The organism is Novosphingobium rosa NBRC 15208 (assembly GCF_001598555.1).
GTDB lineage: Bacteria > Pseudomonadota > Alphaproteobacteria > Sphingomonadales > Sphingomonadaceae > Novosphingobium > Novosphingobium rosa.
The window spans coordinates 1-56121 of record NZ_BCZE01000025.1 but is presented as its reverse complement, the minus strand read 5'-3'; the positions used below and the strand labels follow the sequence as shown (position 1 = coordinate 56121).

Here is a 56121-nt window from a genome sequence, read left to right as displayed (position 1 = left end):
ATGGGGCAGGGCCAGAAAGGTCTCCAGCGTCAGCGGGCCCTCGACTATCTGCCGATCGTAGAGGCAGGCATAGGCCGAGCGCCCCAGATCCTGCGCGGCCAGCCATGAACGCGCCGGGGGATCGGCCACCACCGCCAGATCGATTTCTCCGGCGGTGAAGGCCTGCTCGACAAGGGCGCGGTTGGTCTGGCGGAAGGCGATGGTGACGCCGGGGGCTTCGGCCATCACGCGGCGCATGATGGCCGGGCCCATCGCCAGCTCGAAATCGTCGGACATGCCGATGGTGAAGCGGGCGCGGCTGGTGGCGGGGTCGAAGGCGGGTTGCGGGCGCAGGGCCTGCGCGATCAGGCCGACGCCTTGCTCCAGATCGCTGGCCATGGCGATGGCGCGGGGGGTGGGCTCCATGCCGCCGCCCCTTCGGACAAACAGCGGGTCCTGCGTGATCGCGCGCAGGCGGCCCAGCGATCCGCTCAGCGCCGATTGGCTGAGCGACAGCCGCCGCGCCGCGCGTGAGACGCTGCCCTCCTGAAAGATGGCGAGGAACACCACCGCCAGCGATAAATCCAGTCGGGTAATATCGTTCAGAGCAATAGTGGGCATCGTGAAATGCGGTTTGCCCGATGATGATCTGGCGATCAAGCTGCCACCTTATCCCTTGCAGGAGAGACCCATGCCCCAGTTCCATATCGCCGCCATTCAGGCTGGATCGATCCTTTTCGACACGCCCGCCACGCTGGATCGCATGGAGTCGCTTTGCCAGCGCGCCGCGGGGCAGGGGCTGGATCTGGTGGTGTTTCCGGAAGCCTTTGTCGGCGGCTATCCCAAGGGGCTGGATTTCGGGGCGCGGCTGGGCTCGCGCACGGCGGAGGGGCGTGAGGATTATCTGCGCTACTGGCGTTCGGCCATCGCGGTGCCGGGCGCCGAGACCGCGCGCATCGGCGCTATGGCTGCGGCGCTGGGCGCATGCCTGGTGACCGGGGTGATCGAGCGGGTTGGCGCGACGCTGTACTGCGCCTCGCTCACCTTCGATCCCGCCGGGCAGCTTGTGAACCATCACCGCAAGCTGATGCCCACCGCCACCGAAAGGCTGGTCTGGGCGCAGGGCGACGGCTCGGGTCTGGGCGTGGTGCAGACGCCGATGGGCGTGCTGGGTGGCGCGATCTGCTGGGAGAATTACATGCCCGCGCTGCGTCAGGCGATGTATGCCAAGGGCGTGGAGATCTGGTGCGCCCCCACCGTGGATGAGCGCGAGATCTGGCAATCCTCGCTGCGCCATATCGCCTATGAGGGGCGGATGTTCGTGGTGGGCGCCTGCCAGTATCTGACGCCCGCGGATCTGCCCGAAAGCTATGCCGCCGCCGTGTCCGATCAGCCGTTGATCCGGGGCGGCAGCGTGATCATCGGCCCGATGGGCGATGTGCTGGCCGGGCCGGTCTATGGCGAGGAGGCGATCGTCTCGGCGGTGATCGACACCGACGATATCGTGCGGGCGCGCTACGATCTGGACGTTTCAGGCCATTATGCGCGGCCCGATCTGTTCACATTGATGGTGGATGAAAGTCCGCGCCAGACAGTACGTTGCCAGAACACGACAGAAAGTGTCGAGCCCGCTTGAGGGGCGCGCGGGGCACGGGCATGGTGCGCCGCATCATCTGGGGCATGGTGATGTGGTCCAAATGTAACAGTTATGTTACATTTTCGTTGTGATGCCAGAGGCGCTGTTGCGTGGTGAGGGGCGTCTGCCTAACCGGCGCCTCCCCCCTTTCTGGAGATTTACCTATGCGTCATTCCCTGATCCCCGCCGCGCTGGCTGGCGCTGTGCTGGGCGCCTCGCTGCTGGCTGCCGCGCCCGCGCAGGCTGAAACCGGCCCCCGCGCCGAAGCGCTGGTCGGCTGGGACCGCGTCTCGCTCGACGAGGGTGACAATGGCCTGGGCACCTACCACAAGAGCGGCCTCTCCTATGGCGGCGCCATCGGTTACGACTATCAGATCGCTCCGCTGGTGAGCATCGGCGCCGACGCCGAGCTGACCGGTTCGACCGCCCGCTATCGCGGCGGCAACTCGAGCCTGACCGCCGGCCGTGACTTCTACTTCGGTGGCCGCGCCACTGTCTCGGTGTCGCCGCTGACGCATGTTTACGCCAAGGTGGGCTATGCCAATGGCCGCATCAACTACAACGTGCCGGGTTACAGCGTGAGCACCAACGGCGACGGCGTGCGCTTCGGCGTGGGCGTGCAGCAGACCATTGCGCCGCGCATCTATGTTCTGGCTGAGTATCGCTACACCAGCTATCAGGACAACTTCTCGCGCAATCAGCTGATGACGGGCGTGGGCGTCCACTTCTGATGTGTTTCCGTGTGGAGGGTGGGCTTGCCTGCCCTCCGCCGGTTCTGGATGGCGACAGGGCCGCTGGAGCCGGGCGCGATCCATATGATGGGCAAGCGTGCCGCGCTGGAATGGCTTGACCCCATCAGCGTCCATGTCCACCACGCAGCCCCGGGGCCAGGGCAGCAGGTGGCGCTTCACCAGAATACAGACCGGCGCCAGCGCCTGCTCTTGGCTGCGAATGCCCATGGCAGGCTACGTCATTGCCTATTTTTCATAGTCGAATTTCTCTGCGGCTTTCTTTTTCGCGCCTGCCAATGACCATGACAGCCCGATGGATGCCACCAGTCCGCTCTGCCGGCGCAAGGTGACCTCCTGAAGGGTTGGCGTATCGACGATCAGGCCATCATGCCGGCTGGAGAACACGTCAGACAGCGTTGCGGTGAGCGACAGATTCTTGCGCAACTGGTGGCGATATCCCAGATCCATGGTGACATAGCCTCTGCGATAGCCTTGCGGGGTCAGCCGCTTGCCCATGGTCGCCAGATTGACCTGCAGCGTGTCGCCGGGGGTCAGGTGCCAGTTGAGCGCTCCCTTCGCCTCATAGCCCACCGTTGAGCGCGTGCCGGAAAAGCCCAGATTGGCCGCATCGATCCGGTTGTAGAAGATGTTGCCGCTCAGCGTATAGTCCAGCCCCTTGAGCAGCTTGCCCGCGCTCGTCAATTCCAGCCCGCCCGACAGGCTCTTGCCCAGATTTTGCTCGGTGATCAGCACCACCGTCGGGCTGACCGGCGTGCTGGTGATGGTGAAGGCATTGCGCGCACTGCGCAGATACAGCGTGGCGCTGCGCGAGGTGGCGCCCTTGTCATAGCTCCACCCCGCCTCGAAGGACCGGATTTCCTGAGGGCGCAGGTTGGGATTGCCCTGGCGCAGCGTGTAGGGATCCTGCTGCACCAGATAGGGGTTGAGATCCTCCGGATCGGGGCGGATGACACGCTGGCCGTAACTCAGGCTCAGGCTCTGATGCGGTGACAGTTTGTCGGTCACATGCAGGTTGGGATAGGCGCGGAAAAAGTCGTAGCCGCCATTCTGCCCGCTGGTGATCTGATGGGTTTCGATGATGCTCTGTTCCAGGCGCAGGCCCGCCAGCACCGTCCATGCGCCGATGGGGCGTTCATAGGAACCGTAGAAGGCATGGATCGTCTGGCCATAGCGGAAGATGTTGGTGAAATTGGTGTCGGGCAGCAGGGCCGCGCCCGCGCTGGCGGGCAGGGTCTGGCCGTTGTCGAACAGCGTGTCGTCCCGCTGCAGATTGTAGCCCGCGATCAGCTTGGCCTTGCCCGGCAGGCTGCCCACATAGTCCGCGCTGATCTCGCGCGTGACCTGATTGCGATAGAGGTTCTGGTTCTGGAAGCTGGGGTCGGCGGCTGGCTGAAGCGTGCTGTTGGTGATCGCGAAGCGCTGGCGCTCCCATGTCTGCGCGCGCTGGGCGATCAGCGTGATGCCATTGCCGTTCGCCTCGGTGTCATGGTGATAGCGCAGCATCGCCGAATTGGAGATTTCCTGCTCGCGCCCGGGCCGATCCCGCCCGGTTCGGGTCGTCGTGCCATTCTGGCTGGCCAGCGCGGTTTCGGCAAAGGTCGAATGATCGGATCTGGCGTTGTACGTCCCCTCCGCACTGACCCGGTCGGCGGGGCCAAGATCGAGATCGGCGCCCAGCGTGGCGATCTTGGCAAGCCGGCTGTCGCTGGAGGCGCCCGCGATGTGGCTGGTGGATGCGATGGCGCCACTGGCGGCATCGGTCACCGTGCGGTCGTCGCTGAAGCGGCGCACGCGTAGATCGCGGCGCAGGGTCAATCCGCCATGCAGGCCCAGCTTGCCGAGCTGCACGCTGCCATTGCCGCTGATGTTGAAGCGGCCGCTGCTGCCCACGCTCGACTGCAGGCTGGCGCTGTGGCTGCCGCTGCGGCGCTTGGTGATGATGTTGATGACGCCTGCCGATCCGTCGGGCTTGAAGTTGGCCGGCGGGTTGGTCAGCACCTCGACCCGGGCGATGCCGTTCGCGCCCAGCGCCTCGAGCGCCGCAGCCCGGTTGCCGTTGTTGAACTGCGGCGAGGGGCGGCCATCGACGAGGATCTGCACATTGCTGTCGCCGCGCAGGCTCAGATTGCCATCGACATCGACCGAGACCGACGGAATGTTGCGCAGCACATCGGCGGCCGAGCCGGTCGTCGCCTGAAGATCGCGGGCGAGGGAATAGGATTTGCGATCGATTCTGGTTTCGACAGTCGGCTGCTGCGCGCTCACCACGATGTCGTGCGCCGCGCTGCCGGTTGGCGCGGCGGCCATGGTCTGCGCCATCGCCGGGGCGCAAAGCGTGAAGCTGCCTGTGCCGATCAGCAGGCCCAGCGTGGTCGGGAAAAGGCGTGAAGAGCGGGGGAAAAGCGTTGTCATGCCGGGCTGCTAGCGCAGGATGAGGCTGAAAGCGTTGTCGCAACATGTCGGGCGGGAGGAACCTTGTGTCCTAATGTGTCGAGCTGTCGGCTGACACATTGGGACATCAAAAACTCTTCCGGAGGCCCGCGCAAACGGGCACAGGAGGCGCGTGGATACCCAGGCACATCTCCTTGTCGTCGATGACGATCCCGAACTGCGCACGCTGCTGGCCGCTGAATTGCGCAAGGCCGGTTTCACCGTGTCTGCGGCGGCGGATGGACCGGCGATGCGCCGCGAACTCGAGCGCGCCAGCTTCGATCTCATCATTCTCGACCTCAACCTGCCGGGGGAAAGCGGGCTGACGCTGTGCCGCGACCTGCGCGCGACCAGCCAGCTGCCGATCGTCATGCTGACCGCGCGGGGCGAGCCGATCGACCGGGTGCTGGGGCTGGAAATGGGCGCCGACGACTATCTGGCCAAACCCTTCGAGCCGCGCGAACTGCTGGCCCGCATCCGCAATGTGCTGCGGCGTTCGCGCGCCATGCCGGTCAATCTGGAGCCGCTGGCGGCAAGCCGCGCCACCTTCGCCGGATGGACGCTGGATTTCGAGCATCGCCAGCTGAGCGACACCGCCGGGCGCGTGACGATGCTGTCAGGCATGGAGTTCCGCCTGCTGCGCCTGCTGATCGATTATGCCAACCGCGTGCTTTCGCGTGAGCAATTGCTCAACCTCGGCGCGGTGCCGCAGGGGGACGCCAATGACCGGGCGATCGATTTGCAGATCAGCCGCCTGCGCGCGCGTTTCGGTGCGCAGGGTTCCGAACTCATCCGCACCGTGCGCTATGAAGGCTATGTGCTGGCCGCTGCTGTCACCCTGTCATGAAGCGGCCCGCCCTGTTTGACAGCATGACCAGCCGGATCTTCCTGATCCTGCTGGTCGGCATTGCGGTGGCGGGCACGATGGGAGCGGCGCTTTCGGACACCAGGCGGATGGCCGAGGTGCGCCATCTTCAGGCGATCCGGGCCATCGAGCGCACCGGTCGGCTGCTGACCGAGCTGGACAATACCGCCGTCGCGCGGCGGGCCCATGAAATGCGCGAGGCCCGCAAGTTCGCGCGGCTTGCCGGAGCGCAGGACGGCCCCGCGCAGGCGGATGACGAGTTGACCGCCTTGCTGGCGGGGCAGCTTCCTCCCGGCGTTCAGGCCACGGTGGGCAGCATCCCGCTGGCCCGCTGCGACATCGCTCAGGACGGCGATCAGGATGAGGAGCATCACAAGAAAAGCCGCCCTGTCGATCCGGTCGTGGCGCGGCAATGGAAGGAGGCGGTCACGGCCACCGATTGCTGGCGGATCGAGACGCGCTTTTCGGACGGCAGCCGCTGGAGCGTGGTGACCGGGCCGCCATCGCTGCTGCGCGCCTCCTATGGACCCGACCCGGCCTTTCTCGCGGTGATCGCGGTGGCCGCGGCGCTGCTGGCCTTTGTGGTGGCGCGCACCGCCGGGGCGCCGATCCGCCGCCTGACCCGCGCGGCCACCGATGTGCGGCCGGGGCTGGGCGTGCCGGTGCTGGTCGAGAGCGGGCCAGGCGATGTGCGTGGCGCGATCCGCGCCTTCAACGACATGCAGCAGCGCCTTTCCCGTCATGCCGTCGAACAGACCTATATGATCGCGGCGATCACCCATGATCTGCAAACGCCGATGACCCGCCTGCGCCTCAAGCTGGAGCAGATGGAGGATGCGGCTTTGCAGAAGCGCCTGCTCAGCGATTGGACGGCGATGCGCGCGGTGGTCGAGGAAGGGCTGGAGCTGGCGCGCAGCACCGGGCGCGATGAGAATGCGGTGCTGCTCGACATCGATTCCCTGATCCACAGCATTGTCGAGGATGAGCAGGAGGCCGGGCATGTCGCCAGCTTCGCGGTGGCTGCGGGATGCGACTGGCGCTGCCAACCGCAGATGCTGCGGCGCTGCATCCAGAATCTGGTCGATAATGCGGTGCTTTACGGCGGGGGCGCCCATCTTTCGACATATCGCGATGCTGGCGGATTGGAGATCCTGGTGCGCGATTTCGGTCCGGGCATTCCCGAGGGTCAGCTGGAGGCCGTGTTCGAGCCGATGGTCCGTCTCGAGGAATCCCGGTCGCGCAGCACCGGGGGGACCGGGCTGGGGCTGACCATCGCGCGCAATCTGGCGCAGAGGATCGGTGCGGATCTGACACTGGCCAATGCTGCGGACGGCGGCCTGGTGTGCAAGGTGCGTTTCAAGGCCTGATGCGGGCCTGATTGGGGAAAAGAAGCCCGGAACGCCAGGCGTTCCGGGCCATATCGCTTTACTTCCTGGCGACAGTGAAGATGTCGAGCGCGGCATTGGCTTCGCTCGACTTGGTGTGCGCCACATAGAACCGGGCCAGAGCCGGAACGAAGGTCGAGGTCTTGCCGCCCTTGGTGTCGAGGCGCTGGATTTCCTTCAGCCCGTCGCTGCCATCCCGGTCATAGATGCTCAGGCCACCGGCGCCTGTGACATAGATGCGGTTGCTCTGCGGATCGAAGGTCATGTCGTCGGCGGTGTCGACGCAGGGCTGGCTGGACAGCACCGCGCCCGTGTCGGCGTTGAGCACCATGATCAGCCCCGGCTTGCGGCCGACCACGAAGAGGCGGCGCGTTTTGGGATCATAGGTCATGGGCGTGTTCTGCTGCAGGCCCGGCAGATCCCAATGGGCGATCAGCTGGCGCGTCTTCAGGTCGAGCACGCCGATCTGCTTCTTGTCGCGCAGGTTGATGAACATGCGGTTCGTCTTGCGGTCGATCGCCATGGATTCGATGTTGTTGGCATCCACCGGGATCTGCGCCACGCTGTTGCGCCCATCGACCGAAATGACGCTGAGCGTGGAATCCGCCGCCTTTTCCGCGCGGCCGCCATTGCCGACATAGAGCAGCCGGGCAGCGGCATCGTAATAGGCCGCGTCGGGGCCGGGGCGCGTCGGGATATGGCCCACGATCCTGAAGCTGGCGACGTCCAGGATCTTCACCTCCGCCGCGCCGCCATCGGCGATGAACAGCACGCCCTTGTCGGGCACGAGATAGATCGAATGCGGGTTTTCGAACCCGCCGACCGAGGCGAGATGTTCACCCGTGCGCAGATTGAAAACCTCGACGCTTTTGTGGCCCTCGGCGGTGACATAGAGGCGGTTGGTCTTGAGGTCCGTGGCGAAGTGGTCGAAATCGCCGCCGGTGATGTCGGGCAGGGGAATGCTGCGGTAGAACGTCATCACTGCGGTTTGCGCGGCGGCAGGGGCGGCGGCCATGGCGGCCAAAGGAAGAGCCAGCGCGAGCATCAGGGTTTTCTTCATCATCATATCCATTTTCGAGCGTTCAGCGGGCCTGTGCGGGATCGTAGATCATCATCCGCAAGGTGTTGGGGTGGAAGGCATAGTCGGGCGATTTGGGGTTGGCCGGATTGGCGCTGGCCTCGGTCACATCGCCGGTCGGCAGGAACAGGCGGCCGCTGCGGGGCGAGAAGGTCATCGTGCGCGCGCCGATGGCTGTGGGCATTTCAGTGACGGTGAAGCGATCGGCGCTCTCGACATGAACGACCGACAGGCTGCCCGTGCCATTGGGGCTGAACACCAGATTGCGCGCCGCATCGATCTGCACCGTGTCGGTGCCCGGCGCGATGGGCAGTTGCGCCACCGTATGCAGGTCCGCCGGGTCCAGCACCAGCATCTGCCCGCCGCCGCAGCTCAGGAACAGGCGCTTGACGCCGGGGTGATAGGCCACGCCATGGGGGCGCTCGCAGGCCGGGATCGCGGTGCGCTGCGTGATGCGGTTGGTGGCGGTGTCGATCTTCACGATCTCGCCGGTGCTCTTGAGGTTGACGAAGAGATGGCCGCTGTCGTCGGTGCCGCCCATTTCCGGCTGGCCGCCCAGCCTGATCGTGGCGATGTTGTCCTTGCCGGCAAGGTCGAGCACCGAAACATCGTGCGATCCCCCGTTCATGCTGAACAGATGGCCGCTGACGGCATCGAAGGCGAGCGTGTCCGTGCCGCCGTCGGCGGGGATTTCGCGCAGAACCTTGAGCGTGGCCAGATCGAATTCGCTGACCGTGCCGCGCGCGCCATTGGACACGTAACCGCGACCGGTCGCGGTTCGGATCACCAGCCCATGCGCGTCGCCGATGCCCGCGATGCGCCCGACCAGCTTGCCGCTGGTGGCATTCATGACATCGACATGGTCGCCATAGGCGAAGAAGAGGCGATCGGAGGCCGGTTCGAAGGCCAGCCCCTGCCACAGGGCGCCGCCCGGGATCGGGGTGGTCTGCGCCAGCCTGTAGGGCCAGTGGCCGGCGTCATCGGCGCGGACGGCGGTGGAGGCAAGCCCGCAGGCAAGCGCCATGCCCGCCAGCAACATGCTGCGAGAGAAGATCGTCATGGGTCAGGCGTATCCGTGATGAAAAGGGGGAGGACCGGGCAGACGCAGGGGGCTGGGCATCTGCCCGGTCGGAACAGCGCGATCACATTTTGAAATCGACGCCGAACAGATAGGAGGAACCGAAATACTGCAGCTCGGTAAAGCGCGCCGAACTCTTGCCCTCGGTCGCCACCTGATTTTCCCTGGTGATGTTGCGGCCCTGGAAAAACACCGTGACATGCTTGTTGATGGCGTAGCGCGCGTCGAGGTCGAAGTTCAGATAGGGCTGGACGTAATTGTCCAGAACCGGCGTGGCGCCCAGCGAGGTCATCGTCAGCCCCTGATAATTGCCGAAAAGCTGCAATGACAGGGGGCCATGCTTGTAGAAGGCTTCCACGTTGAAGGTGCGCGGCGTGGTGTAGGCCAGCGTCTCGCGATAGCCATTGCGCGTGGCGCCATGCGAATTGACGAAGGTGAAGTTGCCGCCGATCCCGAAGCCCGAGAGCAGGCCGGGCAGGAAGGTGAACTGCTGGTGGTAGTTCAGCTCGAAGCCGCGCGCGGAGGCATGGGGGATGTTGCCATAGGTGGAGAAGGTGGCATTGCCCGCGATGCCGGCAAAACTGCCGTTGGTGGTGGTGGCGACGACGTAATTGCTGAATTCTTTGTCGAACACGCCGGCTGAAACGATGCCGCCCAAAGGCAGGTAATATTCGATGCTGGCATCGTAATTGTTGCCGGTGGTGGCCCTGAGGTCGGGGTTGCCCTGGGTGATCGCGCCGGTGCCGTAATTGACGGTCTGGGTGGCGGTCAGCTGGCTGAAGCCGGGGCGGCCGATGGCCGTGGACCAGTTGGCGCGGGCGATCAGATCGTCGGTGATGCTGTAGCGCAGCTGGATGGTGGGGAACAGATTGCTGTAACTGCGCGACACGGTGCGCGGCGCCAGTGTGGTCACGCCCGAGGCGACGCTGGTTGCGGTGCCGCGATAGACGCCATCGGTCTTTTCATAGCGCAGCCCGGCCAGCACGCCCAGCCGGTTCCAGCTGGCGGCATACTGGATGTAGCCATTGTAGACATTTTCATTGTCGTTGAGCAGCGCCTGCCGGTTGGTGATCGCATCGGCTGCGGCATTCTCGGTCACCGAGCCACCCGTAATCAGCTGGCGAATGGCTGCGCCCGACAGCGCCGTGCCCAGATTGTAGGCGCCGTCGAAGATCGTGTAGCTGTTGGTTCCGGCCAGCTGCGCGCCGGTCAGCGAGGGCACGCCGGAATAGGTGTAGGTCCGGTCGTCATGCGTGACCTTTTCGAGGCGCAGGCCGCCGCCCATGCTCAGCGTGCCCTTGATGGCGCCAAGATCGAGCGGCGCAGACAGGCCGACATGCCCCGACCACTGGCCGTCGCGATCATCCTGATAGGCGTTGCTGAGCGAGGTGAGATTGTAGGCGGCGTAATTGGTGACCAGAGCGCCATTGGCCGCCGTCATGGTGGGCAGCTGGGGCGCGGTGACATTGTCGACATAGACCGATGCCGCCGTGGGGTTGGTCAGCGTGGCGCTGTAGGAATAGGGCGAATAGAGCCGGTTGCTGGCATAGGCGCCATAGTAGTCGAGGGTGATCTTGCCCGCATGGCTCACGCCGCCGAACTTGTAGAGCCGCTCGTCATCGTGGATGAGATTGTCGTTGAAGCCCTGAGACAGCGTGGTGGTGGCGTTGTAGGTGCCGGGCGTGGGGGTGGTGAAGCTCTGGTTCGAGAAGGTGTAGAGCAGCTGGTTCTTGATCGGGTGAAAATCGATGCCCGAGGCAAAGCCCTTGAAATAGAGCGTGGTGTTCTTGTCCACATCCCAAGAAAAGGTGCCGCCATAGCCGCGCCGGTTCTTGGTCTGGGTGTATTCCAGCTGCTGGGCCTTGCTCAGCGTGTTGCCGGGCAGGGTGCTCTTGTCGGCGAAGGTCTGCTGCAGATCGTCGAGATCCAGCGAATCGCGCATGTCGGTGACGAAGAAGGTCAGCGCGAAGGGCTTGTCGGCGGAGTTGTTGCGATCGAAGGGATTGCTGTCCAGCCCGAAGCGGATGCCTGCGTTGAGCGTGCCCTGAAAGATCCCGGTCGGGTGCGGCTGATGGATGCCGCCGGCCACGGTGACGTTGAGATACGGCGCTTCGCCCGGCGCGATGTCGTGGGACAGCAGGTTGATCTGGCCGCCCAGCGCCACGGCTTCCTGCGCGGGGGTGTTGGTCTTGATCAGCTCCAGCCCGCCGACCAGCGGGGCGGGGATCGCATCGAAGGGCACGGCGCGGCCTGTCGAGTTGATCGAACCGGCGGGCAGCAGCACGCCTTCATAGGTCACGCCGTTCAGATTGGGGTCGATGCCGCGGATCTGGATCGAGCGTGATTCACCGCTCTTGTTGATCACCGAGGCGCCCGGCAGGCGGCGCACCGCATCGCCCAACACGAAGTTGGGCATCTGCTTGATCTCCTCCTGCGAGGCGACATTGACCAGATTGGGGGCCTCCTTCTGGATCTTGCGGGCTTCCTCGGCGGTCTGGGCCTGGTGGTGAAGCGCCGCGCCAGTGACCAGAATGGCCGAGGAGGTGTCGCTGTCGGTATCTGCGGCGACGGGGGCGGCGGCAGGCGCCATCGGGGCTTCAGCCGCCATGGCGGGAAGGGCATAGCCGGAGAGCAGCGCGGTCGAGAGCAGCAGCACGGGTTTGCGCGGCAAGGCGAAGGGCATGGGCAAAGGCATGGGGTGTCTCGCTGATGTCGGTGGGTTCAGGGCGTCACGCGGAACCGGCATCCCGCCGGTTCCGACATGGGCTGATGAAGAGGGGCTGACGAAGAGTGTGCGATCAGCGCTGGTTCTTGCTGGCCGGGGCCATGGCATAGATGTCGAGCGCTGCCGGTCCGGTCGGGGTCCTTGCATGGGCGACATAGAGCTGGCGCAGGCTGGGCTCATAGATCGAGACCTTGCCCGTATGCGTGTCCATGCGCTGGATTTCCTCGAAATGGTCGGCATCGACCCGCTTGAGGACGCTCAGCCCTTCGGCGCCGCTGATGTAGAGGCGCTTGTTGGCTTCATCATAGGTGGCGCCATCGGCGGTTTCGACCACGCCGGTGGTCGAGAGGAGGTGGCCGTTGGCCGCATCCACCACGAAGAGCATGCCCGGTTTGCGCCCGGCGATGAACAGGCGGCGCGTTTTGGTGTCCAGCAGCAGCGGCGTGTTCATGTTGAGGCCGGGGATGTCCCACAAGGCCTTCACGCTGCGCGTCTTGAGATCGATGACCGCGATCTGCTTCTTGTCGCGCAGATTGACGTAGAGCAGGCCGCGCTCATGATCGACGGCCATGGATTCGATGTTGGTGGAAGCCACGGGGATGCGGCCGACTTCCTTGTGCAGCGCGGTGTCGATGATGGCGATCGCGCTGTTGTCCGAGGAATCCTTGGCGCCGCCGCAGCCGACATAGAACAGGCCCGACAGGGAATCGAACACCGCCTCATCCGCGCCAAGGCGCAGCGGGATGGTCTGGACGATCTTGAGCGAAGGCACGTCGATGACGAAAACCGCGCCCTTGTCACCATCGGCGACAAAGAGCTGATGCTGTCTGGGGGCATAGGCGGGCGTATGGGGGAAGCCGTAGCCGGTGCCGGTGCCGAGATGCGCGCCATCGCTCAGGCGGAACATTTCCACGGTCTTGTGCACCTCGGCGGTGATGAAGAGCAGATTGTCTTTCAGATCGACCGCGAAATGATCGAAGCCGCCCTGCTCGATCTCGGGCAGGAGGGTGGTCTTGAGCGGCGTCGCGACGGGCGTGTCGGCCATGGCGGGCGCGGCGCCGAGCATCAGGGCGAGCGTGCAGGCGTGAAGAACTGTCCGGCAGGTGGTCACGAGAAGATCTCCAGAAAATCAACGGCGATTGGCTGTCCCCGACCTGCCCCGAACCTGTGGGGCATGGATCGCATCGGCCATGGATAGGGATGATGCGCCGGGCCGCATGTGGCCTCTTGCACAGCTGTGCAAATAGGGGTGAGTCGTGACGGTGTTGTTACAAGCTGAACGGGGTCTGTCATTTTATGGCTCTAACCAGCGCCGGTGCCCGCCATCGCTCGCCCTGCCCTGTTCTCCACCCTTCGGGGGCCTTCGCGAGTCCACCAGATCAATCTGGCGACGGCCCTGCTGCGCAGCGGCTTCATGCCCTTTCTGTCGCTGTTCCTCCACGAACGCGGGCTTGATCCTGCCTCGATCGGCATGGTGATGGGTTTTGGCAGCATGGTGCATCTCGTGGCCACGGTCCCGGGCGGGCTGCTGATCGACCATACGCGTGGCAAGCCTGTGTGGCTGCTGATCGTCGGGGCGCTGATCCTGGCGGCATCGGTCTGCCTTATCCAAGCGCATGGTGTGATGGCGCTGTTGTGCGCGGTGGCGATGATGTCGCTGGCCGAGGCGGTGGTTGTGCCCGCCATACTGGTGCTCAACCTTGAGGGCATGGCGCCCCACGGGCTGACCGATCGGGTCGCGCAATCACAGGCTCTCGGCCATACAGGGCGGGCGGCTGGCCTGATGCTGTCGGGCGTGATCGGCAGCCGCTTCGGCTTTTCCGCGCTGATCGGCTTCGAGGCGATCTACCTCATCATGCTCCTGGGACTGGTATGGCGCGCCCCGTTGGCGATGGCTCCTGCCAGATCCAACCCGCCACCGTCTATCAATCCGGGCGTCGAACTGATCCTTCTGGGCGTGGCGCTGGGCCTTTTCCAGACAGGCAATGCGGTGCTCCATGTGCTGCTGAGTCTGGAACTGGCGGAAAAGCGGCAGCTGAGCGGACCGATGCTGGCCTCGCATATCGCGATGATCGCCCAGATCGCGATGGTCGTCTGCTCGCTGCTGGCGGCGCGGGCACTGCGCCGGTGGGGGCCCTGGACAGTGCTGGCGATCAGCTTCGCCATTCTCCCGGTTCGGTGCGCCTGCGCTCTCTTCCTGTCGGTTCCCTGGGCCATTCTCCCGGTCGAACTGCTGCATGGCGCCAGCGAGGCGCTGCAGATGGTGACCATAGCGGGCATCATCGGCAATCTCTACGCCGCATCCGGCCGTGCCGGGTCGCGTTTCAGCTGGGTGATGCTGCTGCAAGGCATGGGAACGGCGGCGAGTCCCCTCGTTGGCGGGTATATCGCCCAGTACTGGGATTGGCCGACAGCGTTCCAGCTGCTGGGCATGTTTGGCCTTTCGTCCCTGGCGCTTTGGGTCGTCAGTCGCCCCTATCTGCAAAATTTGACGCTCGCCGGCTGATTTTCTCTAGCATTACGAAGAATTAATGTTATTTGCACAGCTGTGCATACTGAGGTTCCCCATGAGTAAGAAGCGCTATGTCAGCGCCCGTGAAGTTGCCGAACATGCCGGCGTCTCCCGTTCGGCCGTGTCGCGCGCGCTGACTGACGGGGCGAGCATCTCGCCCGATCTGAAGGCGCGCGTTCTGGCTTCCGCGCATGAACTTGGCTATGAAATCAACATGCTGGCCAGAGGCTTGCTTGACGATCGCAGCATGATCGTGTCGCTGGTCTCGGCCTCGCTGGGCAGCCCTTTCATGGGCATGATGCTGCCGGCCATCACCGACCGGCTGATCGCCAAGGGTTATGCGCCGTTGCTGATCAACATCGGCACCACCCCGGCCATCGCCGAGGAATCGCTGCGTCAGGTGGTGCGCCTGCGTTCAAGCGCCGTCGTCATTCTTTCCGGCTCTCCCCCGGCCAGCTTTGTCGAGGCGACTCAGCGGACGGGCATCCCGATCATCGCCTTCAACCGCGATGAGCCCGGGATGGATCTGATCTGCGCCGACAATCACGAGGCCGGGCGCATCGCCTATGGTCGGCTGGCGCAGGTCAGCCGCACCATTTGCGCCGTTTCCCCGGCGCGCGAAACCTTCAGCATGCGCGCCCGCCTCGCCGGTTTTCTGGCCGGGGCCGAGGCGCTGGGCCATGCTCCGCCGCGCATCGTCAGGGCCATGCCCCCGCTGCGCAGCAGTGGCTATGCCGATTATGAGGGCGGTTATGCGCTGGGCGCGGAACTGGTGGGGAGCGATGGCATCGCAGACGGGCTGTTCTGCCTCAACGATCATATCGCTTTTGGCGTGATCGATGCGGCCCGGCGCTCGAGGCGTATGGTGGCCGGGCGGGATTTTTCGGTGATCGGTTTCGATGACGTGCCGATGGCGGCGTGGGACGCCTATCGCCTGACGACCTTTCGCCAGAATCCGGACACCTATGCCGATGAAGTTCTCGACCTTCTTGCGCGCAGGCTGGGGGAGCAGGGGCAGGATGCCATGGTGCGGCGGATTCCTGCGCAGATCATCGAAAGAGAGTCGATGAAAATCGATGAATAGGTTGAGATAAAATAATGTTTCTGAATTCAATATGTCATAAATCAGATGTATTTGACTTTTTAATATAAAAGTCGCGTTCCGGAATGAATTGCCGGATTTCTCAATCATTGTTCTTCAACGTCATCATGGCTTTGTGCGCCTGTTTGAGGGGGTTCTCTCTGAAAGCGCGTCAGCCTGTCTCCCGAGGATATCATGCTGAACAAGACTCGCCTGGCCGCGGCCACTTGCTTGACCTTGCTGTTCGCTCCCTGCCTTGGCGGTCTGGCTCAGGCAGCCCCGGCGCCCCACATGGGCGTTTCCATGCAGAACGCCTTGCCGACTGCCACGCCAATCAAGCATCTGGTCATCATCTTTGGTGAGAACCAGTCGTTCGACCACTATTTCGGCACCTATCCCAAGGCCGCCAATCCCGCCGGCGAGCCCGCTTTCATCGCCCGGCCCGCCACGCCGCAGGTCAATGGCTATCTGAGCAACCCCGCCTTGCTCACGGCCAATCCGAACACCACCAATGCCGCCAATCTGGCGACAGGCATCGCGCCCTCGCTGATGAACCCGTTCCGCATCGACCGCGCCCAGTTCGACACGGCGGGGCAGAACCATTCCTATATGCCCGAACAGCGCGCTTCCAACGGTGGCCGCATGGACGCTTTCGTGGCCAACACCGGGCATGGTTCCAAGGCGGGGGCGGGCTCTTTCGGCACGGCGGCGCAGGTCATGGGCTATTTCGACGGCAACACCGTCACCGCGCTGTGGAACTATGCCCAGCATTTCGCGATGAGCGACAATGCCTTCACCGACAGTTTCGGGCCATCGACCCCGGGGGCGCTGAACGTTGTTGCGGGCACCACCAATGGCGCCTCCAATGCTTCGGGCAATGGCTCGGTCCCGGATGGGCAGGGCGGCTTCACCATGATCGGCGATCCCGATCCCAAAGGCGATGTCTGCACCACCGGCAAGGATCCGGTGGTGATGGCGGGCCGCAACATTGGCGATCTGCTGAACCTTGCCGGGATCACCTGGGGCGGCTTCATGGGCGGCTTCGACACCAGCCTGACCAACGCCAATGGCACCACCGGCTGCGCGCGCAGCACCGTGTCGCCCAACACCAGCCGGACGGTGCGTGATTACAAGCCGCATCACGCCTGGTTCCAGTATTACGCCTCGACGCAGAATCCACAGCACACACGCCCCAGCGCGCCGGAGATGATCGGGCGGACCGAGCCCGTGCTCGATGCCGCCGGATCGACCACCCCGGTGCATCACCAATACGATTACAAGGATTTCGTCGCGGCGGTGGCGGCGGGCAATTTCCCCTCGGTCAGCTATCTCAAGGCGCCGGCCTTTCAGGATGGCCACCCGGGCAATTCCAACCCGCTGGACGAGCAGGCCTTCTATGCCAGCACGATCAATTTCCTCCAGCAGCAGCCTGACTGGAAAAACACGGCCATCCTCGTGCTTTATGACGATTCCGATGGCTGGTACGATCATCAGGCGCCCACTGTCACCACCTCGTCCGCCGATCCGGCCTTCGACCAGCTGACCGGGCCCGGCCATTGCGACGGCCCCGGCGCCAGGCCGGGCATCGGCCTTGACGGCAAGCCTGTGAACGGGCGTTGCGGGCCGGGATCGCGCATGCCTTTCCTGCTGATCTCGCCTTATGCGAAGGCCAACTTCGTCGACAGCACGCCGATCACCCAGGCTTCGGTCGTCCGCTTCATCGAGGACAACTGGCTGGGAGGGCAGCGGATCGGCGGCGGATCGGCGGATGCCACCGCCGGCAGCATCCTTGCCATGTTCGACTTCAAGGCGTCGCCGCGTCTGAAGCCCTTGTTCCTCGATCCGCAGCAGGGCACGGTGGTGGCTCGCGCTCCGGCCTGATGGTCCAGGCCCCCTTGCGCCGCTTTGGCGCCGGGCGCCGATGGCCGCCTTCTGACAGGATATCCAGCATGCCTGATGCCCATTCGGCCTGTCATGGCGGGCCTGGCCGCCGGGGGTGGGCAGGTGCTCGCGTGGTGCTTGTCGTTGCTGTTCTGGCGGCGCTGTTGTCAGCGGGCCTGCATGGGACATCGGCGACGGGCGCATCGGCGAATGACGGCCTCAATCCGCATCCCGTCGTGCTGCATCGACCGCCACAGCAGGCCCTGAGCGCGCTCGCCCTGATCGGCAAGCGGATGTTCAGCGATCCGCGCCTCTCGGCTTCGGGGCGGCAGTCCTGCGCCTCATGCCATAGCCCGACCCATGCCTTTGGCCCGCCGGATGGGACAAGGATGCAGGTCGGCGGTGCCAGCATGACGGTGCAAGGCGTGCGCGCGATCCCTTCGCTGGCCTATCTCTATCGGCAGGAGGCCTTTGGCATCGGCCCGGCGGGCGATGATGATGCGCCGGTTGCGCTGGAGATGCTGGCGGCTCAGGCACGGGGGGCGACGCGCTCGACGAAATCTGCGGGCATGGCGCCAGCCACGGCGGCTCTGGTGCCCAGCGGCGGGCTCTTCTGGGATGGGCGCGCGGATTCCCTGATGGATCAGGCCATGGGGCCGATGATGAATCCGGCAGAAATGGCCAATGCCAATGTTGCCGAGGCAGCGGCCCGGCTGGTGCGTGCCGGTTACGCCGAGGTGTTGCGACCTTTGTTCGGGGAAGGGCTGGCGGCCAAGCCGGATCTTCTGTTTGCCGAGGCCATGTCGGCCATCTCGCGCTATCAGATCGAGGACGGCGCCTTCCATCGGTTCGACAGCCGCTATGATCATTGGCTGGAGGGCAAGGCGCGGCTCACGGCGGCGCAGATGCGCGGGTTGCGCCTGTTCAATGACCCCGCCAAGGGCAATTGCGCGGCCTGCCATGTCAGCGCGCCGGGGCGTGACGGCATGCCGCCCTTGTTCACCGATACGGAATATGAGGCGCTGGGCGTACCACGCAACCGCAAGTTGAAAGTCAACCATGACCCGCATCATATCGATCTTGGCCTATGCGGGCCGATACGCGGCGATCTGGCGGAGCAGATGCAATATTGCGGGATGTTTTTGACGCCGACATTGCGCAATACGGCGCGGCGCGGGGTCTATTTTCACAATGGCGTCTATCACACGCTTGAGCAGGTCCTCAATTTCTACAATCGGCGCAATACCAATCCCGCGATGATCTATCCCCGCAACGCTGCCGGCCGGATCATGCTGTATGACGATCTCCCGCGGCCATACCATGTCAACATCGACGTGGCCGATGCTCCTTTCGACCGGAAGGCGGGGCAGAAACCACCTTTGAGCAAGCAGGATATCGGCGACATCATCGCTTTTATCAAAACCCTGGACGATGGTGATGCATTGCGATGAATGCGAAGGAGCGACAGGTTGTGGCGTTGGCGTTTGAAATGATGAAGGACCGCTTTGCCGGCGCCTGCTGACCGGTGGGTCGAGGTGTCCGGCAATCTGCAGCTTTTGCGGCGGCTTCTGTGCTCTCCGGTTAGTTGGCCTTACGAGCCAGAATGGCGGCTTCCACCTTGCGAAATCCTTCCGAAGTCGCGATGGCCAGATCAAGTGGCCTGGCCCCCAGCTTGGTGTCATGGGCGTTGAGGAAGGTCATTGCCCCGCCGGCGCCAAGCGCCTGAATGGCAACGCTCAGGATGCGCCCCTGCCGGTCAGCCGCTTCGCGCGACAAGGTCGGGCCCTGGGCGCGGCGTTGAAATGGCCGGTTCATGGATGTCCACCTTCCTGCTGAAGTGATTGAGCGCGCTGTTCGCGATGCTTTTCCAGCCTTTTGGTGCGGTCTGCCATGGCCTGCCATGCCGCCGCCGCCTTCAGGCGAATCTCGCGCACATTGGCCAGGTTTGTTTCTTCCGCTTCGCGGCGGCTTTGCGCGGCGCAGTCCAGATAGAAGTCGCTTTGTGACGGCATGCTTATCCTCGGATCTGCGCGGCGCGATGGCCTTGGGAAATTCAGTCGACCATATCGGCCACGATCCTGCGCAGTTCGTCAGGCGAAAGGACGCCGCGCTGCTCGACGGGATGATGCCGCGCCGCCAGGATGATGGGATTGATGGGGAGGTGGTTGTTCTTCAATTGGATATACATAAACTTACTCGAAAAATCGGGCGCCGATTGGCGCGGTATGATCTCTTTGGTGAGAGGGGAGGAAAGCGCTTCGATCGCATGTCGATCGTTTGCGCAGCGGCTTTCCCGTGCCCGGCCGCGATTCACATCCGAAGATGGATCAAGCACGCCGGGCACGGGCCAACGCATCGGGGGGAAGCCCCCGATGTGCCGGACAGTTCCCAAGGCTCACGCCGAGCCTTGGCGAACAGGGTTCAGGCCGAAGCCAGATTGACGGCGGACTGCTTGCCGCGACGATCGGTCTCGATCTCGTAGCTGACGCGCTGGTCCTTGTTGAGCGTCGCCATGCCGGCGCGCTCGACGGCGCTGATATGGACGAAGCTGTCATCGCCGCCGTCGACGGGCTGGATGAAGCCATAGCCCTTGTCGGAGTTGAAGAATTTGACGGTGCCGATAGGCATGGGTGTTTCCTTTTCACGAAAACGAGTACCCACCCGCAACAGCGCGGATGGAGCCGGAAGCGTGGGAAAGGAAGGAGAGCCCCTTTGGGATTAAATCCGTGAATCAAATCCGGGGGGAATCAAGTTCCGTCGCAGGCGACGTTAGCCAAGCCTATATGCGGTCAGGGTGTGGAAAAGTCAAGGGGCGATGCTTTCCGGGTGCCGGGCAGAGGCCCCATGTCTTTGTCGAAAACGGCGTTCAGCCTTCGTTTTCGGGGCGGCTGGCGAACCAGATTACGTGCTCCGAACCGCGATGATCCTTGTCCTCGCTGGTGATGATTTCCTCCACCAGAAAGCCGCTTTCCACCAGGCGCGCGGTGAAAGCCGGATCGGGGAAGGCGGACCATACGGCAAGGATGCCTCCCGGTTTCAGGGCCGATGTGACCGCGTGCAAACCATCCATCGTGTAGAGATGATCGTTGACGCGCCGGGTGATGCCTTCCGGGCCATTGTCGACATCGAGCAGGATGGCGTCATAGGCGCCGCGTGCGGCATCGATCAGCATGGCGACATCCTCGGTGACCAGCACAACGCGTGGATCATCGAGGCAGGATGCCGTCAGCTTTTCCATGGGGCCGCGCGCCCATGCGATGATCTCGGGCACCAGCTCGGCCAGGGTGACGCTGGCATCGGCCTCCAGCACGGCGAGCGCTGCCCGCAGCGTATAGCCCATGCCATAGCCGCCGATCAGCAGATCGAGCGTGGGCCGGCCTGCCAGCCTTTCGCAGGTCATGGTGGCCAGAGCTTCTTCCGAAGCGCTGGCGCGGGTGCTCATCAGCTCGGTGCAATCGAGCAGGATGGTGAATTCCTGACCACGCTGCACCAGCCGCAGTTCGCCGCCATCGGGAACCAGAGCCGTGGCGATCAGGTCGTGGCCGGGCAGGGAAATGCGGTCGGGCGGGCCGGAGGACGTCGAAGGGTGAGGGAGCGAAGCAAGCTTGGCGCTGTGTTCTAGTGCGATGACGTGCGTGCCTTGCGCGCGGCATAGCGTGCATCGCGGATGGCCTTGCGTTCGGCCTCCGTGGGGGCGGGAACGTCCTGGGCAATCTGCTTGGCCAGCTTTTCGGCCTTGGCCTGCAGGCGGGCTTCCGCGATGGCGGCCAGACGGGCGGCCAGGGCCGCTTCGCGTTCACGCGCCTTTTTCGCCTTGGCGACCAGCTGGGCCGGATCAGTGGCTGGCCTGGTTTTCAAACGGGCGATCGCGCTTTCTCGGGCGCGGGTGGCAACCGCGATCCTGTCCTGGAAACCAGGCTCTTTATAGGCTGTCATGGGATTAAAAGACGCTTTCTGCGTTCAAGGAGACGCATCCATGCGCCGGCGTCATCAGTACAATGACGGCCTTGAGGCGCTAGCATGGTTGGCAGGCGCTGTCCAAGTGAATGCGATACACCAGGCTGGCCGGGGCCATGGCCGGCCTGCGAGATGGCGTGTGCTTTGTCCTAAAAGGCAGGACCTGCATCCGTTGGCCTGAAGCCCAGACGCCAAAGATGGTCCAGCAAGGATTGCGCCTCATTCGAGGCAATTTTGCGCCTCGCGTCTTCCCGGCGGTCGATGGCGTTCATGGCGGCGCGGGAAAGCAACTGCGCCTTCCAACTGGTTTCATGCAAGTCGGAAAAGGTGAGGGGCATGGGCTTCGCTCTCGATCGGTCGCCATCCCGCTGGAGAAGGTGTGCCCGGGCGGGGGTGGTGGAGGCCCGGTCTCACCGTAAGGCTGTGGCGGAATGCTTTCCGATCGAAGCTTAACATCAGGAAACAAGCGCGCTTTGATACGGTTCCGTTTATCCGGGCCATTTTACCGCGCCATAGGCATGGCCGATCCGGAATCCAGAGACATCGAGGAGCGGCGGAATAATTTGCAAGGCCCGGGAACGGATAGGTCTTTGACTGGTAGGTTCCCGATAGGCTCCGAGGCTCAATTCGCCGTCTCGTTCGGTCGCACCCAGGGCGAATGAAGCAGGACAATCCCCAACATGACGCAGAAGGCCGTCGTCCTCGTGGTCGAGGACGAACCGATTCTTCGGATGCTCGCCGTGGATGTCGTCGAGGAAGCCGGCTTCGAGGCGATCGATGCGCCGGATGCCGATGCGGCCATGTCCGTTCTGGAAAGCAGGGCAGACATCCGCCTCGTGTTCACCGATATCGATATGCCGGGCAGCATGAACGGGTTGGGGCTGGCGGCCCGTATCCATGATCGCTGGCCGCTGATCGCCCTGATCGTGACCTCCGGCAAGGTCAGGCCCTTGGGGGCCGCCTTGCCGGGGAAGGCGATATTCATCCCCAAGCCTTTCGACCTTCCTCATGTGATCAGCGCCTTGCAACATATGGCGGCCTGACGCTGGGAAGGACATGGTCTTCTGGCCGATGCCCTCAGCTGGCGGCGACCAGCTTTCCTTCCAGCCGGAAGCGCAGGCCCTCCGGATCATAGGCGACGCTGCCCGTTCCGCTGAAATGCGAGGATGCGGCATTGTCGATCAGGCGGGAACCCAGACCGCGCCGCGTCGGCGGCGCGACGGTCGGCCCGCCCTGTTCGCGCCAGCTCATGGTAAAGCGTTCCCCGGCCAGATCCCAGTCCAGCTCGATGGTGCCCGTGTCATTCGAGAGCGCGCCATATTTCGTGGCATTGGTGGCCAGCTCATGCAGCGTCAGGGCCAGGCCAAGCACCTGATCGGCATTCAGGATGATCGAGGGCCCCGATATGGCGATCCTGCCGCGCTCCCCCTGATGGGCAGCCAGCGTGGCGCTGACCACGGCATGGATGTCGGCGGCCTTCCATGAGGTGGCGATCAGGATGTCCTGCGCCTGCGCCATGGTCTGCAAGCGCGCGGCGATCGTCCGGGCGCCGTCCTCCAGGCTGGTGGTATGCCTCAGCGTGTAGCTGGTGATGGCCTGAACCATCGCCAGCAGGTTCTTCATGCGATGCGCCAATTCGTGATTGAGCGTGTTCTGCCGCTCCTCGGCCTTCAGCCGGGCCAGCGCGGCCTGGGTGCGATCGGCCACCTGTTCGACGAAGCTGATGTCGTCCGGAGAGAGCTGACGCAGATCGTCGAAATGGACGAAGGCGACCAGCACGAAGCGATCCTGCTCGAAGATCGGGAAATTGAGCAGCACGCGAATGCCCAGATCGGCCATGGCCTGCGCATTGGCCATGGTCCTTGGATCGGTCCTGATATCGGCCACGATCACCGTTTCGCGCCGTTTCAGATCCTCGATGAAACTGCCGAAATCGCGGAAGCGGAAGATGCCCTCCACCGGCCCGGCCCCCTCCGCGCACCAGTTGCGGTGCATCACCACCGTTTCCTGCTCGGGATCGACGGTGCCCAGACCCGCGCGCGTCGCCTGCAAGGCCTCGGCCATGATCTGCGCGGCGGTATGGGTGATCTGCGCCGGATCATGCATGGTGCGCAGCTTTTCACCGAGTTCGGCCAGCGCGGCCTGCCGTCGCATCTGCTTCACCCGATCGGTCACATCATGGCCGACGACGAAAATGCCGGTCACGCCCCCGGCATCCTTGATCGGCTGATACAGGAAATCCAGAAAACGATCGGTGGAGGATTCGCCCGGTTTGGTGGCCGCGACGAAATGGGCGCCGCGCATGGAGAACGGCTGGCCCTCGGTATAGACCCTGTCGAGCAGCGCCACGAAGCCCTGCTCGGCGGCTTCGGGCAGGGCTTCGGCCACGGTGCGCCCGATGACGCTGCGCTGGTCGATCAGCGCGCGATAGGCCGGATTGGCGGAGACGAAGATATGATCCGGGCCTTCCAGCACCGCCATGAAGCTGGGCGCGTCGTCGAACATGGCGCTGGCGCGGCGCAACTCGTCCAGAGCGCCATCCCGGGCCGAGCGCAATTGCACGATCAGGCGATCGCGCTGCTGCAGCAGATCCTCGATCACCGCCATCTGCCGCGCTGTCGCCAGATGCTTGGCGATCAGATCCGAAAGCAGCTTGAAGGTGTTGAGAACCTCAGGCGTGTTCAGCTTGCGGGGCTGCGAATCGATGGCGCACAGCGTGCCGAAGAATGACCCGTCCGGCAGCAGGATCGGGAAGGAGACATAGCTGCGCAACCCATAGAGCGCGGGCGTGTGATGATTGCAGTAAAGCGGATCGGCGGCGACATCCTCGATGACGACCGGCTGGCGATGATCCCTGATCTCATGGCAGATCGTGGTTTCCAGCGGCAGCTCGCCCCCGGGCAGCAGGCCAAAGGCGATCTCGTCACGCGTGGCGCAGGCCAGCCACTGCTTCTCGGTGACGCTGGCAATGGCGGCAAAGCCCATGGAGGTGGTGTGGCAGACCATCGCCAGAATGGCGGGAACCGCTTCCATCCCCGCGATCCGTTCCAGATCCTGTTGCTTTTCCCGATCCAAGCGCTGCCCTCCTTGCCCGCGATGTCCCTGTATCGCGCGCTGGCCGGCTTGTCTGCTGTCAACTTCGGAGAAGGATGCCTTGCGGCATCAGCGGGCATCAAGCTTCTGCTAGTTTTGCCAAAGCATCAGGAGGCTTTCCGCCCTGGCAACAGCCTCATCACCTGTCGCGGGCTTCGCCAGCCGTATCACATCCCTGAATTCAGAAGGAATTTCCTCGACATCATAGCCTGTGCTGAACAGCAACGGGATGCCGCGCCGCAAGAGCGCCTCGGCGAGAGGATAGGCCAATTGACCACCCAGGTTGAGATCGACGATGCCAAGGTGAATCTCCTCCTCGCTCTGGAGCAGGGACATCGCGCCGTCGATCGATGACACCGGGCCAATGATCCGGGCCCCGGCCCGCTCGAAGGCTTCCGTCAGATCCAAAGCGATCAGAAGCTCATCTTCCGCGATAAGTACCCGCCGAGCCGCAAGGCAAGGAACAATCACGCTTTCAACCCCGATCTGTTGCAAAAATCCGACCGGACAAATTATGGCGAAGTCGATTTCGGCGAGCAATCAGCTTCGAATGTGTTCTTTCACGCAATGGCGCACATAAAGCACGTTTCATCAAGCCGGTATCGCGGATTGGGGGAGGTGCCAGCATGCCCGTCGCTCAGGGGGAGCCGACCGGCATGCTGGCCAATGCTCGGCACCGACCCGAGATGACATTGGGAATGTCTTCGGGAAAGCCGTAGCGTTCCTGCCCAAACAAACTTAAGGCAAAAAGGTTCCGGGAAAAATGCTCTGTTCTGTGCCTGATCGGAATGCGCGGCTTGAGGGCTATGTGCCGTCGATCATTGTGCCGCCGCATGTTGGTACTCGGCTGGCGTCACCGGCAGCAGCCAGACCGTCTTACCTTTTTGCGTGGGGGTCACGGCGAAATAGGAGAAATCCGAGCTGGGCGTCGCGCCATGCCAATGCTCGACACCCGGCGCTGACTTGATGACATCGCCTTTATGGACCAGCCGGGCCGGCTTTCCCTTCTCCTGATAATAACCCGTGCCCTGGGTGATCACCAGAACCTGCCCGCCGGGATGGATATGCCAATCCAGTTTCGCGCCCGGCCCGTAATCGGCAACGGCGATGCTGGGATCGAACACATCATCCCCGACATTGAGTTCCTTGAGCCAGATATCACCCGTATGGTTCCTGGTCGTTGAAAGCTCACCCTTGGGAAAGAGCGCGGGTTCGCCATGGGCAGCACTGGCAACAAGGAAAAGGGCCATGGCGGGAGCCATCATGATTTTTGCCGTCAGTTTCATCATCATCCTCTCTTATGGTTTTGCCGTCAAAGCTTGCGCGTGCCGAGCCATTGGACCATCGCCGGGTCGCGGTGATCGAAGAAGCTGCTGGCCTTCTGGTCGAGCGCCGCGATGGCAGCGATATCGTCCTGATCCAGCGTGAAATCGAACACCGCGAAATTCTCGGCCATGCGTTCCTTGCGGACCGACTTCGGGATGGCCACGATGCCGCGCTGGATCAGCCAGCGCAGCACCACCTGCGCGACGCTTTTGCCATGCTTGTGGCCGATGGCCTGCAGGGCCTCATGGGTGAACAGGCCGTTCTTGCCCTCGGCGAAGGGGCCCCATGCCTCGGGCTGGATCTTATGGTTCTGCAGCAATTGCTGCGCATCATGCTGTTGATGGAAGGGATGGATCTCGATCTGGTTCACCGCCGGGGTGATCTGGTTGTGCAGCACGAAATCCAGCGCGCGATCGGGGTAAAAGTTGCTGATGCCGATGGCGCGGATGCGCCCGGCGCGATAGAGTTCCTCCATGGCCCGCCACGCGCCATAGACATCGCCATAGGGCTGGTGGATCAGCCAGAGGTCGAGATAATCGAGCTGCAGCTTGTTGAGCGAGCGTTCGAAGGCGGCCTTGGCGCCCTCATAGCTGGCATCCTCGATCCACAGCTTGGTGGTGACGAACAGCTCGCCCCGGTCGATGCCATGGCTGCGGATGGCCGCGCCGACGGCCTCCTCATTGCCATAGGAGCGGGCGGTGTCGAGCAGGCGGTAGCCCACGTCGATGGCATCGCGCACGCTTCTTTCGCATTCGGCCGGATCGGGCACCTGAAACACGCCGAAGCCGAGGATCGGCATGGCCACGCCATTGTTCAGGGTGACGGTGGGCGTGGTGCTGGTCATGATCGTCGCTTTCAGGGTGGGCAGGTTCTGACGGCGATCATACATGGCAGAGGTTCTTGCGAACAGAGGAGGCAATCGGCATGGCTCCATGACACTGAGTCATGGAACGGATGCGAGGAGCAGCGGCATGTATCGCGACGATCTGGGAAGTCTGGCGATGTTTCAGGCTGTCGCGCAGGCGGGCAGCTTCACCAAGGCTGCGGCGCAACTGGGCGTGTCGCAATCGGCGCTGAGCCATTCCCTGCGCCGGCTGGAGGTCAAGCTGGGCCTGCGCCTGCTCAACCGATCATCGCGCAGCATTGCGCCCACCGAAGCGGGGGAGCGGCTGCTCGAAACACTGGGCCCGGCGCTGGAGCAGATCGATGCCAGGATTGCGTCGCTCACGGCCTTGCGCGATCAGCCTGCCGGAACCATCCGCATCTCGGCGGCCGAACATTCGGCGCGGACCCTGTTGTGGCCGGCGGTCGACCGGCTCGTCGCCCGCTATCCCGACATTCGCGTCGAGATCAACGTCAATGCCGGGCTGACCGACATTGTCGCCGGGCGTTACGATGCGGGCGTTCGTCTGGGGGAAAGGCTGGAGCAGGACATGATCGCGGTGAGGATCGGCCCGCGTCTGCGCATGGTGACGGCGGGGGCTCCGGCCTATTTCGCCCAGCATGGCCGCCCGGCGACACCCCATGATCTGTCCCGCCATCGCTGCATCAATCTGCGGATGGCGAGCGGAAACCTCTACAGTTGGGAATATGAAAAGGACGGACGGGAGCTGAAGGTCAAGGTCGATGGCCAGCTGGTGTTCAACGATGTCGAACTCCTCGTGGCGGCGGCGGTTCAGGGGCATGGCCTTGTGCATCTGGTGGAAGACCGGGCCGCGCCGCTTTTGGCCTCGGGCGCGCTGGAGCCGGTGCTGGAGGATTGGTGCGAGCCCTTCGACGGCTATTACCTCTATTATCCGAGCCGGCGCCAGCCATCGCCCGCCTTCAGCCTTTTGCTGGAGGCGCTGCGCTTCAAGGGCTGACGCTCACCGTCCGTTCGGATGCTCACCGAATGTCCTGATAATGCCTGGTGGCTGGCTTGCCCCGCATGGCAATGGACAGGTAATTGGCGAAATAGAGACCCGCGATGCGCGCAAACCCCTGCTTGCGCATGCGGCGCCCCGATGTCGGCATGACGAAGCGGGGCGAGAACAGCACCTTGCCATGGCTTCTGGCGCGTTTCCCGATATCGACATCCTCGCCGTAGAATTCGATCGTGCGGTCGAACCCGCCCATCTTTTCCAGCACATCGCGGCGGATCGCGAAATTGCCGCCCACCATCATATAGCCGGTCAGCTTGTAGAGCGGCCTTGCCGCGATGAACCATGCCCGGGAAATACCGTTCCGCGCCCGCCCCAGATCGTAGAAGCTGTAAGGGCCCGACAGACACGCCAGAGACTCGCGCGCGGCGAATTGCTCGCGGATCTGCGCGATCCAGCCGGCGGGCGGCTGGGTGTCGGCATCGACATAGGCGATGATCTCGCCGCTGGCCGCCTGAAAACCGCACTGGCGGGCGCGGGTGATGCCCTTGTGCGGCTCGAACACATAGGTCACGCCCGGATAGCCCTCGATGATCTGGCGGGTGCGGTCCGTGCTGTTGTTGTCGATGACGATGATTTCCAGCGCCTCGCCCGCGACATTGCTCATGATCGCATCGAGGCAGGCGGGGAGGTAATCCTCCTCGTTATAGGCGGGGACGATCAGGCTGATGGTCGGGCTCTGGCGGGCTGTGGCGTTTTTCATGATGGCACGCAGGTTGCACCATCCAGGTTCCGGTAACATGACAGTCATGCATTGCGGTCAGTTCTTGTCCCAGGCGCGAAAATGTCTTGTATAGGCCATCTGCGTGGCATCGACGTGATCGAGCACCAGATCGTCTGTCACGATTTCATAGCGCCATTGCTCTTCCAGAGGGCGGCCGATCACATGGCGAATGGCGAGACCCAGCGTCCAATCGCCTTCCTGCCGCATGCTGCGCGCCACCCCGAGCGGATCATGCTGAAATTTCCACAGCGTCACGAACGCATCGAACTGAGGCGTGTTCATGAGGTTTTCCTTCATGGAACATGCGGGCTTCCGCATGCCCATTCATCCCGGTGCTTTTGCGGCAAAGGTCAGTAACGCTTGTGGCTGTGCGGTCTCCGTGCCGTCCGGCAGGTGGAGGAGGCCTGCCTATCGTCTTTGCCATTGCTCAAAGATGCTTGTGTTGGCCAGGCGCAGCATATCCAGATGATCGATCGCGAAGGCGCCGTGGACCACGGCAAAACGCCATTGCTCATCACCGGGCTGGTTGATCACATGGGTGATCGCGGCCCCGAAGGTCCATTCGCCCTTTTGAAGCATGCTGCGGATCACACCGCCATGGTCGGCGGCCAGCCGCCAGAACGTCACTGTCGTGTTGAAGGCGAGTTCGGGCATGGCGCGGTCCTCGGGCGGACTCGCGGAACGCCGCGTGCCCCACGATCTCAGCGCTTCTTTCGCGCAAAGGTCAAAGCAATTCCCGCCACCCTGGCGCCTTTGCGACGAGGTGAGATATCGCGGCGCGCGCGAAGGTCATCTTTCACCTCATGGCACCTTCAACGATCGGACAGTCCCCGATCGGGATTCTCGCTCTGCGCTTCGTTGTCCTGCAGGTCTTCTTCCTGCTCCAGAGGGCTCAGGCGCAGGCGGGGGGCCGAGACATGGCCGTTTTCGCGGCTTTCCGCCCATGCGGCTTCGGTGTTCCACGCCTTGGCGGCGGCCCGGGCGATCTTGCGGACATTTTCGAGGGGTTCGCTGGCGGCGCGCTGAAGCTGGAGGGCTTCCTGGGCGCGGCAAAATGCGGCTGAGAGTGTCATGTCCAGGTCCTTGCAGGCAGAAGGAAGGTGCGATCGCTCGCTTCTTCATGGGTGTGGACCTGGAAGCGGGACAGCTTGGCCAGGCCGAAGGTGGTGACGAGCGCGGCATCGGCAGCATCGCGCCCGCGCGCCATCAGGATGCGCCCCGCGCGCGGGGTGTTGTGGCGGGCATCGAAGGTGTACCAGCGCCCCGCCAGAAACACCTCGAACCATGCGGAGAAATCCATCTCTCCCACCACGGCGGGCAGATCCATGTCGCCCAGATAGCCGGTGCAGTAGCGGGCGGGGATGTTCATGCAGCGGCACAGGGCGATCGCCAGATGGGCATAGTCGCGGCACACGCCGGTCTGTTCCTGCCACGCGTCGAAGGCGGTCTTGGTGGGGCGGGCATGTTCATAGCCGAAGGCGATGCGCTGATGCGTATAGGCGACGATGGCCTGCACCTGCGCCCAGCCCGGGGTAATCCGGCTGAACAGCGGCCAGGCAATGTCCACCAGCCGGTCCGTCTCGCAATAGCGGCTGCCCAGCAGATAGACCATGATCTCGTCGGGCAGATCGCTGACGGGCACGGCCAGGGCATCGGTCGCCACGACATCGGGAAGGAAGGCATCCTCGATGGTGAAGCTGCAGGACAGGGTGATGCCGCCGGCCGGCATGGTCAGCCGCGTGCAGACATTGCCGAAGCCATCCATGTAATCATACAGCGGCACCTCGGGCACGGTGGTGATCCGCTGCACGCTGCGCAGATCGCGGTTGCGCGAGGGATGAACGCTGAGCGCGGCCAGCATCGGCGTGGCCAGATCGGCTTCGAAGGCCATCTCATATCCGGCGCGGATTAGCATCCTGGCGCTCCTGCATGCAAGGGAAAGGCTTCGCGAGAGCGGGCATGGCGCCGGACCGAAGGGAGAGAGCCATGAGAGGCTTTCGCACGCAGAGCAGATAAATGCCCTCATGGCGACAAATATATTTTCTATTTTTCCCTACCACACCGAATTGAGTCTGCAAAACCGTAAAAGTGGTGTAGGGCTGGGCCATCACTTGATGATAATCCAAGCCACATGTGACAGAGGGACTGACTGCGCCCCCGCTTGAAGCAGGAGTGCGCTTTATGTGCCCCAACCAAATCCTTTTCAATGAACAGATTGCCTTGATTGGATGCAATACTTCCAACAGTTCTGTTCATATGCTGCGCCATCGCCGGCAGTTGGCGATCACCTCGCGGTTGCTGCGCGACTATCCCTATCCGCACCGCCCCTATGATCCCTCGGCAGGCGCCATGGTGGGCCGGGCAGATCAGGCATCGCGTGTCGTGGCGGCCCCCGCTCTGCGGACAGGAACCCGCTGATATGGCCAAGGGACAAAAACGCAGCACGCGTGAAATCCGCAAGCCCAAGGCCGCCAAGCCGAAGGCGGCCCCTGTCGCTTTGCCCAATTCGCCGGTCAGCACGCTGATCCAGAAGCCGAAAGGCAAGCTCTGAGACAAGGCTCTGGGCACCCCCTTGCGCGTCGCCTTCATCGGTAACGCCCTGCCGCGCCGCTGCGGGATCGCCACCTTCACCACCGATCTGGAGCTGGCTGTCAGCGCTCTGCCGGACATCGCCGAGAGCGCCATTCTGGCGATGCGCGACCCGGGTGGCGACTATCTCTGGCCCGCCAATGTGGCACGCGGCATCGATCAGAACGATCCGGCCCAATATCGCGCCGCCGCTGATGCCATCAATGCGGCAGGCTATGATGTCGCCTGCCTGCAGCATGAATTCGGCATCTTCGGCGGCGAGGCCGGATGCCTGATCCTCGATCTGATCGCGGGCCTCACCATGCCGCTGGTCACCACGCTGCACACCGTGCTCGACCGGCCCAGCCCGGCGCAGCGCGTGGTGATGGAGGCAATTCTGGCCGCCTCTGCGCGGGTGATCGTGATGGCGCAGAAGGGGCGCTCGATCCTGATCGAGACCTATGGCGCCGACCCCGGCAAGATCCGCGTGATCCCCCATGGCATTCCCGATGAGCCTTTTGCCGCCAGCGATGCGGCAAAACAGCGCCTGGGTTTCGCGGGGCGTCAGGTTATTCTCACCTTCGGCCTGATCAGCCCCAACAAGGGCATCGAGACCATGATCGAGGCCATGCCGGCGATCGTGGCGCGCTGCCCCGATGCTGTTTACGTCGTGATGGGCGCGACCCATCCGCATCTGCTGCGCGACGCTGGAGAGACCTATCGCCTCGGCCTGATGGACCGGGTCGAGGCGATGGGGCTGGGCAATCATGTGGTCTTCCTCAACCGCTTTGCCGAACGCCCCGAACTGCTCGACCACATCGCCATGTGCGATGTTTACGTCACGCCCTATCGCGATGAGGCGCAGATGACCTCGGGCACGCTGGCCTATGCCCACGGGCTGGGGCGTGCGGTGGTCTCCACACCCTATTGGCATGCCGCCGAATTGTTGGGCGACGGATCGGGCGTGCTGGTGCCCTTCGACGACGGACCACGCATGGGAGCGGCCGTGGCCGACCTGATGGTCGATGGGCCCGCGCGGCAGATCATGGCCACCAGCGCCTATATCGCCAGCCGCCCGATGATCTGGGCCCATGGGGCGCAACGCTATGCCGAGGCTTTTCGCGATGCCTTGCGTTCGCCGGTCGGCACGCGGTTGCGGGCAGGCCATGCCGCGCCCATTGCCCCCTCGATCCTGCCCTTGCCTGCTACATCGAACCGGCATTTCAAGGCGATGTGCGACGATACCGGCCTGTTCCAGCACGCCATCCGCTCGATCCCCGACCGCCGCCATGGCTATTGCGTCGATGACAATGCCCGCGCCCTGCTGCTCTGCATCAAGCCAAACAACCGGCTCGACGGGGCCGTGGCGCTGGCCGCGCATTTCGCCAGCTTCGTCCAGCATGCCTGGAATCCGGACTATCGCCGCTTCCGCAATTTCATGAGTTTCGACCGGCGCTGGCTTGAACCGGCCGGTTCGCAGGACAGCCATGGCCGCACGCTCTGGGCGCTGGGGGTCTGCGCTGCCTCATCCGATCCGGCGCTGGCGGCCTGGGCGACCGATCTTTTCGTGGAAGCCTTGCCCACCGTGCTGGAGTTCACCGCGCCGCGCAGCTGGGCCTTTGCCCTGCTGGGCCTGGACGCCTATTGCCCCACGCATCCGGGCGACACGGTGGCCGATGCGATACGTCACCGTCTGGCCGGGCGTCTGGGCCGGCTGCTGCGTGACACCGCGACCGATCAGTGGCCATGGTTCGAAAACCGGCTGACCTATGACAATGCGCGCCTGTGCGAGGCGCTGATCCGCACCGGCGGGCGCATCGGCGATGCCGCGATGCTGGCGGCGGGTCTGGCCAGCCTGCGCTGGCTGCTGGCGATGCAGACCGCGCCTGCCGGGCATTTTCGGCCCATCGGATCCCAAGGCTTCGTTCTGGCCCAGCGCACACCTCTGCCTTTCGATCAACAGCCGCTGGAAGCCTGCGCGACCGTGGCGGCCTGCCTTGCGGCACGGCGGCACGACCGGGGCGAGCTCTGGACATCCTCGGCCCATCAGGCTTTCGCCTGGTTTCTGGGGGAGAACGATCTGGCCGTGCCGCTTGTGGACATAGAAAGCGGCAGCTGCCGCGACGGGCTGCATCCCGATCGCGCGAATGACAACCGTGGCGCGGAGTCCGTCCTGTCCTATCTGCTCGCGCTGGCGGATATGCGTGCGATGGCGCGTTATGGCCCTTCGTCTCCGACACCGCCGGAGAGCCCTCCGGACAAGGTGCCCCTGGATGGGTGAGCAGGACGGCAGCGTCCCTGCACCGCACGATGACAGAAAGGTCATGGCAACACAGTGATAGCACATGACAGGAACAGGATCTTTCCGGACCGGCGTGTCGTTGCCGTCAGAGCCCGTGGGGAGGCGCTTGCGCTTTTGAAGGGCAGCTTGTCGCCCGATACCGGGATGATGATCCCATATGCGCCCCCGACGCAGCGCCGTGAAGCCATGCAGAGGTTGCGTCTTGCACAGCAGGCCGAAGCGCGTGCCGCCGCTGCCAGAGCGGTTGCGCCAATGCCTGAGTTTGAACCTGAAATTGCAGAAAAGGTATACACACCATCGACCTAGAATCGGCGCTGGAGCCCCGCTCGCTAGAATCCGACCAGCCCATCGATCAGGAGATCGGCTGGGCCGAAGTGCCCGATGGCGTGGAGTTGCGCCTTGTCCAGCGTGGTGACGCCTTTGCCATCCTGCTGGAGGAGACAACGCTGATGAGCACGCTGGTGAGCGCTTCGGAGGAAGCCCTGGCCACCATGACCGCGCAGCGCCTCGGCAGCTCCGATGCGCAGCAATGGCTGATCGGCGGCTATGGCATGGGCTATACGCTGCGTGCGGCCCTGGCCGAGCTGGGCGCCGACGCCAGCGTGACCCTGGCCGAGATCGTGCCCGCCATCATCGAATGGGCGCGCGGACCGATGCGGGAGCTGACGGCGGGATGCCTCGATGATCCCCGCGTCATGCTGGTGGACGACGATGTGGCGATGCTGATCGATGCGGCACGCGGCGCCTATGACGCGATCCTGCTGGATGTCGACAATGGCCCAGAGGGGATCACGCGGCTCGACAACGATCACCTCTACAGCACGCGGGGCCTCAAGTCGGCGCGCCGTGCGCTGAGGCCGGGCGGCATTCTGGCGGTCTGGTCCTGTCAGCCCTTTCCCGGCTTCACGATCCGCTTGCGCAGGGCCGGTTTCGCCGTGGAGATGGTCGAGGTCAGGGAGCGAGAGGGCAATCTGGGCGCGCATCATGTCATCTGGTTTGCCCAGAACCCGGTCGTAGAGGCCCCCTGAACCTTCCCCACCGCCAAGAGTCATCACTCATGGACAATGTGATGAACGATGGAGCTTCGGTTTTTTGAAGGTCAGCTTTGCCAGCGGTTTCGGCAAGGCGGAGAACAATTCCACTATCCGCACGTTTCACCGTCTACTCGACCGTTGGCAATAAGGAAGCAGACCATGAAAACTTTGCTAGTTTGCGCAAGTGCCGCAAGCATGATGCTGACATGGCCCGCGCTGGCGCAAAACGCCTCCTCATCTCAACCGTCCGATGGCGCCGCTGCTGCTGCATCCACTTCCGCGCCGCCCGGGACGGTCGTGCCTGCCAACAATCCTGCGACGGATGCGGCCAACGCCAGCTTTCAGCAGGGCGTGGCCGAGAAAACTGCAGCCCAGGCAGCTGACCAGCACGCTGAATGGCAACGGTATCATGAGGCCGTTGGGGAAAGGAACGCGGCAGTAGCCGCCCGAAGGGAGACTATCGCCACGATCCGCACCACCCAGGCTCAAAAAGAGGCGGCCTACGGCCGGGCGATGGCGGCATGGCACGCGCAGGTCGCCGCATGCCAGAATGGTGATAAGAAAGCTTGTCTCGCGCCCACGCCTGATCCAGCGGCGTTTCAATGACGGCTGACGCCCATTGCATAAGGTGAATGGCCGCCAGCCGGCGATGTGCCATCCTGCAAGGCATAGCGCGCGCCAAAGGTGTTGAGCACATCGAGCCGCGCGATGAGCGGGCGATGCCGCAGCCCCTCCCGCGATCCCGTTACGCGCTGGTCTCCGCTCTCGCTCTGGATGCTACCGTGCTCTTCTGGCTATGACGAGTGAGTCCTGAGCCTAGAGTTCGTTTTGAAGGTAGATCGCATTCTCGAATTGAGGGGCGTTGAAAGCGAAGCAACGCCCTTTCATGGCTGGATTGATGGAGACAGGCCGCCCGGCCACATGCTTCGTGGCATAGCGCCTGCCCAAAGCAATCAGCCATGTCCGGGCCAGCACCATGGCCGTCTCGAAGTCATCCTCGTTGAATGTCTGGACGGCCCACGTGGCAAAGCCCTTATCCAAAGTCCGCCCGGCCAAACTGCCGGGCGCCAGGATCTGGCCGTCACGGATCAGCCATGCATGAACCGCCCGGCCATCGCGCGAGACCGATGCCGTAACCGGTGCATCGGTCTCGTCGGGCACAATCGCGTCCCAGCGCAGGCTGCCGTGGGAGCGATCGGCATGACGCAGGGCCATGACAAAAAGATCGAGCAGATGCGTGCAGTGCCGCAGCGGTTCTCCCTGGTGGTAGAAATGGCCCGGTGGCGTGCCGATGGACAGGCCGACATAAGGCTGAAGCTGCCCCCCGGCGAGCCCGCATGCGGTGGTCGGCACACGGATCGGCCGGCTTTCCAGCCCGGTGACGACCTTGCCGTCATGCTGCAGGATGCAGGTCATTTCGTGGAAGCTGTCGTAGAGATGGGCAAGAACCTGCCCCGGCGTAAAATCGAGCCGCACGCTTCTGCGGCAGGCGCCATCGCCATAATCGGGGTTGGGCGGATAATTGAGACCGATGGGGCGCATGGGACTGAGACCTTGCCTCCAGATATCAGAAGATCGTGACCAGCCCGAGATAGCCGTTGAGGGCCGGGCCGAAACGGGGCGAGTAAATCGGGTGCACGGTCACCCCGAGACCGGGCTGGAGATAGATGCCGGGCCGCAGGCGAAGCGCATAGCTGCCGATCAGCGCCCAGGTGCCCTTGTTATACCCCGTGCCGACCGGGGTTTTCGCGATCAGCCCTTCGGGGCTGTACTTGTTGTAGGTCATCACCAGCGAGGCCAGATCGAAAGGCCTGCTGCCGATCAGGCCTACCCCATAAAGCCGGCCTTCGTAATATTGGGTGTAGAAGTTCTGGCGCGGCGGGGCGTAGTCGAAGGTGGCACCGGCATAGATGCCACGAAAGGGCCTTTCCTGATCGGGCTGCGTCAACTGACGGTCGAGCGCAACATACATCGCCCAATTGTCACGCGTGCCGCCGGTGAAGGTGTCGTAGCGGGTGGTGTTGTAGATCGCGCCGCCACGGGCCCAGATCGAGCGTTCTCCCCGCGCTGCGGGCCGATTGTAGCCGATCTCGTCGATGAACAGCACGCCGGTGCCGGGCGGATGGAAGCGGAAACCGCCGGGGTTGAGTTCATTCTCGACGGTCGCGCCGCCGGGGGGAAGGCTGCGCTGGACGCCGAATTTATTGTAGCCATGCGCGCCCAGACGCGTGCGGACGTCGATGCCGGGCGCGGCAAAGCCGCCATAGCTGAGGCCAAGCTGAAACGGGATGGTCGCCTGCGGGCCGAGATTGCCGGTGGCAAGATTGCCGCCGACATTGATGCCGATGAACTCCTGCGTGTTGTCGACGTAACCGGCGGTCACCTCCACCGCGCCATTGGCGATGCTCTGGAACCAGTGCAGGCGCCCGATGCGGAATTTCTTCGGTCCGTTCACGGCGGGAAAGCTGTTGTTCACAAAGCTGAGCGTCGTGGCCAGCTGGCCGCCCGCGATGCCGATCCGCCCAAGATCATAGGTCAGCGTTAGGCTCACCGTCGAATTGGTGCGGGTGACGTTCTGGCCATTGTAAAGCTGCGGCCCGCGATAGCCGCGATCATTCTGCAGAAAATCGTACTGGAAGTTGATCGTGTTGATCGGCGAGATGCCGATTCCCAGATCCGCCAGCGCATCGCGGATGCCCGCATGATCGGCAAGGATCGAATCGCGGGTCTTGGGATAGGGAATGTCCCAGCCCTTGAGCGCGAGATCGTCGAAGCGCTTGAAGGGATCGGCGGGGGCCGGGGCATCCTTGTCGGGCAGGGCGCTGACCGTGGCGGGCTGCTGCGTGGCTGAAGCCTGCCCATCGTTGCTGGCCTGCGCATGGGCGGCCCGGGGCAGACACAGCAGCCCGGCCAGCGCCAGCATGGACGCGCTGCGGGTCACTGCGCGGTCGAGCCGCCATCGACGACGATTTCGGCCCCGGTCATATAGCTGGCATCGTCGCTGGCCAGGAACAGGATCGCCCCGGCAATGTCGTCCGGCTTGCCGGGATGGCCGACCGGCACATCGGCGATCAGCTTTCTGGCGGTGTCGGGATCGGCATAGGCGGCGGCGGTCAGCGGGGTGGCGATATGGCCGGGGTGGATCGAGTTGGCGCGCACGCCATTGCCCGCCTCGGCGCATTCCAGCGCGGTGACCTTGGTGAACATCCGCACCCCGCCCTTGGCCGCGCAATAGGAGCCGGTGTTGGCCGCCGCCACGATGCCCCGGATCGAGGACATGTTGACGATCGCCCCGCGCCCGGACGCGGCCAGGGCGGGCATCAGATATTTGGTGGCGAGAAACACGCTGTCGAGATTGACGGCGATGATCGCCCGCCACTGCTCCAGAGAGGTGTCGGCGATGGAGGCGAACTTGCCGAAACCGGCGTTGCTCACCAGCACATCGAGCCTGCCGAAACGCGCCATGATATCATCGGCCAAAGCCCGCCAGCCCGCTTCGTCGGTCACGTCCAGCACAAGGGTTTCATGGGCGCCGGCGGGCAGGCTGGCGCGCGCCGTCGCGAGGCCTTCGGCATTGCGGTCGGCCAGCAGCACGGTGGCCCCCTCGGCGGCAAAGCGGACGGCGCTGGCCAGACCGATGCCCGATGCGGCGCCCGTCACCAGCACGATACGGTTGGTAAAGCGGCTCAAGACGCGTTCTCCGTCATGCCCACATCGCCTTTGGTGAGCGCCAGCAGGCTCTCGAATTCGGGATTGCTGCGGGCCAGAATGGCTTCGGTGCGCCTGCGGATCGCGCCATCGAAACGGTCGGAGGTGAAGACGTAGAAACGGTTCTCGCGGATGCCCTCGAAGGTGATGCGCGCGGCTTCCGCAGGGGTGAGGGCATGGGCATAGAGCTGATCGGCGATGCTCTGCAATTCGGGCGCCTCGGCGGCCGGACCGGCGCTGGCCTGCAGATGGGCGGGGCGCGAGCGTTCCGAATCGTAAATGCGCGTGGCGACCAGCCCCGGCGCCAGCAGCGTCACGCCGATAGGGGCCTGTTCGTCGCGCAGCCCGGCGTAAAGCGCCTCGGCGACGCGCACCACCGCATGTTTGGAGGCGCCATAGCAGGCCGACCCGGCCCCGCTGACAAAGCCCGCGACCGAGCCGGTGATCTGCACATGCGCCGGGCGGCTCTCGCGCAGCAGGCGGGGCACAAAGCTGCGGATGCAATTGGTCACGCCATCGACATTGACCCCGAAGGCCCAGCGCCAGTCGGCGGGCTCATACTCCCACACCGGGCGGTGGCGCCCGCCGGGCACGATGCCCGCATTGGCGCAGAGCAGATCGACCTGCCCGAACCGGTCCCATGCCGCATCGGCCAGAGCGGCCACGGCGGCGGGATCGGTGACATCGGTGGGCTGCACCAGAACGTCATCGGTGGCGAGCCCTGCGCGCACCCGTTCCAGCCCCTCGCGATCGACATCGGCCAGCACCAGCTTCATGCCCTGAGCCACCGCATAATCGGCCATGGCTGCGCCGATCCCGCTTCCCGCCCCGGTGATCACAGCTGTTTTTCCGGCAAAAGAGTCCATGATTTCATTGCTCCTCATCCAGGGCGGCCCGTTCTTGCTGAGACTCGCCTGGGTCTTGGCGTAACCGACCGTCCGGTCGGGCGTCAACCTCATTCACGCGGTTGACCGCGATGAAGGCACCTCTTACCAAGATATCACCCGACCGGGCGGTCCATAAAATAGGGCCGTAAGAATCAGGCCGCAAAAATGGGAGAGCCTTTCGTGACACAAACCACCAACCCGCTGCTGGCGCTCGGCTTGCTGCAAGCCAAGGCCCCCAAGACGGTCGCCGGTTTTCGGCGCTGGCGTCAGATCATCGACAGCGACGGAGCGATTCCCGCGCCGGTCAAACGGCTGTTCGTGGCCTGTGCGGCCACGGTCAAAGGCTATGAGGACATGGCCCGGCGCGAACTGGCCGCAGCCAAAGCCGCGGGCCTGAGCGAGGCCGAGGCCGGGGCCGCCGTGGCGATCCTGGCGAGCGTGCGCGGCGAAGGCGCCTCGCTGCGTTACCACGGCTTCTTCCGCGAGATCTGGCCCGAGGCGCAGGCGCCCGAGCCCGGCGAACAGGCCATCGAGGTGGCCCCCGGAGAAGCCGAGGCGAATTTCCTCCAGTATTTCGGCACCATGCCGCCTTCGCTGGGCAAGCTGTTCGATCTCGTGCCGCTGGGCGCGGATGCCTATTATCTGATGCGCGAGGGCACGTTGTCGGGCACGGCGCTCGATCCGGCCCATGCCGAATTGCTTCTGGTGACGGTGCTGAGCGCCGATTACAGCAGCTGGACATCGGTGCATATGCAAGGTGCGCGCAAGGCCGGCGCCAGCGAGGCTGCCGTGGCCGAGGCAGTCATCTGCGCCGTGCCCACCGCCGGCCTGTCGGCCTGGGTGGTGGGCGCGACGGCGATGGACAGCTGAGACGTTACAGGCCGCTCACCAGATGGCCGCCGTCGATGGCGATCACCGCGCCGGTCATATAGGCCGAGGCCTGCGAGCACAGCAGCAGCAGCGGGCCGTCGAGATCCTCCATCTGGCCCAGCCGCTGCTGCGGAATGCGGGCGATCAGGCGCTGGCCGGCGGGTGAGGCGAAAAAGGCCCGGTTGAGGTCGGTCTCGATGTAGCCGGGCGCCAGGGCGTTGACGCGGATGCCGCGCGGCGCCCATTCCAGCGCCAGCGCTTTGGTCAGCTGGATCAGCGCGGCCTTGCTGGCGGCATAGGCGGCCAGCCCCTTGGCCACCCTTTCGCCCAGAATCGAGGCGACATTGACGATGCTGCCGCCCGCGCCCTCCATCGCCTGCGCGGCGTGGCGGGCCACAAGGAACGCTCCGGTCAGGTTGGGGGCCAGCACGCCTTGCCATTCCTCCGCGCTCATCTCGATGGCGGCGCGGGTGGTGGCGACACCGGCATTGTTGACCAGAATGGCAAGCGGACCATGGCCATCGCGGGCGATCCGCGCGAAGGCCTCCGCCACCGAAGCGGGATCGGTGACATCCATGGTGACCGGGTGGCAGGCTCCGCCCTCCCGCGCGATCTCCTCGCTCAGCGCTTCGAGTGGTGTGCTGCGCCGTGCCGCCGCCAGCACGGTTGCGCCCTGCGCGGCGAGGCGCTGCGCAAAGTGGCGGCCCAGCCCCGAGCTGGCTCCGGTCACCAGAGCGATCTTACCATCCAGACGCATCATTTTCTTCTCCCGGGCTTGCATTGTTGTCCAATCAGGCCCACCGATAGTCGCGCCCGACCAGACGGTCGAGTTTCCAAATGGAGAGGTCCGCATCATGGACGGCAGGGAATCGCGCCGTATGGGGTGCCGGGCCTCGACCGGGGGACACGCACCGGGGCGAACGGGGTGAATGACAGCTTGGGCCTTATGGCCGGACGAGGAAGGTAGAGAGCCAGGCATGGCGCAGGCAGTAAGAAAAAAACGGCAAACCACCGAAGCCCACGATGAAAAGCGCAACGAGATCTTGCGGCATTGCGCAAATCTGTTCGACAAGGTTGGCTATCACAAGGCCTCCATGCAGATGCTCGCGGATGAGGTGGGCCTCGGCAAGCCGACGCTTTACCACTATTTTCCCAGCAAGAACGCGATCCTCTATGCCATTCACGATGCGCATATGACGACGTTGCTGGATGGTCTGGGCGAGGCGGGGTCGGTGGCCGATCCGGCCAATGTGCTGCGCGATGCCTGCATCAACATCCTGCGCCAGATCGCCGAACATCCCGGTTATGTCCGTGCTTTCATGGATCATTACGGCGATCTGGAAGGCAAGATGCGCAAGGCGATCCGCGACCGCAGGCAGATCTATTTCGACCGCATTCAGGCGGTGATCGTGCAGGGGATCGAGGATGGCACCTTCCGCGATTGCGATCCTGCTCTCACGACCTACAGCTTTCTGGGCATGGGCAACTGGGCCTACAAATGGTATCCGCCCATGGCGAAGAAGCGCTCTCCCGAAGATGTTGCCGACGCCTTGTGCAAGCCCTTCTTCGATGGATTGCGCCTGGCGCGGGGCTGAACATGATGGCCTCGCCGTCCGTGATGCCGCCCGTGCTGCCCTCCGCCGCGGCGCTGGCGGCAGTGCGCATCGCCGACAGCGAGGACATCTGGCGCGCGGCCTGCGCACTGCGCGACGCGGTGGACCGGCTCTGCGGCTTGCGCACCGCTGTGACTCACAATGTCGCCAGCCGCGAGCCGATGTGCGACAGCAACGGCACCATTCTGGCCAGCGAGGTCTTCGGCTTCATCGACGCGCGCTGGTGGGAGACGCCGCAACTGGCGCTGATCTCGCCCATCGTGCATGCCTGTCGGGTCGAGGCGGAGCCCTTCTGGTGCCATGCCGAAGGGTTTCACGCGCGCGGGCCCAATCCGCTGCTCGATGCGATCGATCTGGCCGATTTTCGCGAAAGGGCGCTGACCGCCGCGGCCATCGTGGTGCCCATCCATCTGCCCTTTGGGCAGATCGCCGCCGCCAGCTTCCTCTCGCGCGATGCCTCTTGCGAGGATCTCTCCGCCGTCTATGAGCAGGCGGGCGAGGCGCTGGCCATGCTCGCGCGGGGCTTCGTCCACAGCTATGTCCGGGTGACCGCGCGCCGCCGCCCCGGCGTGGCGGGCGTGGCGCTGAGCAAGCGCGAGGTCGAATGCCTGCGCTGGGCGGCGGGCGGCAAGACCAATGAGGAAATCGGCCTGATTCTGGGCGTACAGCGCACCACGGTGCGGTTCCACATCCTGTCGGCTTCGCGCAAGCTCGATGCCGTCAACCGCGACCAGACGCTGTTCAAGGCGGCGCAGCTCGGCTTTCTGGGCATGATGCGCTGAAGACCATCGCGGGCGACTGTCGTATTGGTCAGCATCCGACCGGTCGGTTGAGTGATATGGAGCGGGGCAGGAGAGGCCCATGCTCGATATTCATCCCCCGATTGCCGATGACCTGCTGACACTCAGCGATGGCGCGCTGCATCTGATCGCCTCGCGCGAGATTGCCACCGGACGCCATGTTTTCCCCGCCCGCCCGGCAGGGGACAACCGCTTCGATCGCGTGCTTCTGCCGCGCCAAGGCAGCCTGTGGTCATGGACCGTGCAGCGCTTCCGCCCCAAATCGCCGCCCTATGCCGGACCCGAGGCCTTCGAGCCCTATGCGGTCGGCTATGTCGCGCTGGCCGGGGCGCTGATCGTCGAGGCGCGGCTGACCGGCATCGCCTTCGAGGCGCTCCGCCTCGACCTGCCGATGCAGCTGGTGCCCCTGCCCTTTACGCTGGCGAATGGCGAGACCCGCACCACCTTCGCGTTCGCCCCGCTGGAGACCCCCGGCCATGCGTGATGTTTTCATTGTGGGCGCGGGAATCCACGCTTTCGGCCGCACGCCCGCGCTCACCGGTCTTCAGCAGGGTGTCTTTGCCGTGCGGCAGGCGCTGGACCATTGCGGGCTCACCTGGCCGCAGATCCAGTTTGCCTTTGGCGGTTCGGATTCGGCAGGCAATGCCGATACGATGGTCAGCGCGTTGGGCCAGACCGGTCTGCCTTTCGTCAATGTCGCCAATGGCTGCGCCACCGGCGGTTCGGCCCTGTTCGGCGCCTATAATGCGATCCGTGCGGGCAGTTTCGATCTGGGGCTGGCGGTCGGCTTTGACAAACATCCGCGCGGTTCCTTCTCGCCGCTGCCCGCCGATTGGGGGTTGCCCGACTGGTATGGCGAAACCGGGCTGATGCTGACCACCCAGTTCTTCGCCATGAAGATCCAGCGCTACCGCGTCGCTTTCGGCATTGCGGAGGACACGCTGGGCGCGGTGGCGGAAAAGGCCTTTGCCAATGGCGCTTTGGCCGAACACGCCTGGCGGCGCGAGCCGGTCGACCGCCAGACCATTCTCACCTCGCAGATGGTCAGCGATCCTTTGACGAAATTCATGTTCTGCTCGCCGGCGGAAGGCGCGGTGGCGCTGGTGCTGGCCAGCGAAAGGAAGGCGCGCGAACTGGGCCTGCCCGCGGTGCGGCTGCGGGCGGTGGCGATGCGCACCCGGCCCCCCGGTTCCTTCGAGGTGTTCTCCCCGGCGCTGGATCTGGAGCGTGGCGGCTCGCCCACCACGCTGGCCTCGCAGGCGGCTTATGAGATGGCTGGGGTGGGGCCCAGGGACATCGATGTCGCCCAGCTGCAGGACACCGAAGTGGGCGCCGAGATCATGCATATGGCTGAAAACGGCTTCTGCGCCGATGGCGAGCAGACCGCCTGGATCGCCGAGGGGCGCACGCGGATCGATGGGATGTTGCCGGTCAACACCGATGGCGGCTGCCTCGCTTGCGGGGAGCCGATTGGCGCCTCGGGTCTGCGGCAGGTTTACGAAAACTACCGGCAATTGACCGGCAGGGCCGGGGCGCGGCAGGTGCCGGGCGAGCCACGGCTGGGGTACAGCCATGTCTATGGCGCGCCCGGCGTCTCCGCCGTCGCCATCGTGGAGCGTTGAGCGATGGAGATGTCGTTCAGTCCTCAGCAGCTTGCCTTCCGCGATGAGGTCCGCGCCTTTCTCGCGCAAGCGCTGACACCGCGCCTGCGGCATGGCGCGGCGCTCACCTCGGGCGTCTTTGCCGAGCCGGACATCGCGCGGGCATGGCAGGCCATTCTGGAGGCGAAGGGCTGGCTGGTCTACCATTGGCCCGAAACGGCGGGCGGGCCGGGCTGGACGCCGCTCCAGCGCTGGATCTTCGAGAAGGAATGCGCGCAGGCTGGCGCTCCGGTGCTGCCGGGCATGGGGCTCAAGCTGCTGGGGCCGGTGCTCTACACCTTTGGCAGCGCGGCGCAGAAGGCGTTCTACCTGCCACGGCTGCGCAGCGCCGAGCATGTCTGGGCACAGGGCTTTTCCGAGCCGGGATCGGGATCGGACCTCGCCAGCCTGCGCACCCGCGCCGAGCGTGATGGCGATCACTACATCGTGAACGGCCACAAGATCTGGACCACCCAGGCGCAACACGCCAACCGGCTTTTCGCGCTGGTGCGCACCGATCCCGCCGTCAAGCCGCAGGCCGGGATCAGCTTCCTGATGATCGACATGGCGCTGCCCGGTGTCACGGTCCGCCCGATCCTGAGCGCTTCGGGCGATCACGAGCTGAATGAGGTGTTTCTCGACACTGTGCGGGTGCCTGTCGCCGACCGCATCGGCGAGGAAGGGCAGGGCTGGACCATCGCTAAATTCCTGCTGGAGAACGAGCGCGGGGGCACCGCCTTCGCCCCGCAGCTGCTGGCCGATCTGGTGCGGTTGCAGGGCGAGACCGGGCCTTTGCGCGGCGAGCTTGCCGAGCGCGCGCTGCGCCTGCGTCTGGAGGCCGAGGCGCTGGAGATCACCGAATTGCGCACGCTGGCCGAGATCGAGGCGGGGGAGGCGCCCGGCCCGCGCAGCGTCATCACCAAGCTGATCGCTTCGGAGATCCGGCAGGGGATCGAGGTGCTGGCGGTCGATGCTTTCGGCATGGCCGGTCTGCAATGGCCCGAGGAGCGCCCCTTTTACGATGCGGGCGTGCCCGCGCCCTTTCATTCGGCCACCGCGCAAGTGGCGGCGGCCCGTTATCTCAATGCCCGCGCCTGGTCGATCTTTGGCGGCACGAGCGAAATCCAGCTCGCCATCATCGCCAGAGCCGCGCTGGGCCTTTGACCTTCAGGAGGAAAAACCATGTCCGAAGCCTATATCATCGCGGCGCGGCGCACCGCCGGCGGTCGCCGGAACGGGCGTCTGGCCGGCTGGCATCCCGCCGATCTGGGGGCGCAGATCCTCGACGCGCTGGTGGCCGACAGCGGCATCGATCCAGCCGCGATCGACGATGTGATCGTCGGCTGTGTCAGCCAGGTCGGCGAGCAATGCTTTGCCTTCGCGCGCAATCTGGTGCTGGCATCCGGCCTGCCCGACAGCGTGCCGGGCGTGACCATCGACCGTCAATGCGGCTCTTCGCAGCAGGCGCTGCATTTCGCCGCGCAGGCGGTGATGTCGGGCATGCAGGATGTGGTCATCGCGGCGGGCGTTGAGAGCATGACCCGCGTGCCGATGGGCAGCGCGATCACGCTGGCCAAGGCGGGGGGCATCGGCGCGGACCCTTTTCCCGCCTCGATCAAGACGCGTTTCGGGGTGGACACCTTCAACCAGTTCGCCGGCGCGCAGATGATCGCCGACAAATACGGTTTCACCCGCGAGGATCATGACCGCTTTGCCCTTGCCAGCCATCAGAAAGCGGCGGCAGCGACCGCCAGCGGCGCTTTTGCGGCGGAAATCCTGCCCATCGCGCTGACCGGTCCCGAGGGCGAGGCGATGATCCACGATCAGGACGAGGGCATCCGCGCCAACTCCACTCTCGAGGCGCTCTCCACGGTGAAGCTGATCGCGGAAGGCGGCACGCTGTCCGCCGCCGCCGCCAGCCAGATCTGCGATGGCGCCAGTGGGGTGCTGATCGCCTCGGCGGCTGCGGTCAAGGCGCATGGCCTGACCCCGATGGCCCGGATTGTGAATCTGGCCGTGACGGCGGGCGATCCGGTGGTGATGCTGGAGGAGCCGATCCCGGCGACGCGCAAGGTGCTCGACCGCGCGGGGCTGAAGCTGGGCGACATCGACCTGTTCGAGGTCAATGAGGCCTTCGCCTCGATTCCCCTGGCCTGGGCCAGGGCGCTGGAGGCCGATCCCGGCAAGCTCAACGTCAACGGCGGCGCCATCGCGCTGGGCCACCCGCTGGGCGCCACCGGCACCAGGCTGACCGCCACGCTGATCCATGCGCTCAAGGCGCGCGGCCTGCGCTATGGCCTGCAGACGATGTGCGAGGGCGGCGGCATCGCCAATGCCTCGATCATCGAGGTGCTCTGACCCATGCGGTTCGCGCCCAATGACGATCAGGCGATGGTGCTCGATATGGTGGCGCGCTTTCTGGCCGCCCGCACCGATCCCGCGACGATGGCCGCAGGGCCCATGCCGGCGCAGGACTGGTCGGCGCTTGGAGAGCTGGGCCTGTTCGGCTTTCTGCTGCCCGAAGCCGCCGGAGGGATGGGCGGAGCGCCACAGGATGTGATGCTGGTGGCCGAAGCTTTCGGGCGCAGTCTGGCGATCACGCCGCTGGCCGAGGGGGTGGTGATCTGCGGCCATCTGCTGGGCGCGGCGGCGTCCTCGTCGCGAGGCGATCAGCTGCTTGCGGGGATCGCGCAAGGCACGCTGACGCTGGCTTTCGCGCGCGGAGGCATGATCTCGGACAAGGGGCTGACCGGGCATCTCGGGCTGGTGCGCGATGGCATGGCTGCCGAAGCCTTTCTGGTGGCGGCGGAGGATGGCGGGGTGGCGCTGCTCGCTGCGGACGATCCCCGGCTTCACCGCAGGCCGGTGCGGCTGGTGGATGGCAGCCTTGCCGCCGATCTGCGGTGTGATGCCGCCGGTGCCGCGCTGCTGGAGGTGCCGGAGGGACAGGTTGCGGCGGCGCTGGCTCTGGGGCAGCTGGCCATTGTGGCGGAGATGGTCGGGGCGATGGCGACGCTGCTCGATCTGACGGTGGATTATGTGAAGCAGCGCAGGCAGTTCGGTCAGGCGATTGCCTCGTTTCAGGTGATCCAGCACCGCTGCGCCCGGCTTTATGTGATGCTGGAACAGGCGCGCTCGATGATGCTGCGCGCGGCGCTGGCGCCGGAAGGGGAACGTCAGGCTTCCGTGGCCGCGGCGCGCGCCTATGCCGGGGAGGCTGCTTTGCGCCTCGCCGAGGAGGCCGTGCAGTTCCACGGCGGCATGGGCGTAACCGACGAACTGGCGGTGGGGCGCGGTTTGCGCCGGGTGCTGCTGCTCAGCAGGCTGTTCGGCGGCCCCTGTGCGGCGCGCGCCGAACTGGCTGCCTGAGAAGAGCCGCCCGGGGCACCATCCGGGCGGCTTGGCAAACGGTCTTACAGTTTATCCATCCATCCGGCTCCGAGTGCGGCGAGCCGTGGGAATGCCTTCGCTCGCTCGCTGGCCTGCGCATTGCTGGCATTGCCGCGCAAGACGCGCCCCTTGATGCCATGGACAATGGCGGCGAGGCGGACCTCGTTGAAGGCGAGGTGGAAGTTCCAGTTCGGGATGCCGCTGCGCCCGGTTCGCGCGCAATAGGCGGCGACATGGGCTTCCAGCGTGGGCAGGCTCAGCGTGGACAGTTCCCGGTCGAGGACCGCCAGAATGCGCGGCTCATCCGGATGAAATATCACGTTGTCGATGCGAAAATCGCCGTGGATCAGGGCTGTCTCCGCCCCTTCGGGAATGGCCGAAGGCAGCCACGCAGCAAGGGCGTCCATCGCTCCATCGCGCTCCGCCAGATCGTCGGCGCGATATTGCCGGGACCACCGTGTGATCTGGCGGCTGAAATAATTGCCCGGCCTGCCGAAATCGCCAAGCCCGATTGCGCCGACATCAACGGTATGCAGCGCGGCGATGACACGGTTGGTTTCGTCATAATAAGCGGCGCGATCGGACTCCGGAATCGCCGCGACCGGACCCCGGAATCGCCGCGACCGGCACCTTGCTGCCTGCCAACGCCTGCTGCACCCGTGCCTCGCGCAAAACGTCATGCGCGCCCTTGATGATGCGCCATGTGTCCGAACGCGAGCCTTATTGGTCAAATGGCTGGGTCGCAGATGGCATCTGTGCAACCCGTCGTTACGGCAAGCGATGCAGGGGGAGCGTTCTGAAGGATTTAGCTGCCAGCCACTGTCTTGGCCTTTGCTGCGATTTCCTTACGATAGGCCTGAGCACAGAGCATGAGCACGGCAACGCTGGCCAGAGACGTGAGGAGGCTGAGGCTGAGCGCGTAACGCAGCCCATTCTCTCCGGCACCGAAGTGAGCGGTCAGTTGGTCGCTCGTCAGGCCGACCAGCCAAGGGCCAAGGCCGAGACCGAATAGGTTGAAGACCAGCAGCAGAACCGCATTGCACATCGCCCGCAGATTGGTGGGAACCAGCGATTGGGTCACAGAAAGGACTGGGCCGTAATAGGCGATCGATACCGCGGCGACCAAAGTCGCCATGGCGATGGACAGGGCGAGCGAGGGCGCCAGCAGTTCGATCAGCGTCGCAGGAACATAGACAGCGATGACAAGTGCCATCATCCACACGCGCCAACGGATGTCACGCTGACTGAGCCGATCTGCGGCAAAGCCTCCCAGGTACATCCCTGCCGCACCTGCGAACCCGCTGAGGAGCGCCATCAGCAACGCGACCTGGGGCATGGAGAGACCATGGTTTCGCACGAAAAAAGGCGCGTTCCAGGTCATCAGCGCATACTGCGAGAACGCGTGGAGCGTGCAACCGCCAACGGCCAGGCGATAAGCCGGGCTGCGCCACAGATAGAGGACGGATTGCCGGAAGCTCAGAGCAGGCTCCGCCTCGCCGGTGGCGGCAGGGCGGCCCGGTTCGCGGATCAGCGCGAAGACCAAGGGTGCAAGCAGAACGCCCGCCCCGCCAACCAACGCGAAAGCGATGCGCCAGCCAAAGCGCTCCTCCAGCCAGCCAGTGCCAGCATAGCCCAGCATGAGCCCAGTCGGGAGCGCAAGCCCCCAGGTTGCCATCGCGCTTGCGCGCCGCTGCGCCGGATAAAAGTCGGCGATCAGCGAGACGCTGGCCGGAATGCTGCCGCTCTCGCCAATCGCCACTCCGATGCGAAAGAACACCAGCGTGGCAAAGCCGGCGGCAAGCCCACTGCAGGCGGTCATGGTGCTCCAGATGAGCAGCGAGGCCACGATCAGCCAGCGGCGGTTGCCGCGATCCGCAATCCGCGCGACCGGCAGCGACAGGGTGGTGTAGAAGATCGCGAAGGCAAGACCTGTCAGCGCGCCCATCTGCCCGTCGCTCAGCCCCAGCTCGCGCTTGATCGGGATCTGCAGCAGCGACAGGATCGTGCGGTCGATATAGTTGAACGTCGACACGAGAAAGAGCGCGAACAATGTTCGGCGCTGGGCCCATGTTGCAGTGGTCGATACCGTCATTGTCATACCCATCCGGCCGAGCGAGCGGCAGTCATTCCAAAAGTCATCGCCAGCGCAAGGCCGCCGGCATAACCCTTGCCGAAGGCGCCACCGGCATCGCTGCCCGCCGCGAAGAGCCCCGCGATCCGCATGCCCTGCGCGTCCAGCACATGGGCGCCGGTGTCGATGCTCAGCCCGCCGAAGGTGAAGGTGATCGCGGGATGGACGACCAGCGCGTAGAAAGGCGCCTGGTCGAGCGGATCGCAGCTTTCCATGCGCGGGGGGATCAAGGTTTCCCACCCGCTGTGTGAGGCCAGATTGTAGGCAGCGATGCTGCGCTCCACCTGCGCTCCGTTAAAGCCCTGTTCTCCGGCGAAGCGGGCGACAGCTTCAATCGAGGGCGCGACAAGGCCCTGGCCGCCAAAGCGCAGTGCTATGTCCATTTTATCCTCTGGCGATGCGGTTGCGACAACCGCCTGTGTGGCATAATTGGCATGGACTCGTGCGTCCCAGAAGCACAGAGCGCGTGAACGGCTCTGCAGCACGGTCTGATAGGTGCTGGCGTGGTCGCCATAGGTTTCGTCGCAGAAGCGCAAACCTTCTTCGTTGAGCAGCAGTGCATGCTCGCTGTGATATTGCGAGAGCATGACATTGAGACGTTCTTCGCCCCATTGTGGCGATCCGCTGACAAGGTGCCCGTAGAAGCCAGGATTTTCACCCTTGATCTGGCCACCAGCTTCCTCGCCCAATCGCAGCCCCGTGCCATCGCTAAAAGGGTTGGAACGCAGCCGCATGTCGCGCGCCTGCGGGTGGATGAACCGCGCCCGCAGATCGGGCGAGGCCTGATAGCCACCGGTCGCCAGGATTGTTGCCGGCGCGTGCACCAGAACTTCGCCATCGGCATGGCTGGTGCGCGCGCCGATCACGGCGCCATTTTCATCGCGCAGCAGCGACAATGTCTGCGTGTTGAGAATGACGTGGCCTGCAGCTCCCTCCACGAGGTCGGCACAGCCGCGCAGATGCGCGACGATGTCGATTTGATAGCCATAACCATGCAGCACATTCATGCGCGGCGTGATGTCGATGCCGCGACCGCGCAGCCATGCGATGGCATCCGGATAGGTCTCGAAGATGACAGAACCGAGAGCCGGATCGCCGCCTGCATAGAGCGCCATCGTCCCAGGCGATGTGGCAGTCCAGAACACTCCGCCTGAAAGGAAGGCGGATCCGCCTATGGACGGAGCGCGATCAACCACGATCACCCGGGCGCCGCGCTCGGCCGCCCACCCGGCGGCGGAAAGGCCCGCCATGCCCGCTCCGATGACCAGAAGGTCGCATTCAATGATGGGATCGCTCATGACTGGCCTCTCTCAATATTTCAGCTCGACCTGCAGCACCACGGCGCGGGGCTCACCCGCAACGGTGAAGACCTCGCCCACGCCGCCCGGCTTGTCGATCCCAAGTGTGCCATAGATGCGGTTGGTAAGATTGCGCCCGATGACCGCCAGGCTGTAGCGATCATCCTGCGACGAAAGCCGAACGCCGGCGTTCACGACCGTATAGCCGGGCTGATAGGATAGCGGATTCAGATTGAGTCCGGTGTAATAGCCGCTGGAATAGCGCAGATCCGCGTTGAGCGAGGTCTTGAACTTTGCCGAGAGCGGGATCTGTTGAGTGATCCCGGCCGAGGCGATCCAGCTTGGCGCGCGATAGACCGCGCGGCCCGACAGGTTCTGCACGAAGCCGGTGCTGCCCGAGGTTGGCACGCAACCCTGCGCCACAGTCTGCCCGGTGTAGCATTGCGCGCGGGTGAAGCTTTCGAAATGGGCATCGGTATAGGCGGCAGTGCCGTTGAGCGTGGTGGAAGGCGTGAGGCGCAGCGAGGATTCGAATTCGACGCCTTGCGAAACGGTGCTGGCCGCGTTCTGGGTTACGTAGGTCAGCGAATTGTTGCTGAGCGCGATCAGCGAGGTCAGCGGCAGGCCCTTGTAGATGTAGCGATAAAGCGTCAGCGAGCCGGTCAGGCGGTTGTTGAGGAAAGCGCCTTTCGCCCCCAGTTCCACGCCCGTGACCTTTTCGGGATCGAAGGACAGGTTGCTGATCGCGGAGGTGGGCGCCAGCGTGCCCGGGTTGGAAAAGCCGCCCGCCAGGAAGCCGGTCTTGTAAGCGCCATAAAGCGTGGTGTTATGCGTCGGGTGCCAGGTCAGCGTCGCCTCGGGCGAGATGTTGTGCTGGGATTTGGAACCCTGAATATGCTGACCCACGGCAAGCTGGGTGGTCACGATCGCCGGATTGACGAAGGTGTTGAAGGAGTTGAGATCGTTCACCTGATGCGTGAAGCGCGCACCGCCGGCCAGTTCGAGCGCCGGGGTGATCTTCACGATCCCCTGCGCGAAGAGCGAATAGGCTTCGCTCTTGTTGTGTTGCTGGTTGTCGTCCGCCTCATAGCGGCCGGTCAGCGGGTCCATCGGCAGAGAGCCGCTGGCCGCGCCGACGTAGGCCGTGCGGTTGTTGTGTTCATAGTGGCCACCGGTCGCGAAATTGAAGCGCCCGTCGAAGTTGGAAACAATGCGGATGTCTTGATAGAAGCTGCTGTTCTTCTCGTTGCTGTAGGACCAGAAGTAGGAATAGCTTGTGGCATCGGCGTTGCCCTGGGTGACGTAATCGTAATTATAATAACCCGTCACCGATGTGATCATCACATCCTTCATCTTGTAGTTCATGGTCAGCACGGGAAGAACCGAATCGTTCTTGCCATAAGGCTGGCCGCCAGCATATTTCCTCACTTCCGGCCAGGCCGCGATGATCGTTGGCGACAGCCAGCCTTGCGAGCTGCGGTTGTTGAGCTTGCAGTCCCCTGTCGGATCGAGCACGCCGCCCACGGTGCCGGGCTGGGAGCGTGTGGTGGGGCAGCCCATCACCTCGCTGAAGGCCTGAATGCCCTGGTTGCGATAATGGCTGAAGAGCAGTTTGAAATTGGCGGTGAAGGGCGAGCCATTGTCATAAGCAAGAGTCAGACGCCCGGCCAGCTTCTGCTCCGCGCCGAGACGATGCGGCGCGGCCGGAACATAGGTGCTGCCCGTCTGCTGGTTGCGCACGGCATCCACCACGCCACTGTCCTGATTGATGATATAGCCCTGGCTGTTGCTGGAATAGAAGGCCAGACGCGCGCCCAGACTGTCAGTCAGCGGCCCGGAAATGGCGCCTTCGATTTGCGGGTTGCGGCTGGTGAATTCATAGCCTGCCCGCAGGAAGGCGGTGAAGCGGCTGGTGGGATTGGCCGACTGGATGGAGACCACGCCGCCGGGCGAATTCTTCCCGAAGAACAGCGCCTGAGGTCCCTTCAGCACCGAGATCGTGTTGATGTCGAACATGGCGTCATTCACCAGACGGCCCCGGCTGATCGCCATGCCGTCCATGTCGATCAGCACGGACTGCTCGACCCCGGGATCGAGCGCGGAGGAACTCACGCCGCGCAGGGTGATCGAAGTGCCCGATCCGGTAAAGCCGCGGTCGAGCGAGATTTCCGGCACGGCGATCTTGATGTTCGCCACCGAGGTCAGATCGTGCTGACGCAACTGGGTCTGGTCGACGACCGTTGCCGCGACCGGCACATCGAGCAGCCTTTCAACCTTGCGGCGGGCCGTCACCACGATGTCGGCATCTCCCGGTGTGCCGGAGGATGGCCTGGCCTGCGTTGCCGTGCCGCCCGGCGGCGTGTCGGACTGGGCACGGGCGGGCGCGGCGCACACCAGTGTCGCGCAACCGGACAGCAAGGCCAGACGGATAAATCGCGAACTCTTGATCATTGTCTCTCTCCCCAGAATCGGGCTGCCTTTTGGCTTGCCCGCGATGCTCACGTTCGATGGTCGGATCGGCTGCTGTCAGGTCGCCCCGGCCTCCTGCGCCGCATGCCATGCGGCTTTGGCCAGGGGGGTGATGCGGGTGATGATGTCGCCCGCATGGGCGCCGGTCTGCACACCGTCGCGCGCGCGCCCGGCGATGCCCTGCAGGATCGCGGCGACGCGGAACAGGTTGAAGGCGCGGTAGAAGGGATGCGTTGGATCGCAGCGAAAGCCGGTCCGCTCGCAATAGCGGCGCGCATAGCTCTGCGCATCGGGAATGCCCAGCGTGGCCAGATCCGCGCCCTTGAGCGTGCCGCGCACATCCACGCCCTCGGGACGGAACCATTCCATCATGTGATAGGTGAGGTCGCCCAGCGGATCGCCCAGCGTTGAAAGCTCCCAGTCGATCACCGCCGCGACGCGGGGTTCTGTCGGGTGAATGAGCAGATTGTGGAACGAATAGTCCCCATGGATGATCGTCGTGCGGTCATCGGTCGGGGGGATCGCGCCCGGCAGCCAGGCGGCCAGACGATCCATCTCGGGAATGTCCGTGGTGCGCGAGGCTTCATACTGGCGTGACCAGCGCGAGATCTGCCGCTCGAAATAATTGCCCGGACGGCCATAATCGCCAAGACCCAGCGCGGCGTAATCGACCAGATGCAGCCGGGCGAGCGTCTCATTGGCCGAATCATAGACCGCCGCGCGCTCATGCGGGGTGAGGTCGGGCATATGCGGGTTCCAGAAGCTGCGCCCGGGCACATGGCGCATCACATAGAACATCGTGCCGATGACATCCTCGTCCTCGCACAGCATCAGCGGTTCGGCGACCGGCAGGCCGGCATCGAACAGGGCGCGGGTCACACGATATTCGCGGTCCACGGCATGGGCCGATTTGAGCAGCACCCCCGCAGGCTTGCGGCGCAGCACATAGCGCCGTTCTGGCGTGATGAGCAGGAAGGTCGGGTTTGACTGCCCGCCCTCGAACTGCTGGACCTGCATGGGACCGGCAAACCCGGCAATCTTTCCCGCAAGATAGGCGAGCAGCCGGGCCTCGTTGAAGGCGCTGCCGGGGGCGACATCCACCGTGTTGCCGATGGTGGCGGCGGGCTGGGGCGCGCTCATGAGCGCGCCTCGCCGCGCGGCGCATCGGCATAGCGGGCCAGTTCCATGCGGGCGATCTGGCGTTCATGCACCTCGTCCGGGCCGTCGGTCAGCCGCACGATGCGGGTGTTGGCCCAAAGCTCCGCCAGTCCGAAATCGTCGCTGACGCCGCCGCCGCCATGCGCCTGGATGGCATCGTCGACGATGCGTTGCGCCATTTTCGGCGCGGCCACCTTGATCATCGCGATCTCGGCACGGGCTTCCTTGTTGCCCACCGTGTCCATCATATGCGCGGCCTTCAGACAGAGCAGGCGGGTCATCTCGATCTCGCAGCGGGCGCGGGCGATGCGCTCTTCCCACACCGAATGTTCGGCGATGGCCTTGCCGAAGGCATTGCGCGAAAGCAGCCGCCGGCACATTTTCTCCAGCGCGACCTCCATCGTGGCGATGTTGCGCATCGTGTGATGGATGCGGCCCGGGCCGAGGCGGCCCTGCGCGATCTCGAAGCCGCAGCCCTCGCCCAGCAGCATGTTCTCGGTGGGCACGCGGACATTCTCCAGCAGCACCTCGAAATGGCCATGGGGCGCGTGATCGTAGCCGAAGACGGGCAGGTGGCGGACCAGCGTGACACCGGGCGTATCGCGCGGCACCAGGATCATCGACTGCTGGCGATAGGCCGAAGCATCGGGATCGGTCTTGCCCATCACGATGAAGAAATCGCAGCGCGGATGGCCCGCGCCCGAGGACCACCATTTGCGGCCATTGATGACGTAATCGCCACCCTCGCGGCGGATCTCGGTCTGAATGTTGCGCGCGTCGGACGAGGCGACGGCCGGTTCGGTCATCAGGAAGGCCGAACGGGTTTCGCCATCGCGCAGCGGCACCAGAAAACGCTCCTTCTGGGCATGCGTGCCATAGCGATGCAGCACCTCGAAATTGCCGGTGTCGGGCGCCATGCAGTTGAAGACTTCGCTGGCGAAGGAAATGCGCCCCATCAGCTCGGCGATCGGCGCGTATTCCACATTGCTGAGGCCGACGCTGGTGAAAAACGCATCGTCATGCTCTGAGGGTGGCATGAAGAGGTTCCACAGACCCTCTTCGCGCGCCCGAGCCTTCAGCTCATCGAAAATCGGGGGGATTTTGGCCCAGCGGTCAATCGTCGCGGCCTGCTGGTGATAGATCGGCACTGCGGGGACGATATGCTCCTCCATGAAGGCGCGCACCCGTTCCATCCAGTCCCGGGATCTGGCTGATTGCCCAAAATCCACCTGTTCTCTCCTGCTGCTCATCCGAATCACTGTCCGGTGGCTTTCTAGGACTCGCCCAACCGGGCGGTCGAGTGTTTGCTAGTCGACCGACTGGTCGGCTGTCAAACTGGTCAGGAGAAAATTTTTGAGTTGACGCCCGACTGTTCGGTCGAGCATCAAAACGGCAGGAGAGATGCAATGATAAAAAGTCCGTTGATGGATAACGCATTGCTGCAAGGCCATGCGCCCTACACGCTGGCAGGCTTCGATGCCTTTCGCGATGTGATCGAAACCGATGGTGCCGTCCCGGCCCGACTCAAGGCGTTGTTTGCGGCTGTTGCGGCCATTGACCGGCGGCATCTGGCGCTGGCCCGCCGCGAGATCGAGCGCGGCATCGCCATCGGCCTGTCCCTGGTCGAGGCAACAGCCGGGCTGATCGTGCTGACCAGCCTGCGCGGAGAGGCGGCGGCGATGGATTTCGCGCAGATCCTTGACGCCTGCTTTCCCGATCATCCGGTGCCGCCCCGGCAACCTTTGCCGGTTGCCGGAGCGGGGGAGGCCGAAGCCAATTTTACCGCCTATTTCGGCACGATTCCCCCGCCGCTGCAGCAGATGCTGCGGCTC

The 56121-nt window shown here is 64.4% G+C and carries 56 protein-coding genes and 1 pseudogene (1 of these 57 only partly in view); 24 read left to right on the top strand and 33 right to left on the bottom strand.

Features of this window, described 5'->3' with window-relative positions; all coding sequences use genetic code 11:
• Positions 1-600: the 5' portion of a LysR family transcriptional regulator gene (locus tag SR3_RS10370; RefSeq protein WP_068084896.1), read on the bottom strand. 300 nt of this gene lie to the left of the window's left edge; 600 of the gene's 900 nt are visible here — the first part of the coding sequence; its start codon is at positions 598-600; the stop codon falls past the left edge of the window.
• A gap of 70 nt (positions 601-670) precedes the next feature.
• On the opposite strand from SR3_RS10370, the gene SR3_RS10365 reads away from it, so the two are divergent.
• Both SR3_RS10365 and SR3_RS10360 read left to right on the top strand, forming a co-directional pair.
• On the top strand, positions 671-1615 hold the full coding sequence (locus SR3_RS10365) for a carbon-nitrogen hydrolase family protein (protein ID WP_068085049.1): 945 nt from the start codon (positions 671-673) through the stop codon (positions 1613-1615).
• Between the two features lie 164 nt (positions 1616-1779).
• A complete protein-coding gene (locus SR3_RS10360; RefSeq protein ID WP_068084894.1) occupies positions 1780-2346 on the top strand; it encodes an outer membrane protein in 567 nt (188 codons plus the stop codon).
• Between the two features lie 246 nt (positions 2347-2592).
• On the opposite strand, the gene SR3_RS10355 is transcribed toward SR3_RS10360, so the two are convergent.
• On the bottom strand, positions 2593-4779 hold the full coding sequence (locus SR3_RS10355; RefSeq protein WP_068084891.1) for a TonB-dependent receptor domain-containing protein: 2187 nt from the start codon (positions 4777-4779) through the stop codon (positions 2593-2595).
• 151 nt (positions 4780-4930) lie between these two features.
• Between SR3_RS10355 and SR3_RS10350 the strand changes: the two genes are divergently transcribed.
• Both SR3_RS10350 and SR3_RS10345 read left to right on the top strand, forming a co-directional pair.
• Positions 4931-5644: a response regulator gene (locus SR3_RS10350; RefSeq protein WP_068084888.1), complete on the top strand. Its 714-nt coding sequence runs from the start codon at positions 4931-4933 to the stop codon at positions 5642-5644.
• A complete protein-coding gene (locus tag SR3_RS10345) occupies positions 5641-7029 on the top strand; it encodes an ATP-binding protein (protein WP_068084885.1) in 1389 nt (462 codons plus the stop codon). Before SR3_RS10350 ends, SR3_RS10345 begins: the two co-directional genes overlap by 4 nt.
• Positions 7030-7087: 58 nt before the next feature.
• Here SR3_RS10345 and SR3_RS10340 read toward each other — a convergent pair whose 3' ends face one another.
• The 4 genes from SR3_RS10340 to SR3_RS31825 all read right to left on the bottom strand — a co-directional run bounded on the left by SR3_RS10340 (position 7088) and on the right by SR3_RS31825 (position 13039).
• Positions 7088-8107, bottom strand: a complete 1020-nt coding sequence (locus SR3_RS10340) for a beta-propeller fold lactonase family protein (protein ID WP_157098772.1) — start codon at positions 8105-8107, stop codon at positions 7088-7090.
• A gap of 22 nt (positions 8108-8129) precedes the next feature.
• Positions 8130-9185, bottom strand: coding sequence for a YncE family protein (locus SR3_RS10335; protein WP_068084881.1), 1056 nt, complete (start codon positions 9183-9185; stop codon positions 8130-8132).
• Between the two features lie 82 nt (positions 9186-9267).
• Positions 9268-11898: a TonB-dependent receptor domain-containing protein gene (locus tag SR3_RS10330; RefSeq protein ID WP_169805607.1), complete on the bottom strand. Its 2631-nt coding sequence runs from the start codon at positions 11896-11898 to the stop codon at positions 9268-9270.
• 103 nt (positions 11899-12001) lie between these two features.
• Positions 12002-13039, bottom strand: a complete 1038-nt coding sequence (locus SR3_RS31825; RefSeq protein WP_169805606.1) for a YncE family protein — start codon at positions 13037-13039, stop codon at positions 12002-12004.
• Positions 13040-13243: 204 nt separating this feature from the next.
• Here SR3_RS31825 and SR3_RS10320 point away from each other — a divergent pair, with 204 nt between their 5' ends.
• The 4 genes from SR3_RS10320 (at position 13244) to SR3_RS10305 (ending at position 18853) form a co-directional block, all read left to right on the top strand.
• A complete protein-coding gene (locus tag SR3_RS10320; RefSeq protein WP_068084873.1) occupies positions 13244-14434 on the top strand; it encodes an MFS transporter in 1191 nt (396 codons plus the stop codon).
• Positions 14435-14495: 61 nt separating this feature from the next.
• Entirely contained in the window at positions 14496-15524 is a 1029-nt protein-coding gene (locus tag SR3_RS10315; RefSeq protein WP_068084870.1) for a LacI family DNA-binding transcriptional regulator, read from the top strand.
• Between the two features lie 192 nt (positions 15525-15716).
• Positions 15717-17402: a phospholipase C gene (locus SR3_RS10310; protein WP_068084868.1), complete on the top strand. Its 1686-nt coding sequence runs from the start codon at positions 15717-15719 to the stop codon at positions 17400-17402.
• A gap of 68 nt (positions 17403-17470) precedes the next feature.
• The gene (locus SR3_RS10305) at positions 17471-18853 is read left to right on the top strand and encodes a cytochrome-c peroxidase (RefSeq protein ID WP_084455334.1); all 1383 of its coding nucleotides are present in this window, start codon (positions 17471-17473) and stop codon (positions 18851-18853) included.
• Positions 18854-18983: 130 nt separating this feature from the next.
• Here the strand turns inward: SR3_RS10305 and SR3_RS10300 are convergent, their stop codons facing one another.
• The 7 genes from SR3_RS10300 to SR3_RS10270 form a co-directional block, all read right to left on the bottom strand.
• On the bottom strand, positions 18984-19217 hold the full coding sequence (locus tag SR3_RS10300; protein WP_068084865.1) for a hypothetical protein: 234 nt from the start codon (positions 19215-19217) through the stop codon (positions 18984-18986).
• On the bottom strand, positions 19214-19414 hold the full coding sequence (locus tag SR3_RS10295) for a hypothetical protein (protein WP_068084861.1): 201 nt from the start codon (positions 19412-19414) through the stop codon (positions 19214-19216). Before SR3_RS10295 ends, SR3_RS10300 begins: the two co-directional genes overlap by 4 nt.
• Before the next feature lie 41 nt (positions 19415-19455).
• Positions 19456-19758 (bottom strand): hypothetical protein, encoded by a 303-nt coding sequence (locus SR3_RS10290; protein ID WP_068084856.1) that lies wholly within the window; start codon positions 19756-19758, stop codon positions 19456-19458.
• A gap of 65 nt (positions 19759-19823) precedes the next feature.
• Positions 19824-20030, bottom strand: a complete 207-nt coding sequence (locus tag SR3_RS10285) for a cold-shock protein (RefSeq protein WP_068084853.1) — start codon at positions 20028-20030, stop codon at positions 19824-19826.
• Between the two features lie 238 nt (positions 20031-20268).
• Positions 20269-20952 (bottom strand): spermidine synthase, encoded by a 684-nt coding sequence (locus tag SR3_RS10280; protein ID WP_068084850.1) that lies wholly within the window; start codon positions 20950-20952, stop codon positions 20269-20271.
• 68 nt (positions 20953-21020) lie between these two features.
• Positions 21021-21338, bottom strand: a complete 318-nt coding sequence (locus SR3_RS10275; protein WP_068084847.1) for a DUF6481 family protein — start codon at positions 21336-21338, stop codon at positions 21021-21023.
• A gap of 170 nt (positions 21339-21508) precedes the next feature.
• Positions 21509-21697, bottom strand: coding sequence for a hypothetical protein (locus tag SR3_RS10270; protein WP_068084845.1), 189 nt, complete (start codon positions 21695-21697; stop codon positions 21509-21511).
• 342 nt (positions 21698-22039) lie between these two features.
• Between SR3_RS10270 and SR3_RS10265 the strand changes: the two genes are divergently transcribed.
• Positions 22040-22402: a response regulator gene (locus SR3_RS10265; protein ID WP_068084842.1), complete on the top strand. Its 363-nt coding sequence runs from the start codon at positions 22040-22042 to the stop codon at positions 22400-22402.
• Positions 22403-22436: 34 nt separating this feature from the next.
• Here the strand turns inward: SR3_RS10265 and SR3_RS10260 are convergent, their stop codons facing one another.
• From SR3_RS10260 to SR3_RS10245, 4 genes are all read right to left on the bottom strand, one after another.
• On the bottom strand, positions 22437-24434 hold the full coding sequence (locus SR3_RS10260; RefSeq protein WP_068084839.1) for an HWE histidine kinase domain-containing protein: 1998 nt from the start codon (positions 24432-24434) through the stop codon (positions 22437-22439).
• A 108-nt stretch (positions 24435-24542) separates the two neighbouring features.
• Positions 24543-24992, bottom strand: a complete 450-nt coding sequence (locus SR3_RS10255; protein WP_068084834.1) for a response regulator — start codon at positions 24990-24992, stop codon at positions 24543-24545.
• Between the two features lie 278 nt (positions 24993-25270).
• Positions 25271-25741 (bottom strand): cupin domain-containing protein, encoded by a 471-nt coding sequence (locus SR3_RS10250; RefSeq protein ID WP_218018793.1) that lies wholly within the window; start codon positions 25739-25741, stop codon positions 25271-25273.
• A gap of 23 nt (positions 25742-25764) precedes the next feature.
• Entirely contained in the window at positions 25765-26622 is an 858-nt protein-coding gene (locus SR3_RS10245; RefSeq protein WP_068085043.1) for an aldo/keto reductase, read from the bottom strand.
• A 127-nt stretch (positions 26623-26749) separates the two neighbouring features.
• On the opposite strand from SR3_RS10245, the gene SR3_RS10240 reads away from it, so the two are divergent.
• Positions 26750-27640 (top strand): LysR family transcriptional regulator, encoded by an 891-nt coding sequence (locus SR3_RS10240; RefSeq protein ID WP_068084828.1) that lies wholly within the window; start codon positions 26750-26752, stop codon positions 27638-27640.
• A gap of 22 nt (positions 27641-27662) precedes the next feature.
• Here the strand turns inward: SR3_RS10240 and SR3_RS10235 are convergent, their stop codons facing one another.
• The 5 genes from SR3_RS10235 to SR3_RS10215 form a co-directional block, all read right to left on the bottom strand.
• Entirely contained in the window at positions 27663-28400 is a 738-nt protein-coding gene (locus SR3_RS10235; RefSeq protein WP_068085039.1) for a glycosyltransferase, read from the bottom strand.
• A 57-nt stretch (positions 28401-28457) separates the two neighbouring features.
• Positions 28458-28703, bottom strand: a complete 246-nt coding sequence (locus SR3_RS10230; RefSeq protein WP_157098771.1) for a hypothetical protein — start codon at positions 28701-28703, stop codon at positions 28458-28460.
• Between the two features lie 126 nt (positions 28704-28829).
• Positions 28830-29075 carry a hypothetical protein gene (locus SR3_RS10225; RefSeq protein WP_068084824.1) on the bottom strand — a complete coding sequence of 82 codons (246 nt, stop codon included), beginning with the start codon at positions 29073-29075 and terminating at the stop codon, positions 28830-28832.
• A gap of 158 nt (positions 29076-29233) precedes the next feature.
• Positions 29234-29494, bottom strand: coding sequence for a hypothetical protein (locus SR3_RS10220; protein ID WP_068084818.1), 261 nt, complete (start codon positions 29492-29494; stop codon positions 29234-29236).
• Entirely contained in the window at positions 29491-30336 is an 846-nt protein-coding gene (locus SR3_RS10215) for a transglutaminase-like domain-containing protein (protein ID WP_068084815.1), read from the bottom strand. Before SR3_RS10215 ends, SR3_RS10220 begins: the two co-directional genes overlap by 4 nt.
• A gap of 341 nt (positions 30337-30677) precedes the next feature.
• Between SR3_RS10215 and SR3_RS10210 the strand changes: the two genes are divergently transcribed.
• From SR3_RS10210 to SR3_RS10195, 5 genes are all read left to right on the top strand, one after another.
• Entirely contained in the window at positions 30678-30839 is a 162-nt protein-coding gene (locus SR3_RS10210; RefSeq protein WP_157098770.1) for a hypothetical protein, read from the top strand.
• Position 30840: 1 nt separating this feature from the next.
• Entirely contained in the window at positions 30841-30972 is a 132-nt protein-coding gene (locus SR3_RS32635; RefSeq protein ID WP_281198717.1) for a hypothetical protein, read from the top strand.
• 21 nt (positions 30973-30993) lie between these two features.
• Positions 30994-33270: a glycosyltransferase family 4 protein gene (locus SR3_RS10205; protein ID WP_245653863.1), complete on the top strand. Its 2277-nt coding sequence runs from the start codon at positions 30994-30996 to the stop codon at positions 33268-33270.
• Positions 33271-33665: 395 nt separating this feature from the next.
• On the top strand, positions 33666-34319 hold the full coding sequence (locus SR3_RS10200) for a spermidine synthase (RefSeq protein WP_407668160.1): 654 nt from the start codon (positions 33666-33668) through the stop codon (positions 34317-34319).
• A 165-nt stretch (positions 34320-34484) separates the two neighbouring features.
• Positions 34485-34931, top strand: a complete 447-nt coding sequence (locus tag SR3_RS10195) for a hypothetical protein (RefSeq protein ID WP_157098769.1) — start codon at positions 34485-34487, stop codon at positions 34929-34931.
• A 210-nt stretch (positions 34932-35141) separates the two neighbouring features.
• On the opposite strand, the gene SR3_RS10190 is transcribed toward SR3_RS10195, so the two are convergent.
• The 4 genes from SR3_RS10190 to SR3_RS10175 are packed head-to-tail and all read right to left on the bottom strand — an operon-like array spanning position 35142 to position 38899.
• Positions 35142-35867 (bottom strand): hypothetical protein, encoded by a 726-nt coding sequence (locus SR3_RS10190; protein WP_068084796.1) that lies wholly within the window; start codon positions 35865-35867, stop codon positions 35142-35144.
• A 25-nt stretch (positions 35868-35892) separates the two neighbouring features.
• The gene (locus SR3_RS10185; RefSeq protein WP_157098768.1) at positions 35893-37266 is read right to left on the bottom strand and encodes a carbohydrate porin; all 1374 of its coding nucleotides are present in this window, start codon (positions 37264-37266) and stop codon (positions 35893-35895) included.
• Complete coding sequence (locus SR3_RS10180; RefSeq protein WP_068084791.1) at positions 37263-38015, bottom strand: SDR family NAD(P)-dependent oxidoreductase; 753 nt, start codon at positions 38013-38015, stop codon at positions 37263-37265. The genes SR3_RS10185 and SR3_RS10180 overlap by 4 nt, the downstream gene beginning before the upstream one ends.
• Positions 38012-38899 (bottom strand): SDR family NAD(P)-dependent oxidoreductase, encoded by an 888-nt coding sequence (locus tag SR3_RS10175; protein ID WP_068085037.1) that lies wholly within the window; start codon positions 38897-38899, stop codon positions 38012-38014. The genes SR3_RS10180 and SR3_RS10175 overlap by 4 nt, the downstream gene beginning before the upstream one ends.
• Positions 38900-39100: 201 nt before the next feature.
• On the opposite strand from SR3_RS10175, the gene SR3_RS10170 reads away from it, so the two are divergent.
• The gene (locus SR3_RS10170) at positions 39101-39790 is read left to right on the top strand and encodes a carboxymuconolactone decarboxylase family protein (protein ID WP_245653862.1); all 690 of its coding nucleotides are present in this window, start codon (positions 39101-39103) and stop codon (positions 39788-39790) included.
• Positions 39791-39794: 4 nt separating this feature from the next.
• Here the strand turns inward: SR3_RS10170 and SR3_RS10165 are convergent, their stop codons facing one another.
• Positions 39795-40547, bottom strand: a complete 753-nt coding sequence (locus tag SR3_RS10165; protein ID WP_068085032.1) for an SDR family NAD(P)-dependent oxidoreductase — start codon at positions 40545-40547, stop codon at positions 39795-39797.
• Positions 40548-40719: 172 nt separating this feature from the next.
• Between SR3_RS10165 and SR3_RS10160 the strand changes: the two genes are divergently transcribed.
• From SR3_RS10160 to SR3_RS10130, 7 genes are all read left to right on the top strand, one after another.
• Positions 40720-41385 carry a TetR/AcrR family transcriptional regulator gene (locus tag SR3_RS10160; RefSeq protein WP_307560397.1) on the top strand — a complete coding sequence of 222 codons (666 nt, stop codon included), beginning with the start codon at positions 40720-40722 and terminating at the stop codon, positions 41383-41385.
• 2 nt (positions 41386-41387) lie between these two features.
• Positions 41388-42185 (top strand): helix-turn-helix transcriptional regulator, encoded by a 798-nt coding sequence (locus SR3_RS10155; protein ID WP_245653860.1) that lies wholly within the window; start codon positions 41388-41390, stop codon positions 42183-42185.
• A gap of 79 nt (positions 42186-42264) precedes the next feature.
• Complete coding sequence (locus tag SR3_RS10150) at positions 42265-42687, top strand: Zn-ribbon domain-containing OB-fold protein (protein ID WP_068084778.1); 423 nt, start codon at positions 42265-42267, stop codon at positions 42685-42687.
• Positions 42680-43825, top strand: coding sequence for a thiolase family protein (locus tag SR3_RS10145; protein ID WP_068084775.1), 1146 nt, complete (start codon positions 42680-42682; stop codon positions 43823-43825). Before SR3_RS10150 ends, SR3_RS10145 begins: the two co-directional genes overlap by 8 nt.
• 3 nt (positions 43826-43828) lie before the next feature.
• Positions 43829-45007: an acyl-CoA dehydrogenase family protein gene (locus tag SR3_RS10140; RefSeq protein WP_068084773.1), complete on the top strand. Its 1179-nt coding sequence runs from the start codon at positions 43829-43831 to the stop codon at positions 45005-45007.
• Positions 45008-45025: 18 nt separating this feature from the next.
• Positions 45026-46201 carry an acetyl-CoA C-acetyltransferase gene (locus SR3_RS10135; RefSeq protein ID WP_068084770.1) on the top strand — a complete coding sequence of 392 codons (1176 nt, stop codon included), beginning with the start codon at positions 45026-45028 and terminating at the stop codon, positions 46199-46201.
• Between the two features lie 3 nt (positions 46202-46204).
• Positions 46205-47212, top strand: a complete 1008-nt coding sequence (locus SR3_RS10130) for an acyl-CoA dehydrogenase family protein (RefSeq protein WP_068084768.1) — start codon at positions 46205-46207, stop codon at positions 47210-47212.
• A gap of 44 nt (positions 47213-47256) precedes the next feature.
• On the opposite strand, the gene SR3_RS10125 is transcribed toward SR3_RS10130, so the two are convergent.
• The 6 genes from SR3_RS10125 to SR3_RS10100 all read right to left on the bottom strand — a co-directional run bounded on the left by SR3_RS10125 (position 47257) and on the right by SR3_RS10100 (position 55482).
• A complete protein-coding gene (locus SR3_RS10125) occupies positions 47257-47913 on the bottom strand; it encodes a phosphotransferase (protein ID WP_068084765.1) in 657 nt (218 codons plus the stop codon).
• 125 nt (positions 47914-48038) lie between these two features.
• Complete coding sequence (locus SR3_RS10120) at positions 48039-49325, bottom strand: spinster family MFS transporter (RefSeq protein ID WP_245653859.1); 1287 nt, start codon at positions 49323-49325, stop codon at positions 48039-48041.
• A 2-nt stretch (positions 49326-49327) separates the two neighbouring features.
• A complete protein-coding gene (locus SR3_RS10115; protein WP_068084763.1) occupies positions 49328-50662 on the bottom strand; it encodes an FAD-dependent oxidoreductase in 1335 nt (444 codons plus the stop codon).
• 12 nt (positions 50663-50674) lie between these two features.
• A complete protein-coding gene (locus SR3_RS10110; RefSeq protein WP_068084759.1) occupies positions 50675-53113 on the bottom strand; it encodes a TonB-dependent receptor in 2439 nt (812 codons plus the stop codon).
• Positions 53114-53188: 75 nt separating this feature from the next.
• Positions 53189-54271 carry a phosphotransferase family protein gene (locus tag SR3_RS10105; RefSeq protein WP_068084756.1) on the bottom strand — a complete coding sequence of 361 codons (1083 nt, stop codon included), beginning with the start codon at positions 54269-54271 and terminating at the stop codon, positions 53189-53191.
• Positions 54268-55482: an acyl-CoA dehydrogenase family protein gene (locus SR3_RS10100; protein WP_084455326.1), complete on the bottom strand. Its 1215-nt coding sequence runs from the start codon at positions 55480-55482 to the stop codon at positions 54268-54270. The genes SR3_RS10105 and SR3_RS10100 overlap by 4 nt, the downstream gene beginning before the upstream one ends.
• Before the next feature lie 231 nt (positions 55483-55713).
• Here SR3_RS10100 and SR3_RS10095 point away from each other — a divergent pair.
• Positions 55714-56121, top strand: a pseudogene (locus SR3_RS10095) (carboxymuconolactone decarboxylase family protein); the annotation flags it as partial.

Bases quoted from the DNA above. Each gene is read 5' to 3' on its own strand.
- SR3_RS10365 (WP_068085049.1), top strand. From the start codon at position 671: ATGCCCCAGTTCCATATCGCCGCCATTCAGGCTGGATCGATCCTTTTC.
- SR3_RS10360 (WP_068084894.1), top strand. From the start codon at position 1,780: ATGCGTCATTCCCTGATCCCCGCCGCGCTGGCTGGCGCTGTGCTGGGC.
- SR3_RS10355 (WP_068084891.1), bottom strand. From the start codon at position 4,779: ATGACAACGCTTTTCCCCCGCTCTTCACGCCTTTTCCCGACCACGCTG.
- SR3_RS10345 (WP_068084885.1), top strand. From the start codon at position 5,641: ATGAAGCGGCCCGCCCTGTTTGACAGCATGACCAGCCGGATCTTCCTG.
- SR3_RS10340 (WP_157098772.1), bottom strand. From the start codon at position 8,107: ATGAAGAAAACCCTGATGCTCGCGCTGGCTCTTCCTTTGGCCGCCATG.
- SR3_RS10335 (WP_068084881.1), bottom strand. From the start codon at position 9,185: ATGACGATCTTCTCTCGCAGCATGTTGCTGGCGGGCATGGCGCTTGCC.
- SR3_RS10330 (WP_169805607.1), bottom strand. From the start codon at position 11,898: ATGCCTTTGCCCATGCCCTTCGCCTTGCCGCGCAAACCCGTGCTGCTG.
- SR3_RS10315 (WP_068084870.1), top strand. From the start codon at position 14,496: ATGAGTAAGAAGCGCTATGTCAGCGCCCGTGAAGTTGCCGAACATGCC.
- SR3_RS10310 (WP_068084868.1), top strand. From the start codon at position 15,717: ATGCTGAACAAGACTCGCCTGGCCGCGGCCACTTGCTTGACCTTGCTG.
- SR3_RS10305 (WP_084455334.1), top strand. From the start codon at position 17,471: ATGCCTGATGCCCATTCGGCCTGTCATGGCGGGCCTGGCCGCCGGGGG.
- SR3_RS10300 (WP_068084865.1), bottom strand. From the start codon at position 19,217: ATGAACCGGCCATTTCAACGCCGCGCCCAGGGCCCGACCTTGTCGCGC.
- SR3_RS10295 (WP_068084861.1), bottom strand. From the start codon at position 19,414: ATGCCGTCACAAAGCGACTTCTATCTGGACTGCGCCGCGCAAAGCCGC.
- SR3_RS10290 (WP_068084856.1), bottom strand. From the start codon at position 19,758: ATGCGTTGGCCCGTGCCCGGCGTGCTTGATCCATCTTCGGATGTGAAT.
- SR3_RS10285 (WP_068084853.1), bottom strand. From the start codon at position 20,030: ATGCCTATCGGCACCGTCAAATTCTTCAACTCCGACAAGGGCTATGGC.
- SR3_RS10275 (WP_068084847.1), bottom strand. From the start codon at position 21,338: ATGACAGCCTATAAAGAGCCTGGTTTCCAGGACAGGATCGCGGTTGCC.
- SR3_RS10270 (WP_068084845.1), bottom strand. From the start codon at position 21,697: ATGCCCCTCACCTTTTCCGACTTGCATGAAACCAGTTGGAAGGCGCAG.
- SR3_RS10265 (WP_068084842.1), top strand. From the start codon at position 22,040: ATGACGCAGAAGGCCGTCGTCCTCGTGGTCGAGGACGAACCGATTCTT.
- SR3_RS10250 (WP_218018793.1), bottom strand. From the start codon at position 25,741: ATGATGAAACTGACGGCAAAAATCATGATGGCTCCCGCCATGGCCCTT.
- SR3_RS10245 (WP_068085043.1), bottom strand. From the start codon at position 26,622: ATGACCAGCACCACGCCCACCGTCACCCTGAACAATGGCGTGGCCATG.
- SR3_RS10240 (WP_068084828.1), top strand. From the start codon at position 26,750: ATGTATCGCGACGATCTGGGAAGTCTGGCGATGTTTCAGGCTGTCGCG.
- SR3_RS10235 (WP_068085039.1), bottom strand. From the start codon at position 28,400: ATGAAAAACGCCACAGCCCGCCAGAGCCCGACCATCAGCCTGATCGTC.
- SR3_RS10230 (WP_157098771.1), bottom strand. From the start codon at position 28,703: ATGAACACGCCTCAGTTCGATGCGTTCGTGACGCTGTGGAAATTTCAG.
- SR3_RS10225 (WP_068084824.1), bottom strand. From the start codon at position 29,075: ATGCCCGAACTCGCCTTCAACACGACAGTGACGTTCTGGCGGCTGGCC.
- SR3_RS10220 (WP_068084818.1), bottom strand. From the start codon at position 29,494: ATGACACTCTCAGCCGCATTTTGCCGCGCCCAGGAAGCCCTCCAGCTT.
- SR3_RS10215 (WP_068084815.1), bottom strand. From the start codon at position 30,336: ATGCTAATCCGCGCCGGATATGAGATGGCCTTCGAAGCCGATCTGGCC.
- SR3_RS10210 (WP_157098770.1), top strand. From the start codon at position 30,678: ATGCTGCGCCATCGCCGGCAGTTGGCGATCACCTCGCGGTTGCTGCGC.
- SR3_RS32635 (WP_281198717.1), top strand. From the start codon at position 30,841: ATGGCCAAGGGACAAAAACGCAGCACGCGTGAAATCCGCAAGCCCAAG.
- SR3_RS10195 (WP_157098769.1), top strand. From the start codon at position 34,485: ATGAAAACTTTGCTAGTTTGCGCAAGTGCCGCAAGCATGATGCTGACA.
- SR3_RS10190 (WP_068084796.1), bottom strand. From the start codon at position 35,867: ATGCGCCCCATCGGTCTCAATTATCCGCCCAACCCCGATTATGGCGAT.
- SR3_RS10175 (WP_068085037.1), bottom strand. From the start codon at position 38,899: ATGGACTCTTTTGCCGGAAAAACAGCTGTGATCACCGGGGCGGGAAGC.
- SR3_RS10165 (WP_068085032.1), bottom strand. From the start codon at position 40,547: ATGCGTCTGGATGGTAAGATCGCTCTGGTGACCGGAGCCAGCTCGGGG.
- SR3_RS10160 (WP_307560397.1), top strand. From the start codon at position 40,720: ATGACAGCTTGGGCCTTATGGCCGGACGAGGAAGGTAGAGAGCCAGGC.
- SR3_RS10155 (WP_245653860.1), top strand. From the start codon at position 41,388: ATGATGGCCTCGCCGTCCGTGATGCCGCCCGTGCTGCCCTCCGCCGCG.
- SR3_RS10150 (WP_068084778.1), top strand. From the start codon at position 42,265: ATGCTCGATATTCATCCCCCGATTGCCGATGACCTGCTGACACTCAGC.
- SR3_RS10145 (WP_068084775.1), top strand. From the start codon at position 42,680: ATGCGTGATGTTTTCATTGTGGGCGCGGGAATCCACGCTTTCGGCCGC.
- SR3_RS10140 (WP_068084773.1), top strand. From the start codon at position 43,829: ATGGAGATGTCGTTCAGTCCTCAGCAGCTTGCCTTCCGCGATGAGGTC.
- SR3_RS10135 (WP_068084770.1), top strand. From the start codon at position 45,026: ATGTCCGAAGCCTATATCATCGCGGCGCGGCGCACCGCCGGCGGTCGC.
- SR3_RS10130 (WP_068084768.1), top strand. From the start codon at position 46,205: ATGCGGTTCGCGCCCAATGACGATCAGGCGATGGTGCTCGATATGGTG.
- SR3_RS10125 (WP_068084765.1), bottom strand. From the start codon at position 47,913: ATGACGTTTTGCGCGAGGCACGGGTGCAGCAGGCGTTGGCAGGCAGCA.
- SR3_RS10120 (WP_245653859.1), bottom strand. From the start codon at position 49,325: ATGACGGTATCGACCACTGCAACATGGGCCCAGCGCCGAACATTGTTC.
- SR3_RS10115 (WP_068084763.1), bottom strand. From the start codon at position 50,662: ATGAGCGATCCCATCATTGAATGCGACCTTCTGGTCATCGGAGCGGGC.
- SR3_RS10110 (WP_068084759.1), bottom strand. From the start codon at position 53,113: ATGATCAAGAGTTCGCGATTTATCCGTCTGGCCTTGCTGTCCGGTTGC.
- SR3_RS10105 (WP_068084756.1), bottom strand. From the start codon at position 54,271: ATGAGCGCGCCCCAGCCCGCCGCCACCATCGGCAACACGGTGGATGTC.
- SR3_RS10100 (WP_084455326.1), bottom strand. From the start codon at position 55,482: ATGGAACGGGTGCGCGCCTTCATGGAGGAGCATATCGTCCCCGCAGTG.